This is a genomic window from Clostridium thermobutyricum DSM 4928 (genome assembly GCF_002050515.1).
GTDB classification, from domain to species: domain Bacteria; phylum Bacillota; class Clostridia; order Clostridiales; family Clostridiaceae; genus Clostridium; species Clostridium thermobutyricum.
Window position 1 is genome coordinate 1 of the sequence record NZ_LTAY01000027.1, and the last position, 46,016, is coordinate 46,016.

At 27.7% G+C, this 46,016-nt stretch carries 42 protein-coding genes and 2 pseudogenes; 15 read left to right on the plus strand and 29 right to left on the minus strand.

Translation table 11 applies throughout. The annotated features are described in order from the left end of the window. The 3 genes from CLTHE_RS04980 to tyrP all read right to left on the minus strand — a co-directional run. Positions 1 to 282 (minus strand): sigma factor (locus CLTHE_RS04980; RefSeq protein WP_242945619.1); only part of this gene is annotated, 282 nt, incomplete at its 3' end. A 126-nt stretch (positions 283 to 408) separates the two neighbouring features. Further along, positions 409 to 1,788, minus strand: a complete 1,380-nt coding sequence (locus CLTHE_RS04985) for an APC family permease (RefSeq protein ID WP_080022273.1) — start codon at positions 1,786 to 1,788, stop codon at positions 409 to 411. 86 nt (positions 1,789 to 1,874) lie between these two features. Further along, a complete protein-coding gene (gene tyrP / locus CLTHE_RS04990; protein ID WP_080022274.1) occupies positions 1,875 to 3,287 on the minus strand; it encodes a tyrosine-tyramine antiporter in 1,413 nt (470 codons plus the stop codon). 371 nt (positions 3,288 to 3,658) lie between these two features. Here tyrP and CLTHE_RS04995 point away from each other — a divergent pair, with 371 nt between their 5' ends. After that, the gene (locus CLTHE_RS04995; RefSeq protein ID WP_080022275.1) at positions 3,659 to 5,542 is read left to right on the plus strand and encodes a pyridoxal phosphate-dependent decarboxylase family protein; all 1,884 of its coding nucleotides are present in this window, start codon (positions 3,659 to 3,661) and stop codon (positions 5,540 to 5,542) included. Between the two features lie 393 nt (positions 5,543 to 5,935). Here the strand turns inward: CLTHE_RS04995 and CLTHE_RS05000 are convergent, their stop codons facing one another. The 4 genes from CLTHE_RS05000 to sdaAB all read right to left on the minus strand — a co-directional run bounded on the left by CLTHE_RS05000 (position 5,936) and on the right by sdaAB (position 9,434). Next, a complete protein-coding gene (locus tag CLTHE_RS05000; protein WP_080022276.1) occupies positions 5,936 to 6,910 on the minus strand; it encodes a diaminopimelate dehydrogenase in 975 nt (324 codons plus the stop codon). 44 nt (positions 6,911 to 6,954) lie between these two features. Then, positions 6,955 to 7,713, minus strand: a complete 759-nt coding sequence (locus CLTHE_RS05005; protein WP_080022277.1) for a bifunctional hydroxymethylpyrimidine kinase/phosphomethylpyrimidine kinase — start codon at positions 7,711 to 7,713, stop codon at positions 6,955 to 6,957. A 154-nt stretch (positions 7,714 to 7,867) separates the two neighbouring features. Next, on the minus strand, positions 7,868 to 8,752 hold the full coding sequence (gene sdaAA, locus CLTHE_RS05010; protein WP_080022278.1) for an L-serine ammonia-lyase, iron-sulfur-dependent, subunit alpha: 885 nt from the start codon (positions 8,750 to 8,752) through the stop codon (positions 7,868 to 7,870). A gap of 1 nt (position 8,753) precedes the next feature. After that, entirely contained in the window at positions 8,754 to 9,434 is a 681-nt protein-coding gene (gene sdaAB, locus CLTHE_RS05015; protein WP_002598353.1) for an L-serine ammonia-lyase, iron-sulfur-dependent subunit beta, read from the minus strand. A gap of 183 nt (positions 9,435 to 9,617) precedes the next feature. Here sdaAB and CLTHE_RS05020 point away from each other — a divergent pair, with 183 nt between their 5' ends. Then, a complete protein-coding gene (locus tag CLTHE_RS05020) occupies positions 9,618 to 10,103 on the plus strand; it encodes a hypothetical protein (protein ID WP_080022279.1) in 486 nt (161 codons plus the stop codon). Between the two features lie 34 nt (positions 10,104 to 10,137). Here the strand turns inward: CLTHE_RS05020 and CLTHE_RS05025 are convergent, their stop codons facing one another. Beyond that, a complete protein-coding gene (locus tag CLTHE_RS05025) occupies positions 10,138 to 10,467 on the minus strand; it encodes a hypothetical protein (RefSeq protein WP_002598355.1) in 330 nt (109 codons plus the stop codon). 240 nt (positions 10,468 to 10,707) lie between these two features. Here CLTHE_RS05025 and CLTHE_RS05030 point away from each other — a divergent pair, with 240 nt between their 5' ends. Together CLTHE_RS05030 and CLTHE_RS05035 are read left to right on the plus strand one after the other, a co-directional pair. Then, the gene (locus tag CLTHE_RS05030; protein ID WP_080022280.1) at positions 10,708 to 11,205 is read left to right on the plus strand and encodes a hypothetical protein; all 498 of its coding nucleotides are present in this window, start codon (positions 10,708 to 10,710) and stop codon (positions 11,203 to 11,205) included. Between the two features lie 116 nt (positions 11,206 to 11,321). Further along, complete coding sequence (locus CLTHE_RS05035; protein WP_080022281.1) at positions 11,322 to 11,813, plus strand: hypothetical protein; 492 nt, start codon at positions 11,322 to 11,324, stop codon at positions 11,811 to 11,813. Between the two features lie 42 nt (positions 11,814 to 11,855). On the opposite strand, the gene CLTHE_RS05040 is transcribed toward CLTHE_RS05035, so the two are convergent. After that, entirely contained in the window at positions 11,856 to 13,514 is a 1,659-nt protein-coding gene (locus tag CLTHE_RS05040) for a nucleoside kinase (RefSeq protein ID WP_080022282.1), read from the minus strand. 131 nt (positions 13,515 to 13,645) lie between these two features. On the opposite strand from CLTHE_RS05040, the pseudogene CLTHE_RS17005 reads away from it, so the two are divergent. The 3 genes and pseudogenes from CLTHE_RS17005 to CLTHE_RS05050 form a co-directional block, all read left to right on the plus strand. Continuing rightward, positions 13,646 to 14,125: pseudogene (locus tag CLTHE_RS17005) on the plus strand (DUF421 domain-containing protein); the annotation flags it as partial. A gap of 504 nt (positions 14,126 to 14,629) precedes the next feature. After that, positions 14,630 to 14,830: pseudogene (locus CLTHE_RS17210) on the plus strand (YetF domain-containing protein); the annotation flags it as partial. Then, a complete protein-coding gene (locus CLTHE_RS05050) occupies positions 14,820 to 15,200 on the plus strand; it encodes a DUF4363 family protein (RefSeq protein ID WP_080022284.1) in 381 nt (126 codons plus the stop codon). The pseudogene CLTHE_RS17210 and the gene CLTHE_RS05050, both read left to right, overlap by 11 nt. 45 nt (positions 15,201 to 15,245) lie before the next feature. Here the strand turns inward: CLTHE_RS05050 and CLTHE_RS05055 are convergent, their stop codons facing one another. Continuing rightward, positions 15,246 to 15,557, minus strand: coding sequence for a DUF1540 domain-containing protein (locus CLTHE_RS05055; protein WP_080022285.1), 312 nt, complete (start codon positions 15,555 to 15,557; stop codon positions 15,246 to 15,248). Between the two features lie 282 nt (positions 15,558 to 15,839). On the opposite strand from CLTHE_RS05055, the gene CLTHE_RS05060 reads away from it, so the two are divergent. From CLTHE_RS05060 to argF, 7 genes are read left to right on the plus strand one after another with little or no spacing between them, the layout of a single operon-like run. Continuing rightward, positions 15,840 to 17,060: an argininosuccinate synthase gene (locus CLTHE_RS05060; RefSeq protein ID WP_080022286.1), complete on the plus strand. Its 1,221-nt coding sequence runs from the start codon at positions 15,840 to 15,842 to the stop codon at positions 17,058 to 17,060. Positions 17,061 to 17,062: 2 nt separating this feature from the next. Continuing rightward, positions 17,063 to 18,460 (plus strand): argininosuccinate lyase, encoded by a 1,398-nt coding sequence (gene argH / locus CLTHE_RS05065; protein WP_080022287.1) that lies wholly within the window; start codon positions 17,063 to 17,065, stop codon positions 18,458 to 18,460. Next, positions 18,453 to 19,487 carry an N-acetyl-gamma-glutamyl-phosphate reductase gene (gene argC, locus CLTHE_RS05070; protein ID WP_080022288.1) on the plus strand — a complete coding sequence of 345 codons (1,035 nt, stop codon included), beginning with the start codon at positions 18,453 to 18,455 and terminating at the stop codon, positions 19,485 to 19,487. The genes argH and argC overlap by 8 nt, the downstream gene beginning before the upstream one ends. Before the next feature lie 19 nt (positions 19,488 to 19,506). Continuing rightward, positions 19,507 to 20,721 carry a bifunctional glutamate N-acetyltransferase/amino-acid acetyltransferase ArgJ gene (gene argJ, locus CLTHE_RS05075; RefSeq protein ID WP_080022289.1) on the plus strand — a complete coding sequence of 405 codons (1,215 nt, stop codon included), beginning with the start codon at positions 19,507 to 19,509 and terminating at the stop codon, positions 20,719 to 20,721. A 14-nt stretch (positions 20,722 to 20,735) separates the two neighbouring features. Next, a complete protein-coding gene (gene argB, locus CLTHE_RS05080; RefSeq protein WP_080022290.1) occupies positions 20,736 to 21,593 on the plus strand; it encodes an acetylglutamate kinase in 858 nt (285 codons plus the stop codon). Between the two features lie 9 nt (positions 21,594 to 21,602). Beyond that, the gene (locus CLTHE_RS05085; protein ID WP_080022291.1) at positions 21,603 to 22,766 is read left to right on the plus strand and encodes an aspartate aminotransferase family protein; all 1,164 of its coding nucleotides are present in this window, start codon (positions 21,603 to 21,605) and stop codon (positions 22,764 to 22,766) included. A gap of 47 nt (positions 22,767 to 22,813) precedes the next feature. Continuing rightward, the gene (argF, locus tag CLTHE_RS05090; protein ID WP_080022292.1) at positions 22,814 to 23,734 is read left to right on the plus strand and encodes an ornithine carbamoyltransferase; all 921 of its coding nucleotides are present in this window, start codon (positions 22,814 to 22,816) and stop codon (positions 23,732 to 23,734) included. A gap of 89 nt (positions 23,735 to 23,823) precedes the next feature. Here argF and CLTHE_RS05095 read toward each other — a convergent pair whose 3' ends face one another. After that, positions 23,824 to 24,861 carry a nucleoid-associated protein gene (locus CLTHE_RS05095; protein ID WP_080022293.1) on the minus strand — a complete coding sequence of 346 codons (1,038 nt, stop codon included), beginning with the start codon at positions 24,859 to 24,861 and terminating at the stop codon, positions 23,824 to 23,826. 145 nt (positions 24,862 to 25,006) lie between these two features. Here CLTHE_RS05095 and CLTHE_RS05100 point away from each other — a divergent pair, with 145 nt between their 5' ends. Then, positions 25,007 to 25,549: a class IV adenylate cyclase gene (locus CLTHE_RS05100; RefSeq protein ID WP_080022294.1), complete on the plus strand. Its 543-nt coding sequence runs from the start codon at positions 25,007 to 25,009 to the stop codon at positions 25,547 to 25,549. A gap of 66 nt (positions 25,550 to 25,615) precedes the next feature. Here CLTHE_RS05100 and CLTHE_RS05105 read toward each other — a convergent pair whose 3' ends face one another. The 18 genes from CLTHE_RS05105 to CLTHE_RS05190 form a co-directional block, all read right to left on the minus strand. Beyond that, a complete protein-coding gene (locus CLTHE_RS05105) occupies positions 25,616 to 25,921 on the minus strand; it encodes a PTS sugar transporter subunit IIA (RefSeq protein WP_080022295.1) in 306 nt (101 codons plus the stop codon). 76 nt (positions 25,922 to 25,997) lie between these two features. Then, the gene (locus CLTHE_RS05110) at positions 25,998 to 26,300 is read right to left on the minus strand and encodes a PTS sugar transporter subunit IIB (protein WP_002598372.1); all 303 of its coding nucleotides are present in this window, start codon (positions 26,298 to 26,300) and stop codon (positions 25,998 to 26,000) included. A gap of 238 nt (positions 26,301 to 26,538) precedes the next feature. Next, on the minus strand, positions 26,539 to 29,253 hold the full coding sequence (locus CLTHE_RS05115) for a sigma-54-dependent transcriptional regulator (protein ID WP_080022296.1): 2,715 nt from the start codon (positions 29,251 to 29,253) through the stop codon (positions 26,539 to 26,541). Between the two features lie 262 nt (positions 29,254 to 29,515). Beyond that, positions 29,516 to 30,349: a prephenate dehydrogenase gene (locus CLTHE_RS05120; protein ID WP_080022297.1), complete on the minus strand. Its 834-nt coding sequence runs from the start codon at positions 30,347 to 30,349 to the stop codon at positions 29,516 to 29,518. Positions 30,350 to 30,370: 21 nt separating this feature from the next. Further along, the gene (gene aroF, locus CLTHE_RS05125; RefSeq protein WP_080022298.1) at positions 30,371 to 31,387 is read right to left on the minus strand and encodes a 3-deoxy-7-phosphoheptulonate synthase; all 1,017 of its coding nucleotides are present in this window, start codon (positions 31,385 to 31,387) and stop codon (positions 30,371 to 30,373) included. An 88-nt stretch (positions 31,388 to 31,475) separates the two neighbouring features. Continuing rightward, complete coding sequence (gene aroQ, locus CLTHE_RS05130; RefSeq protein ID WP_080022299.1) at positions 31,476 to 31,907, minus strand: type II 3-dehydroquinate dehydratase; 432 nt, start codon at positions 31,905 to 31,907, stop codon at positions 31,476 to 31,478. 4 nt (positions 31,908 to 31,911) lie between these two features. After that, positions 31,912 to 32,427 carry a shikimate kinase gene (locus tag CLTHE_RS05135; protein ID WP_080022300.1) on the minus strand — a complete coding sequence of 172 codons (516 nt, stop codon included), beginning with the start codon at positions 32,425 to 32,427 and terminating at the stop codon, positions 31,912 to 31,914. Positions 32,428 to 32,429: 2 nt separating this feature from the next. Then, positions 32,430 to 33,242: a shikimate dehydrogenase gene (gene aroE, locus CLTHE_RS05140; protein ID WP_080022301.1), complete on the minus strand. Its 813-nt coding sequence runs from the start codon at positions 33,240 to 33,242 to the stop codon at positions 32,430 to 32,432. A gap of 18 nt (positions 33,243 to 33,260) precedes the next feature. After that, positions 33,261 to 34,391, minus strand: coding sequence for a prephenate dehydratase (gene pheA / locus CLTHE_RS05145; RefSeq protein ID WP_080022302.1), 1,131 nt, complete (start codon positions 34,389 to 34,391; stop codon positions 33,261 to 33,263). Positions 34,392 to 34,393: 2 nt separating this feature from the next. Further along, positions 34,394 to 35,473 (minus strand): chorismate synthase, encoded by a 1,080-nt coding sequence (gene aroC / locus CLTHE_RS05150; RefSeq protein WP_080022303.1) that lies wholly within the window; start codon positions 35,471 to 35,473, stop codon positions 34,394 to 34,396. Then, positions 35,454 to 36,749 carry a 3-phosphoshikimate 1-carboxyvinyltransferase gene (gene aroA / locus CLTHE_RS05155; protein WP_080022304.1) on the minus strand — a complete coding sequence of 432 codons (1,296 nt, stop codon included), beginning with the start codon at positions 36,747 to 36,749 and terminating at the stop codon, positions 35,454 to 35,456. The genes aroC and aroA overlap by 20 nt, the downstream gene beginning before the upstream one ends. A 16-nt stretch (positions 36,750 to 36,765) precedes the next feature. Next, positions 36,766 to 37,818, minus strand: a complete 1,053-nt coding sequence (gene aroB / locus CLTHE_RS05160) for a 3-dehydroquinate synthase (protein WP_080022305.1) — start codon at positions 37,816 to 37,818, stop codon at positions 36,766 to 36,768. A 91-nt stretch (positions 37,819 to 37,909) separates the two neighbouring features. Next, positions 37,910 to 38,923: a 3-deoxy-7-phosphoheptulonate synthase gene (gene aroF / locus CLTHE_RS05165; protein WP_080022306.1), complete on the minus strand. Its 1,014-nt coding sequence runs from the start codon at positions 38,921 to 38,923 to the stop codon at positions 37,910 to 37,912. A 387-nt stretch (positions 38,924 to 39,310) separates the two neighbouring features. Further along, positions 39,311 to 40,747 carry a cardiolipin synthase gene (gene cls / locus CLTHE_RS05170; protein ID WP_080022307.1) on the minus strand — a complete coding sequence of 479 codons (1,437 nt, stop codon included), beginning with the start codon at positions 40,745 to 40,747 and terminating at the stop codon, positions 39,311 to 39,313. 129 nt (positions 40,748 to 40,876) lie between these two features. Continuing rightward, positions 40,877 to 43,069: a DNRLRE domain-containing protein gene (locus CLTHE_RS17105; protein ID WP_080022308.1), complete on the minus strand. Its 2,193-nt coding sequence runs from the start codon at positions 43,067 to 43,069 to the stop codon at positions 40,877 to 40,879. 237 nt (positions 43,070 to 43,306) lie between these two features. Further along, complete coding sequence (locus CLTHE_RS05180) at positions 43,307 to 43,459, minus strand: zinc-ribbon domain-containing protein (RefSeq protein WP_002598388.1); 153 nt, start codon at positions 43,457 to 43,459, stop codon at positions 43,307 to 43,309. 398 nt (positions 43,460 to 43,857) lie between these two features. Next, positions 43,858 to 45,531, minus strand: a complete 1,674-nt coding sequence (locus CLTHE_RS05185; protein WP_080022309.1) for a MutS-related protein — start codon at positions 45,529 to 45,531, stop codon at positions 43,858 to 43,860. Between the two features lie 279 nt (positions 45,532 to 45,810). After that, positions 45,811 to 46,016, minus strand: a 206-nt coding sequence (locus tag CLTHE_RS05190; protein WP_479723343.1) for a ferritin family protein, incomplete at its 5' end; no start/stop codon positions are given.

Here is a 46,016-nt window from a genome sequence, read left to right on the forward strand (position 1 = left end):
ATATTTATCAGTAACATTATTTATTAGTATTCTTATAATCCAAGTTTTAAAATTCTTAGTTTTTTTTAATTTTGAAATATTTATAAAAGCTTTATAAACTGTTTCTTGGTATATATCACAGGCATCATGTTCATTTTTTACATATAAATAAGCTGTTTTATAAATATAACTACTATGAATTTCTATTAACTTTTTAAAAGCTTCTTTATCTCCTTTTATTGCAATTTTAACTAAATTCTCCTCATTAGACATAGCTTTATCTATTTTAATTACCCCTTCCATAAACATCCCCTCTCATTTTTAAATCCGGATTTTTAATTACACATATTAGACGTATAAAAAATTTAAAAAGTTTCAAAAATAAATTAAGATAATACTTTTGTAGTATTATCTTAATTTATTTCCTTATTATATTGTGTTTTCCTCTTTCACTTTAGAATGTTTTTTCCCATAAATAAAATAACTTATTATCAAAATTACAATAATTACAGTTGCAATTAAAATAGTAGACTCTTGTAAATTTGTAATTAGAAACAAACAACAAGCAACTCCTAATGTAGGTAATAACGGAACTAGCGGTGTTTTAAATTCTCTTTTTATATTAGGATATTTTTTTCTAAATATAATAATGGAAAATGAAATTAATCCATAAACAATAAGCATAGCTAAACTTGCAAAATTAGCAAGTTGATTTAAATTTACAAACTCAGCTAAAAGAGCTCCCACTATACCTACTATCCATAGAGCAACATAAGGTACATCTCTTTTATCTTTTTTTCCAAATATCTTAGGTAATAATCCATCTATGCTCATAGTACTCAGTATTTGAGATGTTGAAAAATTTCCCGCAAATATTACTGCAAGTATTCCTATTACACTTCCTAAGGAAACTATCATTTCTATAAACGGCCTATTTGAAAGCTTCAATGCATATGCCAAAGCATCTGATACATTTAAATGTATATATGAAGTTATTCCAGTTAAAACTCCTGAAACTGCTACATATATAAATGTACATACTGCTAATGATACTAGAAGCCCTATGGGCAAAGATTTTTTAGGATTTTTTACATAAGGTGCTGCCGATGCTGTTGCATCAAATCCACAATATGCGAAAAAAACTGTTGCTGCTCCTGATAAGACTCCTGTTATTTTATATGGTAAAAACGGTATCCAATTTTTTGTATTCATATAGAATATTCCCACTATTACAAATAATAAAATAACTCCTATCTTTGTAAAAACCATTATATTATTAACTTTTTTACTATTTTTTGTTCCACATGAAATTATAAACGTTATAAATAATATTGATAATACAGCTGGAAGATTTACAATTCCACCTTGAGAAGGGATTGTGGTAAATTCTTTTGAAAAATGTATTCCAAAAGAACCTAGAAAATTTAATAAATAGGATCCCCAACCTGATGCTACCGTTGCTGTAGCTAAAATATATCCTATTATAATGGCTAATCCAGCCACATATGCGACTATTTCCCCCATTGTTACATATAGAAATGTATATGACCCACCTGAACTTGGTATTGTTGCACAAAGTTCAGCATAGCAAAGTACTATAATAGCTGCCGCTATTCCTCCTATTAGAAATGAAAACATAACACCTGGTCCTGCTTCCTTAGCAGCAACTATTCCTGTTAAAACCATTACTCCTGTCCCTATTACAGATCCAATACTTAAAAGTGTTAAGTCTAAAGTACCTAAATTCTTCTCACTAGACTTTACGTGCTTTGAAACACTTTTTATATCTTGGGTTTTAAATATACTCATTTAACTTCACCTACTTCCATTTGTGGAAAAACCAATCCTATATTTAAAATAAGATTGGTTTTTATCAGTTTAAATCTATTAACCTTCTAAATATCCTTTTTTCTCCAACTTGGTTTTCTACATTTGTATATGATAAGTGGAATTACTATACTTACTATTGTTGCAATTACTTGGAATCCAATATAGAAAGTATATTGACTTGGTTTAAATATTGATGGAGGTATTAAACTAACTAAAATAGTTAGTGATACTCCAAATAATGCTAGTATTGCCACAATCCACATTATACCATTATTTTTAGCACCTAATCTAAAAGGTCTTTCTATTTCTGGTCTACTATATCTTAATTTAATAGCTGATATACAAATTAATATATAAACAACACAATAAAGAATAGTTGTTGTAATCGTAATCATAAAGAATGCACTATTTACATTTGGTATTGCAACGTATGCTAATATAAGAATAGAAACAACTATAGCTTGTATCATTAAGAAAGTTATTGGAATATCTCTTTTAGTTCTTTTTTGAAATATTCTTGGTAAATTACCTTCTTCAGCAACTTTTATCATTGCTTTAGATGGTCCAAGAACCCAAGCACTCATTTGAGCAAGTACACCTATTAGTATCATTAATGAAATAATATTATTGAAAATTATAGGTATTCCAAGTCCCTTACAGTAAATAACAAATGGTTGTGTTATATTAGCTAATTGAATTTGCCCATTTGGTATAGCATTTGAAACTGTTAATCCAGCAATTAAGTTTAATGCAACTAATATTAATACAGATGCTATAACTGCAATCGGATAGTTTTTCTTAGGGTTATCAATATTATTAGCATGTACTGATGATATTTCAACCCCTGCAAATATAAATATAATTCCTGAGAAATAAGTTAATGTTCCAAGTTTATGGAAATTTGGAACTAATTTATGTGCTTGAAATGCTCCTAAGTATCCATGAGGATTTAATCCGAATTTATACGCATAAGCAATACCTAATATAACTAACGCAGCAAATGGTATATAAACTCCGATTAAAGCTCCAAAGTTACCTACAACTTTTACCATATCAAATTTTAAGTTAAGTAAAGTAACTCCCCAGAACGAAACTAAAACACATATAAGAACGAAAATATTATTTTGTGATAAGGAATAATCATTAACTACATATCCTAATAATACCCCTATAGTAGTACCAACCATAACCATACCAGTCATCATTTGTACCCATAATAACCAAGAAGTAACAAATCCCCATTTAGGTCCTAATGCTTCTTTAACCCAAACCTGCGGTCCTCCTTCTTTTGGCCAACCTGTTGCAAGCTCAGCTGCAATTAATGCAATAGGAATTGCAAATATTACTACAGCAGCTATAAAATAAGTTATTTCTGTCCACCCATTTATAGCTAAAGTAGGAACACTTCTTACAGTACCAAAGAATGCCATTGTAATACCAATAAGTTGAACTAAACTAAGCTTTTTCACTTTATTCATGTGACATCGCCCTCTCTTTTATTTAATTTGTGTAAATATTTTAAACCTATAATTAATAAATCGTAATAAATTTTAATTGATTTGTCTTAATTAATTTGTTAATTACTATCTACACTTTTTGTTATAATACTAATTTAAAACCTTGTCAATTTTCAATTTGTTAAAAAATAATATTATTTTTCATTTATTTTTAGTGAATCTTACTTTTTACTTAAATAATGTTTATTAAATTTATCCAATTGTAAATTATTAATTAAATTTGGTAATTTTTTTAATGAATGTTATGTTTTTACCTTTTTGCTTTTATATTTTTACTATCTTAGAATCAAATCATAATGAATGTTAAATCTACAAACAAAGGAGTGATTTTTATGGAAAATAAAAAAAATATAAATGTAGATGCTTTATTTCTTGGACCCAAAGCAGAAAATGAAGAATTCTTTTTAAAGAATTTAACTAAAATGTTTACTGAACATTCTCAATGGAGAAAGAACTTTCATCCTGAAGATGGAGATGTAATAACTTCAACTAGAGCTAGAAAAGAAAGTTTTATTGATACTCAATGTAAAACAGAAGAAATGCTTGAAGAGTTATCTTGTAAATTAAGATCTAATATGATGCCATGGCATTCTATGAGATATATCGGTCATATGAATACTGATACATTAATGGCCTCTTTATTAGGATATTTTGCAGCTATGCTATATAACGGAAATAACTGTGCTTACGAGGGTGCACCAGCTACTACAATTTTAGAAGGTGAAGTTGGTGAAGACTTCTGTAGACTCTGTGGAATTGATTCTGATACAGGATGGGGACATATATCATTAGATGGTACTACTGCAAATTTAGAATCATTATGGTATATGAGAAATATCAAATCTATTCCTTTTGCTATAAAAAAAGTAGCTCCAGAAATAGTTGAAGAAATGACAGAATGGGAATTATTAAACCTTTCAGTTAAAGATACTTTAGATTTATTAGAAAAAGTTCCAGATAAATTCGATAAAATAAAAAATAACTCTGCTAGATGTGATGCAAATTTAATAACTAAGTTAGGTAAATTATTAGTGCCAAAAACTAAGCATTATTCATGGCTTAAGGCCGCAGATATCTTAGGCATTGGTGGTGATAGTTTAATTGAAGTACCAGTAGATGAACATTTCAGAATGGATATTACGGCCTTAAAATCAATAATTGAAGAAACAACTAGTAAAAATATTCCTATATTAGGAATCGTTGCTGTTGTTGGTTCAACAGAAGAAGGTGCTGTTGACCATGTTGATAAAATAATAGAATTAAAAGAATATTTCCGTAAAAAAGGAATTAATTTCTATTTCCATATTGACGCTGCTTTCGGTTCATATTGTAGATCAATGTTCTTAGATGAAGATTATAACTTTATACCTGAAAATCAGTTAAAAACTAAATATAAAGAATATGAAGTATTCCAAAACTGTGAAGCTATAAACTGGCCATCACATGATGTTTATAAAGCTTTTGAAGCTATAAAAGAAGCTGATAGTATAACTATTGACCCTCATAAAATGGGTTATGTACCATATGCAGCTGGTGGTATTTGTATAAAAGATAAAAGAATTAAGGATTGTATTTCTTATTTTGCTAATTATACTTTTGAAAAAGGAATGGATATCCCAGTTTTACTTGGAGCATTTACTTTAGAAGGTTCTAAACCAGGTGCTTCTGCTGCATCAGTTTGGGCAGCTCATAAGGTTTTACCACTTAACATTTCAGGTTACGGTAAATTAATAGGTGCTAGTATTGAAGGTGCTAACATGTTTTATGACAGAATAAATAACCAAAAAACTTTTAAAGTTCTTGATAAAAATATAACTGTCAAAACATTAGTTGATCCTGATTTTAACATGATTAATTTTGCGTTTAACATTGAAGGGAATACTGATCTTAAATTAATGAATGAACTTACTCACGGATTCTATGAAGAAGCCTCATTCTGTACTAAATTATTTACAAATGAATTCATTACATCCCATACTATTTTATCTCGTGATGAATATGGAGATAGTCCTTTGAAATTTGTTAATACATGTGGTATTCCTGAGGAAGAATGGAAAAGAATTGGTTCTGTAAGTATTTTAAGAGCTACTTGTATAAACCCTTTCTTCTCTGATGAAAAAACTTTCAATGAATATAACGAAAAAATAAGTAAAGCTATAGTTAACGATTTAGAAATTGTTTTAAAAAAATTGAATCAAAATAATTTATTAAATTAAAATTATATAATTTAGTCCATTATATAATTTTAAGCTAATAAAAATAGCCCATTTATTAGCTTTACTATAACTTTATAAATAAAAGAGTGCTAATTTTAGCACTCTTTTATTTATATTCCAAAATGCACAACACAATAGTTACTATCTTTTTCCGACATTTTAAAAAAGCTTTCTAACTTTTCTAAAACATATTCTCTTTTTATAATTACTTTATTATATTGTCCACTTTGATAATATCTCTTAGCTATTTCATCATACTCAAGTTTATTTTCAAAAGTATATTCTCAAGTTAACTCTCTAACTCCATCTCCGATTGAAAATAAATTTTTCAAAGATTCTATTTCACCTTTTACTTTTTTTAAGAAAATAAAATGATTATACATAGTTTACCTTCTATAAAAGTTCTTTTCTTAATTGCTCAGGGCTTTTATTAGAAAGATATCCAAGTGGCATATCAAATACTGTTATAGCTCCAGTTTTACCTTCTTTAGCCATCTTATATACACCTCTTGCGTAAGCTACAAGTACACTTGAAGTAAATTCTGGATTACTATCTAAGTTTAATGAAAATTCTATTTTTTCTCTATTTCCAACTCCAGTAAGTCCAGTTCTTATAACAAATCCACCATGTGGCATACCAACATGATTTTCTTTTAATTCTTCTTCACTTATGAAATTAACTTCTGTATCATAATCTGAAAAATAATTTGGCATTTCTTTTATTTCTTTTTCTATTTTTTCTTTAGAAGCTCCTTCTTCTAAAACAACATAACATAATCTGCTATGCTTTTCTCTAACTGTTAATTCTGGGTTTCCACCATTTCTAACTTTTTCTAATGCTTCTTCTTTAGGAACAGTATATTGAATAGCATTTTTAACTCCTTCTATTCTTCTAATTGCATCAGAATGTCCTTGACTTACTCCTTTACCCCAGAATGTATAGTCTTTTCCTTCAGGAAGTATAGTTTCTCCCATTAATCTCATAATTGAAAATAATCCTGGATCCCATCCAACAGATATTAAACCTAATTTTCCACTAGTTTTTCCTACATTGTCCATTTCTGAAAAATAATCTGGAATATTAGCATGAGTATCAAAAGAGTCTACTGTATTAAACATTTCTAATATCATAGGTCCTTGTTCTGGTAAATCTGTTGCAGATCCACCACAAAGAATCATTACATCTATTATGTCTTTATAATCTGCTATTTTAGCTATGTTTACTGTTTTAATTCCTTCAATTTCTAATCCTTCTCTTCTAGTAAAAACTGCTTCTAAAGCTATATCTTCATTTTGTTTTATGGCACTTACAACTCCACGCCCTAAATTTCCATATCCTACAATTCCTACTTTTATCTTATTATTCATAACTACCTCCTTGGATAACATTGTTTTTATAATTTTATCACTTTTTAACTTTCAATTCCAATAAATCTTTTTGTATTTTTTTCTTCTTTTTCTATATATTCTTTTCCTGATTTTATTGATGTCTTTAAACTAAAACCTTTTGCTATACTTGCAGCAATAGCTGCTGACATTTTTTCTCCTACTATATATGTATCTTGAATATTTAAATTTTCACTTTTAAAATACGTTAACTCTTCTCCATCATAAAGAATATCTATTTCATCATCTTCTGACTTTAGGTTTCTTATAAGTACATTTACAGGACCTAAAGCTTTTAACTTTTCTACTATATCTTCTATTTCATTTATATCATATATTTTAATATCAAGAAGCTCTTCAATATCTTTTTTACTTAATATTAAAAGATATGCTAATGGAAAAATTTCTTTTATAAGAGCTTTTTTTTCACTTGAAGATAAGATACTTTCTCCATTTATATTTATTAATTGGGGATTTACAACTATATTAGGAATACCTCTAGTTCTTCTTAAAGTTTTTCCTACCATTTTTATAGCTTCTGTATTTACAATAGTCCCTATTTTTATAACACTAAAATCTACTTCCTCAAAAACAGCTTTTATTTGTGATTTTATAATTTCTGGGCTTACTCCTTCTATTTTAAATTTACTCATTTTATTTTGCGCTATTATAGAAGTAGTTACACTTGAACATAAAATATTGCTCTTTATAAAGGTTTCCATATCTTTTTGTATTCCAACCATACCTATACAATCAGCACTTGATATAGTTAAAGCTCTTCTCATATTAATCACTCCTTTTCTCTAATATTTTTATAATTCTTTATATTTTATTTAATTATATCTAAAAAGACTACTTAGTTAATTAAAAATATATGTCAAAATGAAAAAGGATATAAGAATTTAATTATAAATTCTTATATCCTCATAGATTTATATGTTATTCTTCCCCAAAAGCTTTCTTTTTTAATTCTAATCCAGCTTTAGTTACAGCTACTCCACCTAATGCTGTTTCTCTTAATGAAGCTGGCAATTCTCTTCCTACTTTGTACATTGCACTTACTGCATCATCAAATGGAATTTTAGAATCTACTCCAGCCATTACTAAATCTGCTGTACAAAGAGCACTTATAGCTCCTGCAGCATTTCTTTTTGCACAAGGAATTTCAACAAGTCCTGCAACTGGATCACATACTAATCCAAGTATGTTTTTTATTACAATTGCACCAGCATCCATACTCATTTTTGGTGTTCCTCCCATAAGAAATACTACTGCACCTGCTCCCATAGCTGCTGCTGAACCACATTCTGCTTGACATCCACCTTCTGCTCCTGAAAGAGTTGCATTCATTCCTATTATTGTTCCAATAGCTGCTGCTGCAAAAAGTCCTTCTATCATTTCATCTTCAGTTTTTCCAAGCTTACCACCAGCTGAAAGAATAACCGCTGGAAGAATTCCACAAGAACCTGCTGTTGGGCAAGCAACTATTTTTCCCATTGAAGCATTTACTTCTGAAGATGCAAGAGCCATTGACATTGCCATAACAGTAGTTGTACCTGTTAAAGTTTCACCTTTTTTTAAATATTCATTTACTCTAAAGCCATCTCCACCAATTAATCCTGTAACAGAATATACTTCTTTTGACATTCCTTCTGTTACTCCATCAATCATTACTTTAAGATTAGCTCTCATTTTTTCTATTATTTCTTCTCTAGATAATCCTGATTTATCTACTTCCATTCTTATAGCGTATTCACTTAATGATATATTTTCTTCTTTACATATATTTATAAGTTCTTCACCACTTCTAGCTATTTTTTGCATATTAAACTTCCTCCTGTACAGGATTTATCATTATAACTTTAGATACATTTTCTAAAGTTTTTATATTTTCTATTATTTCTTTCTCTATTGGATTATCCAATTCAAAAATCATAGTTGCTATCTGTCCTTTTTGCTTTCTAAATACACTCATAAATGCAATATTTATTTCTTTTTCATAAAGGAAGGCTGTTACATTTGATACTACTCCAGGAACATCTTTTTGAGATATTATTAAAGTTGGATATTCTCCTGTAAATTGAACTCTATTTCCATTTACTTCTGTTATTTTAATGCTACCTCCACCAATTGATGATCCCATAACTTCACAATGACTTCCACTCTTAGTCTTCATTATAAATTTAACTGTATTTGGATGTTCATCACCTAAATCTGCTTCTTTAAAAATATATTTTAATCCCACTTCTTTAGCTATATCCATTGAAGTTCTAAGTCTTTTATCACTTGGTTCCATTCCTAATATTCCAGCTACTAAAGCTCTATCAGTTCCATGTCCTTTATATGTTTTTCCAAATGAACCATGCAATAAAAATGTAACTTCACTTATTTCCTCTCCTGCAACAGATCTTGCAACTTTACCAAGTCTTGCTGCACCTGCGGTATGAGAACTTGATGGTCCTATCATAATAGGTCCTAATATATCAAATACTCCAACACTTTTCATTTTTTTCACCTTATCCTTTTATGTAATATTTTTATTATCTTATATACACTCAGTTTAATATATTTTTAGTCTATTAATCAAGAGTTAAAAATTAATCTCACTTATAAACTTTATTAATATTTTTATAATATTTTTGTGATACTATTAGAAGACTTTTTTATAACTTAAAGGAGGACTTTTATTATGAATGCTTTATTTATTATTGAAGTTATTTTTATACTTATTAACTTATTCTTTTTATTAAGAACATTCTTTAAAAGAATGAATATAAAAAAAGAAGGTAAATATACAATAATCAGAAATTTTAATTCTATGTTTTTTACAACTGCTATAGTTGCCATAGTATTTTTAGTTTACATATTTATGTATACGAAAGAATTTACACCTTTAACAAAATGGTTAGCTATATTTATAGTAATAGTATTGCTTTTAACTAGCTATTCTAATACAACTATTTTATTAGGATATTATAATTTTAGCTATATGTTCTATAATAGAAGCTATAAAGATTTAAAAACAGTTGGAATTGCAAATAGAAATAACGGAAAAGTTTTTGCTTTCATGTTTAAGGATAGTTCTAAATTTTCTTTTACTATTTCTAAAAACAATGGTTCTATATTATCAGAAGTATTAAAAAGAAAATCTGTAACTGTTAATCATATTAAATAAAAAAAGCCTAAGATTAATTCTTAGGCTTTTTTTATTATTTAAAAAGACTTTTATAAAAGTTATCAAATCCATCATCACTTATTTTTACTTCTGAATCATCATTTACATAAAACTTATTCATAGTTGAAACTATTAAATCAAATTTTTGAATATTATTTTCTTCTAATAATACTGTATAAAGATATGCTAAATGATCTTGCATATACTCTTGTATTTTTTTCATATCTTCATCTGTTATTTTTCCTTCTTCATACATCTTTTTAATAGGTCCATTTCTAAAAGAAAAATAAGCTGATGCTTTAGCTATATTTTGTATGTATTCTTTTGCTTCTCTCTTTTCTTCTTTACCTTCAAATTTAATCAAATCTTTCACCTCTTAATTTATTTATATATTACTTTTATTTAACAATAAATAAATAGATTTATCAATATTCCTTAGTATTTCATTTAATTTTAATATTTAGTTCATTTTTATTTAATATAATATTCTTTTTATATTGCTATTATTTATTCATATTTATATTTATGGATTATTTTATCTCTTTTTGGATAATATAATATATATTTTTCATATTAATTTAAAAAATGGAAGGGAGATATATTTATGCAAATTTTAATTTACATAGTTATAATCGGATTAATATTTGTTTTATCAAAAAATATTATAAAACCTTTTGGTGCTCAATTAAGATTAAAAAGGTCTGCTGACTCAATAACTATTTCTAATCTTGCCCCAATAACTTTTACATATGTTATAGTAGTACTTCTAATTCTTGCATATACTCTATATGATGTTAAAAGCTTAAACCCAATTATACTTGCAATTTCAGCTGTATTTATAATTTTAGCTGTAACTTCTGGAATAGTTAACTCTAGAATTGTTATGGGAAATAAAGAATTTTCTTATATGTATAGTATGATGAAATTTTCCGAAATGACAAAAATAGTTATTACTCCTAATATAAAAAGATCTGGAAGATATGATATAACAATTAGAAAAACTAATGGCGGAGAATTAAAATTCTCATTAGATGAATCTAAAAAAGAAATGTTTAAAGATTATATGAATAAGCATGGTAAACGTGCTATTGAAAGAAATTAAGAGAAAGTTATACCAATAAGTATTTTATTAAAAGTATTGTTGGTATAACTTTTTTAATAAATTTAAGTATTTTACTCTATATTCTTCATAATTTTAATACGAAAGAAGGTCTTATTTTGAATACCGCTATATCAAATATTATATTCGCAGCTTTAATAATTTACTTTGCTTTTAGTTTAAAAAGAACTTTTGATAGAAAAAAAGATATCTACTCTCAAGGTGAGTGTAATGAATTTTCTTATTATCCTATTAGCTTCTTTGTTTATATAGCTATTGATATAATTTTATTTATACTATTAATATTTAAATATAAAAATTTAGACATGATAGAAATAATTCTAGGTTTTATATTTATACTGATTATGGCTATTTCTACTTTTTTAAATACAAAAGTTATTCTTTCTCCAAAAGGATTATTTTTCAATTATTATTTTGTTCAATATAAAACCGTATCAAAATTAGATATAATTTCTATTAAAAATAAATATAGAATAAACTTTTTAAAAGCTGATAAAATAATATTCTCTCTAAAAATAAATAAAACACAAAAAGATATGATTAAAAAATTTATCTCAGCCCATTCTAATCTAGAAATATCCGAAAAATAAAAAAGACTTTTTCAAATTTGAAAAAGTCTTTTTTTAATTAATTTAATAGTCATAAAAACAACTTCCACCAATAAACTCTCTAAATATAGAGTTTTCTGGAACATATTCCATTGGTATTTCTTTAAAGAAACTTAAAAATGATTTTAATCTATAAGCTTCTGCATAAACTGGACTATCTTTTTTTATTTTATTTAATTCTTTTAATGCAAAAGGTTTTAAAACTGACAATTCATAAACAAGAGTTGAGTTAAACATATCCTCGCAATCTTCTTGATATACAAATATATTTTTCTTTTCTCCTCTTTTTATAGAAGGCCACATTTTTAATGTATCTTCTCCTCCATAACCTCTTGATAGATAATCTCTTACTATTCTTCTTATTTTTCTTACATCAGTAGTATGAATTCTATTATGATTATCAAGATTTAATTGAGTTAAAGCTGAAATATAAACTTTATATTTATTTTCTTCTTTAACTTTTTCTGTTAACTTAGGATTTAATGCATGAATTCCTTCAACAATAAGTATTCCGTTTTTAGGTAATCTAAGCTTATTTCCATGCCATTCTCTTTTTCCTGTTTTGAAATTATAAGAAGGAACCTCAACCTCTTCTCCATTTAAAAGCTTTATAAAATGCTCATTTAAAGTTTTTAAATCTAGTGATAAAATAGATTCAAAATCATATTCTCCATTTTCATCTTTTGGGTTATCTTCTCTATTTACAAAATAATCATCAAGAGAAATAGGAACAGGAACAAATCCATTTACTCTTAATTGAATACTTAACCTTTTTGAAAATGTAGTCTTTCCTGAAGAAGATGGACCTGCTATAAGAACCATCTTAATTCCATGTTTATTTGTAATATTATCTGCTATATAAGCTATTTTCTTTTCATGTAATGCTTCTGACACCATTACAAGCTCTCTTATTTTTCCGTCTTCTATTTTTTTATTTAAACTTCCTACATCTCCAACTTCTAATATTTCTAACCATTTTTCAGTTTCATAAAAAATATTAAAAAGTTTTTTTTGTTCTTTGAATTCTGGTAAATTATAAATATCATCTCTCTCTGGATATCTTAATATGAACCCTGGTTCATAATATTTTAAATCAAAGGTTTTAATTATTCCTGTAGATATTGCCATTAACCCGTAAAAGTAGTCATATCTATCCTCTATTTTATATAAATCTATCGAATCTACTTCCATTGATTTTAAAAGAGACACCTTATCATCCATTCCTTCTTTATCAAATAATTCTATTGCCTCTTTCTTAGTAAAACTATTTTTTTCTATAGGAAGGTCACTGTTTATTATTTCTATCATTCTCTCTTTTATTTTTTCTACTTCTTCTCTATTTAAAATAGTTTTTTTATGAATCTCTCCAAAAATGCATTTGCTTATAGAATGTTCTATAGTTATCTTTGATTGAGGAAATAAATCAAATGCTGCTTTTACAAATATAAATTGTAATGTTCTTTTATATACATTCATTCCTTCTTGTGAATTTAACTGTACTAAAGTTAAGTTTCCTGACTCTTTTATTTCAGAATTTAACTCGTAGTATTCATAATTTAACCTACATAAAATTACACTATCTTTTATTTGGCTATAATGACTATTTATTATATCTATAAATTTTGTATTTTTCCCAACTTCAATTATATTTCCATCTTCAAGCGTTATATTATATTTTTCCATAATAAATGCCTCCTCTCTTCTATTATCATTATATTACTTTGAATATTTCTATGAAACAAATTTTATATATTATTTTATGAATATTTGTTTTATTTTTGAGAATATTATTTTTATAAGGAGGAGCTTAAATTATGCTTATACTTTTAGCAAGAACAGTAATATTATACTTTTTAGTTATATTAGTAATGAGACTAATGGGGAAAAGACAAATTGGAGAACTTCAACCTTATGAATTTGTAATAACTATTATGATTTCTGACCTTGCGTTACTTCCAATGCAAGATGTGAAGTTACCTTTACTTCTCGGAATAGTTCCAATACTAACATTATTATTATTGAAACTTGGTTTATCTCAATTACAACTTAAAAGTCAGTTTGCTAGAAAAATAATAGATGGTGAACCTACTATTTTAATATATAATAGTAAAATACAATATAAAAATTTAAAAAACCAACAAATAAATTTAGATGAATTAATGGAAGAATTAAGACTAGCTGGCTATTTTGATTTAGAAGAAATTCAATATGCTATTTTAGAAAACAATGGAGATATATCAATCCTTCCTAATCAAGCACAAAGTTCTCAAGGCTCAGGCAGCTCTCAAAATTCCGGTTCACAAAGCTCTGGTAATCAAGCATCAAGTTCTCAGAATTCTAGTAATCAAGCTTCTGGTTCTCAAAATTCTAGTACCCAAGCTTCCGAGACTCAAAACTCCAGTAATCAAGCCTCTGGTTCTCAGAATTCTAGTAATCAAGCCTCTGATTCTCAAAATTCTAGTACCCAAGCTTCCGGGACTCAAAACTCCAGTAATCAAACCTCTGGTTCTCAAGATTCTGGTACTCAAGCTTCAGATTCTCAGAATTCTAGCAATCAAGCCTCTGGTTCTCAGAATTCTAGTAATCAAACTTCTAGTTCTCAAAATTCTGGTACTAAAGGTTCTAGATATAAGAAACCTAAAACAAAAAAATCTAAATCAAAGAAAACAGGTACTAAAAATACTAAACCCCAAAATTCTGGATCTCAAAGTTCTAGTTCCCAGAGCTCTAGTTCTCAAAATACAGGATCTCAAACTATGTCAGAAAATTCTAATTCAAATAAATTATTATTACCTAAAATTCTAGTTTGTGATGGCAAAATAAATAAAAATTCTTTAACTAAAGTAAATCATGACACTGAATGGGTAACCAATAAGCTTAAGGAATATGGTATAGATGATATGAAAAAAGTTTTAATAGCTTTCTTTGATACACAAGGAAATTTCAAATATCAACTTTTTGATAACTACACTAAGGAGAATACACAAAATGAAAAATAATATTATTTCATTAGTACTTTTTGTACTTTTAATTGGATTAGTATTTTTTGCACGCGGAAGGCTTATACATTTGTGTGAGCATATAGAAACATCTTGTGATTCAATTGAAATGGCATTAGACAATAAAGACTATGATAAAGCCTATGATGAATCTGTAAAATTACTAAATATTTTAGAAACTGATACTGCATTTCATGCAATGTATATATCTAATACAGATATTGAAAATCTTATAAATAATTGTACATCTATAGCTATATATTCTAAATTAAAAAATGATAGTGATGCTTCAGCAGCATTACATATCCTTAGATTGTCATCTAGGTCTATAAGAAATTTACAAGAACCAACTTTAGAAAACATATTATAAATTTATAAAAAGCTTAAATTGATTAACAATCTAAGCTTTTTTATATTATCTTTCCACAAAGGTATTACATTGTGTATCTGACTCATAACTTTTCAGATTGTTTCCAACTTCAATCTCTTTTGCCGTACACATTTGAGCTTTATTATAGATGCATTTATCTACGCAACAATTTATGTATAAATTAGGATTTATATCTCTTATGTCACTTCTTAAAGCTTCATACTTATAATCGAAGTTTTTGCATCTCGTATCGCTTGGAATCTCAGCCTCTTGTCCTCCTACTGTTATTTCAATATTACAACAACAGTTTTGTTTATTATGATTACAATCAGTAACTCCACATCTTAATGTAGTCATTTAACATCACTCCTTTGTTTCTTGATATATTTTTATTATCTGTAGTTTAAATTTTAAAATACCCTTGTCTACCTAGTATTCTACTCTCATTTGTGTTATTTTTTTACTTCATCACAACTTGATTTTATGCAAATGCAATCAAATTTTATGCATTATTTGTGCATAAAAAATAATTTTTTATTTATTTCATTAAATATATTGCATAAATATTCCAAAAACTATATAATACCAATAAATAGAAATTTTGTATTTAAATTCTTATTTTAAAAAGGGGGCTATTTTATGAAAAAATATAATAAGGTTGTTTTAGCATATTCAGGAGGACTTGATACATCAATTATAATTCCATGGCTTAAAGAAAATTATGGCTGTGAAGTAATTGCTGTAGTTGGAAACGTGGGACAAAAAGATGAATTAGAAGGATTAAAAGAAAAAGCAATAAATACAGGGGCATCAAAAATATATATTGAAGATTTAACTAAAGAGTTCGTTTATGATTATATATTCCCTACTATAAAAGCAAATGCCGTATATGAAGGAAAATATCTTCTTGGAACTTCTTTTGCTAGACCGATAATAGGAAAAAGAATTGTAGAAATAGCATTAAAAGAAGGGGCTGATGCTATTTGTCATGGATGTACTGGAAAAGGAAATGATCAAGTTAGATTTGAACTTGCAATAAAGGCTTATGCACCAGATATGCCAATAATCGCACCATGGAGAATTTGGGATATAAAATCTCGCGAAGAAGAAATTCAATATGCAATAGATAAAAATATTCCTATAAAGCTTACTCCTGAAACTAACTACAGTAAAGATAAAAATCTTTGGCATTTAAGTCATGAAGGTCTTGATTTAGAAAATCCTAATAATGAACCAAATTACGAAAAAATATTAGAGCTTTCTAAAACTGTTGAAAAAGCTCCCGACAAGCCAACTTATATAACAATTTCTTTTGAAAAAGGAATTCCTGTTGCATTAAATGGAGAAAAAATGAATGGAGTTGATATTATTTTAGCTCTTAATAAAATTGGTGGCGAAAATGCTATTGGAATTTGTGATATGGTTGAAAATAGATTAGTTGGAATGAAATCAAGAGGAGTTTATGAAACTCCTGGTGGAAGTATTCTTTACTATGCTCATAAAGATTTAGAATCTATTTGCTTAGATAAAGAAACTATGCACTATAAAGAAATGGTGAGATTAAAGTTTGCTGATATTGTTTATAATGGCCAATGGTACACTCCATTACGTGAAGCACTTTCAGCTTTCATAGATAAAACTCAAGAAACAGTTACTGGAGATGTAAAATTAAAACTTTATAAAGGAAATATAATAAGTGCTGGAATATCTTCTCCATACTCTCTATACAGTGAAGAATACGCAACTTTTGATGAAGATGAAGTTTATAACCAAAATGATTCTGCTGGATTTATTAACCTTTTTGGACTTCCTATAACAGTAAAAGCCAAAATGGAACAAGCTCTTAAGGAGAAAAAATAATTATGAAATTATGGGGCGGAAGATTTAAAGATGGAACAGATCCACTTGTTAATGATTTTAATTCATCAATAAGAATTGACAAAAGAATGTATAGAGAAGATATTTTAGGAAGCTTAGCCCACGCAAAAATGTTAGGTGCTAATGGAATTATTCCATTAGCTTCTAGCCAAAAAATTGAAGAAGGTTTATTAGAACTTCTTAAAAGATTAGACAATGGAGTTATAGAAATTGATATGTCTTCTGAAGATATTCATTCTTTTACTGAAGGCTTACTAACTTATTATATTGGTCCTTGTGGGAAAATGCTTCATACAGGAAGAAGTAGAAATGATCAAGTAACTCTTGATTTAAGGCTTTATCTTAAAGGATATATTCCTATTATTATTAAAGATTTAAATCTTCTTTTAAAAGTACTTTATAAAAAATCAAAAGAAAACATAGATACAATAATGCCAGGATATACTCATCTTCAAAAGGCTCAACCAATAACTTTTGCACACCATATTTTAGCTTATTGCGAAATGTTTAAAAGAGATATCAAAAGACTTAAAGATGCACTTATTAGAATAGATGAAATGCCTTTAGGTAGTGGTGCTCTTGCTACTTCTACTTATCCTATTGATAGAGAAATGGTAGCTAAAGAACTTAATTTTTCTAAAATTACTTTAAACAGCCTTGATTCTGTTTCAGATAGAGATTATGTTATAGAAACTCTTTCTTGCCTTTCTATTATAATGATGCACCTTTCAAGATTTTCTGAAGAAATTATTCTTTGGTGTACAAATGAATTTAATTTTATAGAACTTTCAGATAAATATAGTACAGGTAGCAGTATTATGCCTCAAAAGAAAAATCCTGATGTTGCAGAACTTGTTCGTGGAAAAACCGGGCGTGTATATGGAGATTTAATTACTCTTTTAACTGTCATGAAAGGTATTCCTCTTGCATATAACAAAGATATGCAAGAAGATAAAGAAGCTTTATTTGATGCATTAGATACTGTTACTTTATCTATTAAAACTTTTAATGGAATGATAGATACTATGAAAATAAAAAAAGATGTTATGAAATCTGGCGCTTCTAAAGGATTTACAAATGCAACAGACCTTGCTGATTATCTTGTAAAAAAAGGAATGGCTTTTAGAAATGCTCATGAAATAGTAGGAGAAGTCGTTCTTTATTGTATAAAAGAAAATAAAGGAATTGAAGATTTAACCTTACTTAAATTAAAAGAATTTTCTTCTATATTCGAAAATGATGTTTATAATGCAATTGATTTAAATACTTGTGTTCAAGAAAGAAAAGTTCTTGGAGGACCTTCTAAAGAATCTGTTCTTATTCAATTAGATGAATTAAAAAAATTTATTAATGATATAGAAGGAGAATTTATTAATGATTAAGGTTGGAATAATTGGCGCTACTGGTTATGTTGGCGCCGAACTTTTAAGATTGCTTTTAAATCATCCTAAAGTACAAGTTTTTAAAATAAGTTCTGTTTCCTTTATAGGTGAAGAAATAAGCTCTATCTATAAAAATTTTATAAATAAAACAGCCTTAATATGTGAAAATGCTGAAGAAGTTCTTTCTAATTGTGATGTACTATTTACTGCTCTTCCTCATGGTTTAAGTGAGGAAATTGCAGAAAAAGCTTTATCAGAAAATAAACTTTTAATTGACCTTGGAGCTGACTTTAGACTTTCTTCAGAATCAGAATATTTAAGATGGTATAATAAAAAATTTGATAAGCCAAACATTCATAAATATAGTGTATATGGCTTACCAGAATTAAATAAAGAAAAAATTAAAAAAAGTAAGCTAATTGCTAATCCTGGTTGCTATCCAACTTCTATAGAATTAGCTCTTCTTCCTCTTTTAAAAAATTCTTTAATCCATACTTCAAGAATTATTTGTGATTCTAAATCAGGAACTACAGGAGCAGGACGTTCATTAAGTCTAACTTCTCATTATACAGAAGTAAATGAAAATTTTAGTCCTTATAAAATTGGATGTCATAGGCATCTTCCTGAAATAGAAGAAACTTTAAACTCAATTTCAAAAGAAAAAGTAAAAATAACTTTTACTCCTCACCTTCTTCCAATTAATAGAGGAATAGTATCTACAATTTATTTATCTCCTAAAAATAGAATTAATTTAATTGAATTGAGAAAAATCTACTTAGATTTCTATAAAAATGAGCCTTTTATAAATATTTTGCCTTTAGGAGATATAGCTCAAATAAAGCAAGTTAGACTTTCTAACTACTGTAATATATCTCTTCACCTAAATCACAGAGAAGATGAACTTATAATAGTTAGTACAATTGATAATATGATTAAAGGAGCTGCTGGACAAGCAATCCAAAATATGAATTTATGTTTAGGATTTGAAGAAACAGAAGGTTTAAACCTTATAAGTCCTAGCTTCTAAATTTTATGGGGGGATTATTATGAAAATTATAGAAAATGGGTCTATAACTACTCCTAAAGGTTTTAAGGCCTCTGGAGTTCATTGCGGATTAAAAAAAAGTAAAAAAGATCTTGCATTAATTTATTCAGAAGTTAAATGTAATGCAGCTGGAGTATATACAAATAATGTAGTTAAAGGGGCTCCGATTTATGTTACTAAAGAACATTTAAAAGATGGTACAGCACAAGCAATAATAATAAATAGTGGGAATGCAAATACATGTAATGGAGAAAGAGGAATTCAAGATGCCAAAGCAATGACTTACTTCGCTTCTTTTGATCTTCATTTAAAACCTGAAGATATTCTTGTAGCTTCAACTGGAATAATAGGTGTTCCCCTAAATTTAAAACTTATAGTAAATTCCTTTTCTAAACTTACACTAGGTCTTTCATCTGATAGTTCTGATGCTGCTTCAGCTATTCTGACAACAGATACTAGAAAAAAAGAATGTGCAGTAAGCTTTACTCTTTCAACTGGAGAAGAAGTTAAAATAGGTTCTATTTGTAAGGGTTCTGGAATGATAGAACCTAATATGGGAACTATGCTTTCTTTCATAAGTACTGATATTAATATTTCAAAAAATTTATTAAATGAAGCATTAAAAGAAAGTGTAGAAAAAACTTATAATAGAATTTCTGTAGATGGTGATACAAGTACTAATGACATGGTATTAATACTTGCAAATAAATTAAGTGGAAATAATGAAATAACTGAAAAAAATGAAGATTATTTTTTATTTTTAGATGCGTTAACTAAATTAAATCTTATTCAATCTAAAAGAATAGCTAGTGATGGTGAAGGTGCTACTAAATTAATAGAATGTACTGTATGCTCTGCTCCTTCTGTTGCAGATGCTATCACTTTATCTAAAAGCGTTATAAATTCAAGCTTAGTTAAAACTGCAATTTTTGGATCAGATGCAAATTGGGGAAGAATTCTTTGTGCACTTGGATATTCTAAAATAAACTTTAATCCAAATAAAATCTCTGTTTCATTTAAAAGTACTAATGGTGAAATAGAAGTTTATAAAGAAGGAATAGGCTTAAAGTTTGATGAGACTAAAGCAAAAGAAATATTAATTCAAGATACAATAGAAATAATAATTAATATGAATAGTGGAAATTCAAGTGCAACATGCTTTGGATGTGATTTAACTTATGACTATGTAAAAATAAATGGTGATTATAGAAGTTAATTAGGAGGACTTTTATGGTAAATGCAGATTATAAAGCAGAAATTTTAGTTCAAGCATTACCTTATATACAAGAATATAGTGGAAAAACTATAGTTGTAAAATATGGTGGAAATGCAATGATAAGTGATGAACTTCGCAAATCAGTTATAAATGACATCATATTAATGAAATGTGTAGGCTTTAACCCTGTTGTAGTTCATGGCGGAGGTCCATATATTTCATCTTTTTTAGAAAAATTAAATATTAAATCTAAATTTATAAATGGTCTTAGATATACTGGTGAAGATACTATAGATATAGTCCAAATGGTGCTATCAGGTAGTGTAAATAAAGATTTAGTTTCTTTAATTGGAAAATATGGTGGAAAAGCTATTGGTCTTTGTGGAATTGATGGAAGTTTAATAAAAGCTAAAAAATTAAATAATGATGTTGACTTAGGCTATGTAGGTGAAATAACTTCAATTGATATACAGCCATTAAAAATGGCATTAGATAGTGGATATATTCCAGTTGTAGGAAGTATAGCTATTGGAGAAAATGATGACAATGTATATAACATCAATGCTGATATTTGCGCTTCTAAAATAGCTTCTGCTCTAAAAGCAGAAAAACTTATTTTATTAACTGATGTACCTGGAGTTTTAACTAATCCTAAAAATTCAAATACAATTATATCTAAGCTTAGATTGCACGAAATTCCTAAACTTTATAGTGATAACATAATTAAAGGTGGAATGATCCCTAAAATTGAATGTTGTGTTGAAGCTGTTCGTATGGGAGTAACTAAAGCACATATTTTAGATGGTAGAATACCCCATTCTCTTTTGCTTGAACTTTTTTCAAATGAAGGTATTGGAACAATGATTTATTAGGAGGTTGTGATGGAGAATTATTTAATGAATACGTACTCTCCTTTAAATAAAATATTTATTAAAGGAAATGGAGTTTTTCTTTATGATAAGGAAAATAGAGAATATATAGATTTTTCAAGTGGTATAGGTGTAAATTCAATTGGATATGGAGATAAAGATTTTATTTATGCAATTTCTAATCAAGTCTCTACTCTTCAACATATTTCTAATATATTTTTAAATGAACGAGCTTTAGAATTATCTAAATTATTAGTTGAAAAATCTAATATGAGTAAAGTATTTTTTGCAAATTCAGGAGCAGAAGCAAATGAATGTGCAATAAAACTTGCTCGTAAATATAGTTCTGAAAAATATCATACAAAAACTAGAGGAACTATAATCACTTTAACTTCATCTTTTCACGGAAGAACATTAGCTACGCTTAAAGCTACAGGACAAGAAAAATTTCATAAGCATTTTTTCCCTTTTCCTAATGGATTTAAATATGTAGAAGCAAATAACATTTCTAGTTTAAAAAACTCTTTAACTTCTGATGTTTGTGCTTTAATGGTTGAAAGTATACAAGGAGAAGGTGGTGTTCATCCTTTAGATGAAAACTTTATAAAAGAAGCTTTTAAAATATGTAAAGAAAATGATATATTAACTATTTTTGATGAAGTTCAATGTGGTATTTATAGAACAGGTAAATTATTTGGTTTTAATCACTATAACTTAAAACCAAATATAGTTACAATTGCTAAAGGTCTTGGTGGAGGACTTCCTATTGGAGCTGTATTATGTGATGAAAAGCTTAAAGATACCTTTAAACCTTCTGACCATGGTTCAACTTTTGGTGGAAATCCTGTTTGCTCAGCTGGAGCTATTTGTGTTTTAAATAAATTATCTAAAGAAGAGGTAATTACAAATATAAATTCTAATTCAAATAAGCTTTTCTCTTTTTTAGAAAAAAATAAAGGAAAAAACATTATAGATATTCGCGGAAAAGGACTTATGGTTGGGATCGAGATTAAAGGCTTTAGTTCAGAAGTTCAAAAAGAAGCTTTAAAACGTGGGTTAGTTGTTCTAACTGCTGGGGAACACGTGATAAGACTTCTTCCACCATTAATAATAAATGAAAATGAATTAATGAAAGGTTTAGAAATCCTTATTAATGTAATAAATAAAAAAATCTAATTTTATATTGTAATAGATAAGATTTAAAATAAAAGGGGGCTATTTTAATGAAAAAAGACTTATTAAAAATGAATGATTTATCTAAAGAAGAAATACTTGATATATTAAACCTTGCTGACCAATTAAAATATGAGAAAAAGCATAATATAACTCATCACCACTTAAAAGGAAAATCTCTAGGTATGATTTTTGAAAAATCATCAACAAGAACAAGAGTATCTTTCGAAACAGGAATGTTTCAACTTGGAGGAAATGCATTATTTTTAAGCAGCTCTGATTTACAAATTGGTCGTGGAGAACCTATCTGTGATACTGCTAAAGTCCTTTCAAGATATTTAGATGGAATAATGATTAGAACTTTTAAACAAGAAGAAATTCAAACTTTAGCTGAAAATTCTTCTATTCCTATAATAAATGGATTAACTGATGATGAGCATCCTTGCCAAGTTTTAGCTGATCTTATGACAATTAGAGAATATAAAAATTCTTTTGATGGACTTAAAGTTTGTTATATAGGTGATGGAAATAATATGGCAAACTCTCTTATAGTTGGATGTCTAAAAGTAGGAATGAATTTCTCTATTGCATCTCCTAAAGATTATACAATAACAGACGAATATATAACTCTTGCAAATGAAATTGCTGATAAATCTAAAGTAAATTTTACTCTTACTACTTCTCCAAAAGAAGCTATTAAAGATGCTGACATTGTTATTACTGATGTTTGGGCTAGTATGGGACAAGAATCTGAAGCTCAAAAAAGAATTAAAGACTTTAATGGATATTGTATAACACCTCAACTTATGAAAAGTGCAAAAGAAGACGCAATAGTTCTACACTGTCTTCCTGCACATAGAGAAGAAGAAATTTCTACTGAAGTATTTGAAAAGCACCAATCTTCTATTTTTGATGAAGCAGAAAATAGACTTCATGCACAAAAAGCTGTATTAGTTAAATTACTTAAATAATATATAATCAATCAACTCTAAATCAATTGACTATGTTATAAAATAATTTATAAAAAATAAGACACCTCTTTAAAGAGATGTCTTATTTTTTATTTTTCTATATAATTAGTTACAAATTTTATTGTCATATTAACTGTTCCATCACCATTTCTAGTAACTTCAAATTTAGAAGAATCTAAATAATCTTGTTCATCTATGTATAAATCAATACTATTATCTATTTTTAATCTAATCTTTTTAAGCTTTTTTTCTGCCCAAGTCTTATCTATTTCAACTTCTTCTACACCTTGGTCTTTTATATAGCTACTAAAGTTTTTAACATTTTCTTTATCTTCTCCAAAAACTTCTTGTGAAAACTCATCTATATTTATAGATTCTTCATCACGTAATTTCTGTTTAACTGCATCACGTATTTTCATTGCTTTAGCTGGCTCTTCGCTGAAGTTCTCTCTTGTCCATGCTTCAGCTGCATTAACAAAGTTTTTAGTCATGTCTCTTTCATTTGATATAACTGTACAACCTAAAAAATTATTTATAAAATAATTTGCTCCATATTCTTCATCTTTTTTACTTTTTCTTTGCTTATCTAAAACCATAAGATTAAAATGTTCACCCTCTCTTATTGGCTTTATAAAAGCTGCTTTCTGAATTTTTTGCCCACTTCCTGGTAATCCAGCTGATTGAGGAACTATTTCTATTCCTATCTTTTCATCAATAAAATCTATATGATGAGTAAAATTCTTAACATAATCCATTTTAAGTATAGCTATCATAGGTCCTTTATCTGTAACTATAGAAGCTACAATAAGATCACATGATGGTATATTAGTGTTCCCATTCATTATTGCAAACATTTGTCTTGCAAGCTCTTTAGAAAGCTCTATAAGATTATTATCTATACCATTTAAATAGTCTTGGCATACTTCTTTAACTATACTTCTTTCTGGATTAAAAATTGCATATTTTAATTCTTCGTCTTTAAGACATTTATCTATATGCTTAAAAATAAATTTATATATATCATCTGTTAAATCTAAAGAATATTCATTTAGTATTGGATCTCCGCCATTACTATCTAAAATATGAATAACAGCTTCATTTACATTTATATCATTTACATATTCCATGTTATACTTCCTCCAAAAAACAATCTAAATATTATTCTATCATAAATTTAAATGAAAATTTCTAAAAATATTCTTTTTATAATTAAAATTAGAAGCCAAATATAGTATAGTAAAAATTAAGAAAACTATTTAGGAGGATTTTTTTATGGCAAAAGAATTAGAAACTAGAATTATAGACATAGATTTAGAAGCTCTTAGAAAAAGACTAAAAGAATTAAATGCACAAAAAGTTAAAGTTGAAGATCAAATAAATGATATATATGATTTTTCTGATGGTAGACTTTTAAATGCTAAAGGATATGCTAGAATAAGAACTGTTTATGACAGATTAAATGAAAAAGAAATTATTTTTATGACTACTAAAAAACTTTTATCTCAAGGTAAATTTAAGGAAATGGAAGAAAACGAAGTAATAGTAAGTGATAAAACTATGGCTGAAGGAATATTTAAATCTCTTGGTTTAAAATTACACCAATCTATAAAAAAATATCGTGAAAGCTATAAATTAGAAAATGGATTAGTTGAAATTGATATTAATGATAAAGCTTTCTGCCCTTTCCCTTATATAGAAATAGAAACTGATTCAGAAGAAAATTTAGAAACTATAGTTTCTCTTTTGGGTTATTCTATGAAAGATACTACTTCAAAAACTATTTATCAAATTATAAAAGAATTTAATGAAAAGTAAAAAGAGAGGTGGCTTCCTCTCTTTTTTGATTTATATACTTATCTATATTTTATCTTTATTGTATTATTATTTATTTAATAATTGCTCTCTGATATCAATGATTTCAGCAGCAATATCTTTTAATGTCATAGTTGTCATTAAGTGGTCTTGTGCGTGTACTAATAGTAAAGAAACTTCAGTTTTATTTCCTGCAGCTTCACCTTGAATTAATTTTGTTTGTGAGTGATGAGCTTCTGTTAATTGAGCAGTAGCTTTTCCTAGTAATTCTCTTGCTTCGTCTATTTTTCCATCTTTAGCTGCTTGCATAGCTTCCATAGCATAACTTCTTGCCTCTCCGCTATACATTATTAAATTCATAATTATTTCTTCCATATCCTCTACCTCTTTCAAAATCTAATATTTATATCACATTTTAAAAGTGGAGTTTTAGCTCCACTTATTAAAAAAATTAACCTATTAATTCTAAAGCTCTATCTAAAACTTTTGCCCCATTCATTGTTCCATAAGCAACTGTATCAATAACTTCTATTGGTAAGTTTGCTGGAGCTTCTTTCTTGAATTTTGATAATAAGAATCTAACTTGTGGTCCTAATAATAGAACATCAACTTCATTTAATTTTTTGTGAGCATCTGCTTCTGCTAAAGCTTCAATATGACATTCTACACCTTTTGCTTTTGCAGCTGCTTCCATTTTAGTAACTAAAAGACTTGTTGACATCCCTGCTGAACATACTAATAATATATTTTTCATAATATTTTCCTCCTTATAGGAACTAAGAATTTAATTCTTAATACTCCTTTGTATTTTAATTTTAATTTAATTTCTTTTGTATACTTATATCTATAGCAAATACTATGCCAAAAATGAAATACTTTTTATTTTTGAAAGATAATCTCTCAAACCCTTATATATAGCCGTTTCTTTTAACTTGTCCATAAAATATTAGAGTGCAATTTATTTTACACACTTATTTTTTAATTAAGCACACTTATTGTTTATTGTTTAAAACCATCCTAACAATATGTCCTATTTCATTATCCCCTATACTAATATTATACTCCATTTCAATTCTTTTGAAAGCACCCTTAATTATTGTAAATTCTTTAATTTTTTCATTTTTATATTCAATTAAGCCTATAAACGGAGTTTCTAACCCACCACTTTTAAGCTTATCTATTAAAAAGCAAATATGCATCACTATTCCTAATTTTACATCAGCTGATATATTAACATTTAAGCCTGCTTCTATATTAGATAAAATAGTTTTTATTTCCTCAACTAACATATATGAATCTATGTCTTTAATTTGGCTCTTTAATGAATCACTAACATTTATATATTGTATTTCTTCACTTACAAGAGAATTTAATCTATTTATTCCTTCTTCTGTAAATACTTCTACAGCTGATATAAATGGAACTCCTTCAAAATACATATTTACTGTTCCAACTATTGCAACTATTGTATAGTCTTTTTTTAATTCTTCCATATTATTTAAGAATCTTTCTTTATCCATTATATCTATAGGAATAACTCTTACTTTATCTTTAATATATATTTTATCTTCTATTACACTTCTTAATCTTTCTGCAGAACCTTCTCCAGTAAAACAAGTAGTTACAATTGCTAATTCTTTCTTCACTCTCTTTGTTTTATTTTCTCTATCAGAATAAATATTTATATTTCTACATGATCTATATATAGAATCTATATCTCTACCACATAAAGCTTTTCTTCCAACTTCTATAGCTGTAATAGTACTTACCATATCAATAGTTCTTATATCAATTCCTGTTTCTTCTTTGATAATATCTCCAAAATTAACAAGAGAACCCATATCAGCTAATATTATTACCCCTTTACCTTGATTTATTTCTATTACTTTTTTCTTTACTCTCTCAAGCATAACTTCTGCTTTCATAGTAAGTGGCATATCTAAAGCTTCAACATATTCTTCTCCTATAAGAGTATTTGCTACTTCAACCATACTAGTTGCAGTTGCCTTTCCATGCATTATGACTAATACTCCTACATTTTTTTCAATATCCTTGCTTGGATCACTTCCATTTGATTTTAGGAACATTGTTATATATCCTATCTCATCAAGAGTTACATCTACTCCAAATTTATCTTCTATAATTTTTGCTATGTCCATAGCTATCATAAATTCATCTTTAAACTTAGATTTTATATAGTTAAGTTTTGGATGATAAATTCTATTTCCATTTCTTATTCTCTCTATACTTCCTTGCATATGAAGAGCTAATCCATAATAAATTTTTTCATCATATTCTCTATTTAATTTTTCTGAAGCATAATCTAAACCTTTTTCAACTATATCTAATACTTTTTCATCTACAATTTTTAAGATTTCTGCTTTTCTAAAATTACTTTTAAATGTGCTCATGTACTTCTTAAAATATTCATCTATATCCACATTTAAAATATTTTTTATATGACCTTCATCAAGCCCTTCCTTTTTTAAAGCATCAACCTTCTCTTCTATTACATTGTAGAAAAATTCTATATCATTTTTCTTAACTGCCTCATTTAATTCAAAAACCTTATTGTTTTTCTTCTTATAAGAAAAAGAAATAATATCACTTAAATTATTAAACAATTCTTCTATTTCACTTCTATTGTCTTTAAGTCTCATTATTCCTCTTTTAACATTAGATTGTAGATCCTGTTGTTCAACCATTATTATACTCTTACTTCTTGATTTATAATTTAAAAAGGCTTTTGCACAAGCTAATTGAATATCACTTTTAAGTTGTCCTATATTATTTGTGCATTCATATAATAAAAATGATATTAAAGCATTTTTATCGAAATATATATCTTGTGATAAACGTAAAGATTCATTTTTTATAAATTCTTCTAAAAGCTCATAACGCTCCTTTAAAGTTCTTTCTTTCAATGGCGGTAGTGTAATAGTCATTGGAATTCTTCTAGTAAATGTTTTTAAAAGATAAGATTTTGGTTCTTCTGTTGTAGCTGCTATTATTTGAACTTTTACACTTATTTCTTTTTCACTTTCACCAAGTGGTCTAAATTTTCCTTTATCTATAAAAGTAAATAACATTTCTTGTCCTTGTGGAGATAATCTATGAATTTCATCTAAAAATATTATTCCACCATCAGCCTGCTTTAAAAGTCCATCTCTATCTTTGTCCGCACCTGTAAAAGCTCCTTTTTTAACACCGAATATTTGTGATATAAGTAACTGTGGATTTTCTGAATAATCTGCACAGTTAAATCTTACAAAAGGTGAGTTTTCACTTAAAGTTTTGGACTCTTTTGCAAATCCATACATTGCTTCTGCAAACATAGATTTTCCGACTCCTGTTTCTCCTAAAATTAAAGTATGCAAACCATTTGGAGGATAAAATATAGCAGCTTTAGCTTGTTGGATTGGTATTTGAAGAGAGGCATCTGCGCCTACTAAGGAATCCAAACAATTTTTTTCTAAATCAATACTTATTTCCTCTTCTGTATTTGAATTATCTTCTATAGCTTTATATAGTACAGGTCTTCCTTCTATTTTAGTTAATCTATTTTCCTTAAATAAATCATTTAAATATCTGCTTATAGTTGCTCTATCTAATTTCATTGTTTGGCTTAATTCAATTGCAGATATTCCTCTTTTTTCTGCTCCACTTAACTCAATTAAGCCTTTTAGAACCTCTTCTATTCTCTTCATTTCATTCCTCCGTATTTACGTCTTCTTAACTAATTATCATAAATTAATTATACACTATATATACAAAATTACTTAAAATTTATACCTTATTTATTATTTATTAAACTTTCATAACGTTAATTTAATTTTTCTTTAGATAAAATTATAGCTAAAAGATAAAATTTATAAAAGTATTTTTTGGTAAATATTCTAAATATTTCTTCAGAAATATCCAAACTATTTTTATATACTTTTCTAACTATCTTTTAGCTATTTAAATAATTTATAATTTTTCTCTTCTCTCAGAAGATTTTTCAAATAAATTTATTAATGTTTCTCTTTCTTCATTCATGATAGCATATTTTATTAAATCTAATTCTTTTTCAAAATTTATTATTGTTTGAATCAAATTTTCTTTATTTCCCAGGAAAAGTTCACTCCATAATTCTTCATTTATATTAGCAATTCTAGTTAAATCTCTATAACTATCTCCAATAAATGAACCTGTATCTCTTCCTTCTTCATCACTATTTATAAGTGCAACTGCAAGTGCATGAGGAAGTTGACTTGTAAAAGCAATCATCTTATCATGATAACTTGGAGTTATTCGCCTTATTTTCTTAAAGCCTAATTCTTTTGCTAATTTTTCTATTAGCTTTATATTTTCTTCTTTATTTATTTTAGTTGGAGTTATTATATAATTTGATCCTTTAAATACTTCATTTGAAGAAAAATCTATCCCTTTTTTCTCACGTCCAGCCATTGGATGCCCAAATACAAAATCAATATTATTAGGAAGTATTTTTAAAATATCATCCATAAGCATTTCTTTTATCCCAGTAACATCCGTTATTACAGTTCCAGTTTTAAAATTATTTATATTTTCTCTTATAAATTTTAAAACTAATTTAGGATATATAGCAAGGATTACTAAATCACTTTCTTTTAGAATATCCTCACTATTTATAAATCCTTCTTTTATTATCCCCATTTTTTTAGCTTTATCTAAAGTATCTTTACATATATCTAAACCATAAACCTCATTGTAGTTTGCTTCTTTTAAACCTTTCGCAAAAGAAGCACCTATTACTCCTAATCCTACAATTAAAATCTTCATTAATATACCCCTTAAAAATTTCTATTTTATAATTTTACCTTCTATTTCTGCACAAACTTTTATTTTATCCATTAATGCTCTAAAGTTCTCTGGTTTTATTGATTGTTGTCCATCACTTAAAGCATTCTTAGGATCATTATGAACTTCTATCATTAATCCATCTGCTCCAGCCATAATAGCAGCTTTTGCAAGTGGCTCAACAAGATACCAATATCCTCCTGCATGGCTTGGATCAACTATTACAGGTAAATGACTTAATCTTTTTACCATAGGTATTGCACTTAAATCTAATGTATTTCTTGTATATGTTTCAAAAGTTCTTATTCCTCTTTCACAAAGAATTACATTTTCATTTCCACCTGCTAATATATATTCTGCTGACATTATCCATTCTTCTATAGTAGCTGAAAGACCTCTTTTTAAAAGTATTGGCTTATTTGTTTTACCTAATTGCTTTAAAAGATCAAAGTTTTGCATATTTCTAGCCCCAACTTGAATTACATCAACATTATCTACAAATTGATCTATATAATCTGTAGACATTATTTCTGTAACTATTGGAAGCCCAGTTTCTTTTTTAGCTTTTTTTAATAATTCTAATCCTTCAAGCTCTAATCCTTGGAAACTATATGGTGATGTTCTAGGTTTAAAAGCTCCACCTCTTAAGAAGTTTCCTCCTGCTGCCTTTATATCTTTAGCTATTTTTATTATTTGTTCTTCACTTTCAACTGAACAAGGTCCTGCGATTATTCCAAGATTTCCTCCTCCAATTTTTCTTCCCTCTATATCTACAATTGTATCATCTGGTTTAAACAATCTATTTGCTTTTTTAAATGGTTCTTCTACTTTTAATACTTTTTGCACTCCATCAAATCTTAAAAGTTTATTTGAATCTAGTTTCCCTGAATCTCCTATTACTCCAATTATTAAGTAACTTTCTCCTCGTGAAGAATATACACCTAATCCATTACTTTCTATGCATTCTTGTACTTTATTTATATTTTGTATTTCTGTCTTTGGATCCATTATTATTATCATCTTTGTTTGTTCCTCCTATAACACTTCTATTCTCCAAATAAAAGCATTTAACTATGTCCATTTAAAAAACCTATATTCATCCTAGTTTTTAATTTTGTTTTTCTAATGCATAAATTCCAAGTAAATATCCTATTTTCCCAAATCCTGATATTTGTCCTATACAAGCACTAGCAGTTACTGACTTACTTCTAAACTCCTCTCTGCTATGTATATTCGATAGATGTACCTCTACAGTTTTTATATTTACAGCTTTTATTGCATCATGTATTGCATAGCTGTAATGTGTATAAGCTCCTGGATTTATTATTATCCCGTCAAATTTTTCAAAATAAGCTCTATGAATGTTGTCTATTATTGCACCTTCACTATTACTTTGAAAAAATTCAACTGTGTGCATTCTCTTTTTACACTCTTCTTCTACCATTTTTTCTATACTTTCTAAGTTGTCTAAGCCATATATATCTTTTTCTCTAACACCTAACATATTTAAGTTAGGCCCATTTATAACCATTATTTTCATAGCTTCACTCCTTAATTTTTCCTTTTACCTCTCTTTTTATGGAATCTATTGTATCTCTTATAAAGCCTTCATTGATTATTTCTATATCTGCGGCCTTTTTATATTTATAAATCCTTTCATTATAAAGATTATATAATCTTTCTTTTCCACCTTGTAAAAGAGGTCTTGAGTTTATATCCACATCTTCTATTATTTTTTCAACTGGTCTATTTATAAATACTACTAATGAATTTTCTTTAATAATATCTATATTTTCATCTCTTTTAATAACTCCTCCACCAGTTGAAATAACACTTCTTCTTTTTTTATTTAGATGTTTACAAGCTTCAGTTTCTAAATCTCTAAAGTGTTCTTCTGATTTACTAAAAATTTCTTTTATAGTTTTCCCTGACATTTCTTCTATATAGTCATCCATATCATAGAAATTATATTTTAATTCTTTTGCTAAAACTTTTCCCATAGTTGTTTTACCACATCCTGGCATACCTATTAAAAAAATTTTTTCATACCTTTTTGACATGACTACTCCTTATCAAACTCCTTACTTAATATAGTGTATAGTTCTTCTATTATATCTTTATTTATCTCTATATTTTCCCATATTTCATCAGCTTTTATTCCTTGAAGTACTAACATCATTAGTCCTCCACAAGTTATTTTCCCTAGCTTTTTACCAATCTTTATAAACTCTGTTTCTATAGGATTATATATTAAATCAACTACACAATCATATTTTTGTATTATTTCCTCTGATACTGGTGAATTTGAAGAATTAGGATACATTCCAACAGGTGTTGTATTAATTATTAAATATCCTTCAATTTCTTTTAGCATATTATAATCAATTAGTTTTACACCTTTTTTACTCTTTTTCCCTTGAATATCTCTACTTACTAAAAATATCTCTTTTGCATTTGCATCTAATAAATATTGTACAACAGCTTTACTTGCTCCTCCTGTACCTAATACAACTACTTTTTTATTCTCTACAAGTATATTTTTATCTAGTAGCATATTCTTAAAACCATAATAATCAGTATTATAACCTATAAGTTTATTTTCTTTATTTAAAATTGTATTAACAGCACCAATTTCTTTTGCTTCCTCTGAAATTATATCTAACTGTTCCATAACTTTTTCTTTATAAGGAATAGTTACATTTACTCCCTTTATAGATAAAACTTTCATAGCTTCTCCAAGTTTATCTATATTATTTTTATCTATTTCAAAAAGCTTATAGCCTCCTTCTATAGATAAATTTTTAAAAACTGTATTGTGTATTTTAGGTGATAGAGAATGAGATAATTTTTCTCCTACTAATCCATAATAATTCATTATTTTAATCTCCTAACTCTAAAGTCCGTTTTTATACCAACCTAATATATTGAAATATTCACTACTATCTTTTATTGTCTTTAATGCCTTTGAAACTTCTATATTTTCTAAGCTTCCTTCAAAATCTACATAAAGATAATACTTCCAATTTCTATTTTTAGTTGGTCTTGATTCTATTCTAATCATATTCAAATTATTTTCTGAGAAAATTTTAAGAAGTCTAGATAAGCTTCCTGGTTTATCTTCAAGTGAAAATACAACACTTATCTTATTTGCTCCATCTTCTTTTAAAAGTTCTTTTGAAATAATTATAAATCTTGTATGATTATCTTTTTCATCATTTATATTACTTTTAAGTATTTTAAGCCCATATATTTCTGCCGCTCTTCTACTTCCGATTGCAGCTTTTCTATCATCTTTTAAATCTGATACTAATTTTGCACTTGTTGCAGTATTATGAAATGGAATAAGCTTTAAATGATCATATTCTTTTAAAAATTTTGCACATTGTGCAAAACCTTGATTATGAGAATATACTTCATCAATTGACTCTAAAGTTGCTCCTTCTAATCCCATTAAATGTTGTTCTATTTTTATACTTATTTCTCCTGCTATATGAAAGCCATACTTGGCTAAAAGATCATGTACTTCGGATATTCCCCCAGTAGATGAATTCTCTACTGGTAAAATTCCATAATCAACATCTCCTCTATCTATAGCCTTAAATACATCTTCAAACTCTTCATAAGCAATTGATTCATTTTCTTCTGAAAAATATTTTAAAAGTGCCTCTTCCGTAAAGGAACCTCTAACTCCTTGAAAGCCTATTTTGCTTTCTTTTGTTATCTTTCTTTCTTTTATTGAATCTATTTCACTTTTTCTATTTAACTTTCTTCCCTGAAGCTCTCTACTAACTCCCATCATTTCATTAAAGAATTTTTCTAACTCTTTAGAATAATCTTTATTTTTTAATCTATCTACATTCTTTTTTATAACTAATTCTTCTCTTCCTTTATGAAAGATAGGTAAATTATTTTCTTTTTTATAATTTGCTACTTTTAAAACTACATCCATTCTTTTTTCAAATAGCTCTGTTATCTTTTCATCAATACTATCAATTTCTTTTCTATAGCTATCTAAACTATTCATATTTAAACCTCTTTCATTAAATCTAAAATTCCAATTGCTGCAATACACTCTATTACTGGAATTGCTCTTTGAACTATACAAGGGTCATGTCTTCCCTCAATAACTAGTTCTTCATTTTCCTTTGCTTTTATATTTATTGTTTCTTGTTTTTTTATAATTGAAGCTGTTGGTTTTATTCCTGCCCTAAATATTATAGGCATTCCATTTGATATTCCACCTATAACACCACCATTATTATTTGTTCTAGTTTTAACTTGATCTCCATCATAATACATAGAATCATTTGCTTCAGAACCTCTAAGCTTAGTTATATTAAAGCCTTCTCCAAATTCAACACCTTTAACAGCAGGTACTGAAAAAAGAAGATGTGCTATTACACTTTCAATTGAATAGAAGAATGGACTTCCAACTCCAGCCTTAATTCCTGTTATTGCACATTCTATTACTCCTCCTACAGAATCACCTTCACTTTTTGCATTAAGAATCTCTTCACGCATTTTTTCTTCAACACTTTTATCCAAAACTGGTAATTCCATATTTAAAAGATTATTCATAATTTCTTCTTCTATCTCTAATGGATTAAAATTAATATCTTCTACTTTTCCTATACTTTTTACATGAGAGGTAATTTTAATTCCTTCCTTTTCTAATATTTGCTTACAAATAGCTCCAGCAAATACTATAGGCGCAGTTATTCTTCCTGAAAAATGTCCACCACCTCTATAATCATTAAATCCATTGTATCTTATATTTCCTGTATAATCTGCATGACCTGGTCTCATTAAATCTCTAAGCTTTCCATAATCTCTTGAACGATTATCTTTATTTCTTATAATTCCACAAAGAGGAGTACCTGTAGTTTTCCCTTCAAAAAATCCACTAAGAATATCTACATTATCTCCTTCTTTTCTTGCAGTAGATAATGGACTTTTTCCTGGTGCTCTTCTTCCCATTTCAAAGTTCACTTTATCTAAATCAATTTCAAATCCAGAAGGTAGCCCATCAATAGTTATCCCTATTCCAGTTCCATGAGATTCTCCAAATATAGAAACCTTTAAGTTTCTACCCCATATTCCACTCATCAATAATTCCTCCTAAGCTCTTAAAATCTTCAAAGAAATGAGGATATGATTTTGAAACACATTCATAATCTTTTAAAACTATTGTATTTTTACATCTCGTAGAAGCTATTGCGAGCATCATTGCTATTCTATGGTCTTTATGACTCCAAACTTCTACTCCACCTTTAAACTCCTCTATTCCTTCTATTATTAATCCATTTTCTCTCTCTTCTATTATTCCTCCAAGCTTTGAAAGCTCTTCTTTTATTGCTTTCAATCTATCGCATTCCTTTATTCTTAATCTTTCAGCATTTATAATTTCTGTTTTTCCTTTTGAAAGGCATGCAACTACAGATAAAATTGGAATAACATCTGGACATCCTTTTGCATCTATCACTGTTCCAGTAAGCTCTTTTGCTTTCCCTCCAATAGCAGAATGAACTCTTTTAAATTTAGTCCCCATTCTTTTTAATATATCAATAGTTTCCATATCTCCTTGAAGAGAATTCTCTTTTAAATCTAAACTTATAACTTCATTTCCAATTGCATCTGCACAAAGGAAAAATGCGCCTTGAGAATAATCTCCTTCTACTTTATATTCTCTTTCTATATAATTTTGATTTCCTTTTATAATAAATTCCTTATAATTATTATTTATTATTTCTACACCAAAATCCTTCATAACATCTATAGTTAAATCAATATATCCTTTAGATTGAAGCTCTGTTGTTATATTTATTTTTGAATCACCATCTAATAAAGGAAGTATAAACATAAGTCCTGTAATAAATTGCGAACTTACATCTCCTCTTATATTAAAAATATCTGGCTTAAGCTTACCTTTTACTCTTAAATCTAATTCTTTTTCTTTATAAGTGTACTCTATATTTTGCTTATCAAATATTTCATAAAATATATCTAAAGGTCTTTTCCCTAAATTTCCTCTTCCTATAAAGTGATTTTCACCTTCAAATAAATTTCCAATAGGAACTAGAAATCTTAAAGTAGAACCTGACTCATTACAATCTATCTCTCTATTTTCTTTCATTTTAACTAAATTATTTTCTGAAAAAATACCTTCTATTTCAACACACTTATGCTTCTTATTTATTTTAGCTCCAAAAGCTTGCATTCCTTCTATTGTTGCTACTATATCATCTGAAAAATCTATATTATTTATAATACTTCTTCCATTTGAAAGAGAAGCACATATAACTGCTCTATGAGCCATACTTTTTGAAGGTGGTATTTTTACCTCTCCCTTTAACTTACTTGGCTTAATCTTATAATTACCCAAAAATAATCACTACTCCTTATTTGAAAAATTCTAAATTAGTATCATATATTTCTGCATTACCTATTTCTCTTACTAGTATAACTTTTAAAACTTTCCCCATATTTTTTTTATCTAAAGAAATAGTGTTTATTATTTCATCTTTTTCTTCTATATTAACTTCATATGGCAAATCATACTTAATAAGTACATTCTTTATTTTTTCAGAGTAAATATTTTCTGTTAATTTTTTCTCTTCAGTTAACTTAGCAATATTATACATACCTATTGCAACAGCTTCTCCATGTGTATATGATTTAAAATCATAATATTTTTCAATAGCATGACCTAAAGTATGCCCAAAGTTTAGGATCATCCTTTCTCCTAAATCTTTCTCATCTCTCTCTACAACAATTCTCTTTATATTACAGCAAGTATATATAATGTCCTCTATATTTTCTAAAACTTCTCTCTTATCTTTATAACTTTCTAGCTTTTCAAATAAATCTTTATCTCTAATTAATCCATATTTTATTACTTCTCCTAAGCCATCTTTAAAAAATCTATCTTCTAATGTATTTAAGACATTTGGATCTATTATAACTCTTTTAGGTTGATAAAAACTTCCTACAAGGTTTTTTCCTCTTTCTAAATCTACTCCTACTTTTCCTCCAACACTGCTATCAACTTGAGCTAGAAGTGATGTTGGAACTTGTATAAAAGGCACACCTCTTAAAAATGTAGAAGCTACAAAACCTCCTAAATCTCCAATTACTCCTCCACCTAAAGTTATTATTAAATCTTTTCTTGTTAATTTAAAATCTAAAAGCTTGTTATATATAAGAGGAAGAGTATTAAAAGATTTTGTCTCTTCTCCTGGTTCTAAAACTAGTTTTTCAACATTAAAACCTGAGTTTATTAAAGATCGAGAAACAACTTCACCATAATATTTATCTACATTTTTATCTGTTATTATAAATATTTTATTTCCATTATATACTTCTAATACACTTTCTGAAATTCTTTCTATTAATCCTTTTTCAATTACTATCTCATACGATTTTTCCTTTAAGTTAACCAATAGCTTTTCCATACTCTTCCACCTTTCTCTTTTATAAAATTAATTTATATTTTCTATATTACCTATCAATTTTACAACCTTTTTTAATTATAAACAAACTTTCTTACAATTCTCTTCCAACTGCTTTTGCTATCGGTCTTAATTCTTCTAATAATTTGCCATAAACATCAGGTTTAATAGACTGTTGTCCATCACAAAGGGCATTAGCTGGGTCATTATGAACTTCTATTATAAGTCCATCTGCTCCAACTGCTATAGCTGCTTTTGATAATGGCTCTACCATCCACCATTTTCCTGCCGCATGGCTTGGATCAATAATTATTGGAAGATGACTTAATTTTTTAATAGCTGGAACTATGCTTAAATCTAAAGTATTTCTTGTAAAAGTTTCAAAAGTTCTTATTCCTCTTTCACAAAGAATTACATTTTCATTTCCACCAGCCATAATGTATTCTGCACTCATCAATAATTCTTCAATAGTTGAAGATAGACCTCTCTTTAAAAGTATTGGTCTATTTGTCTTTCCTAATTCTTTTAAAAGATCAAAGTTTTGCATATTTCTAGCACCAACTTGAATTATATCAACTTCTTCATTAAATTTTTCCACATCATATGGTGACATTATTTCTGTTACTATTGGTAATCCAGTTTTTTTTCTAGCTATTTTTAATAATTCTAATCCTTCGTAAGCTAAACCTTGGAAGCTATATGGAGAAGTTCTAGGTTTAAATGCTCCCCCTCTTAAAAATCCTGCTCCTAATCCTTTTACTGATTCTGCAATTCCTATTATTTGTTTTTCATTTTCAACAGAGCAAGGTCCAGCTATTAATGCAATCTTATTTCCACCAATTTTCTGTCCATTTACATCTATTATTGAAGGTTCAGGATGAAACATTTTATTTGCTTTTTTAAATGGCTCTTGAACATGCATAACCCTTTCTACATTTCTATTCGCCTCAATTTGTGAAGGATCAATTTTACTAGTATCCCCAACTAATCCTAATATAATAAGATCCTTTCCTTTTACTTTACTAACCTCTACTCCTTTTGCTTCTAGTGAATTTGTCAAATTATTAATTTCATTTTCACTAGTATTTTGTTTTAAAATTACTATCATATTTCTACCCCCTTAATATTAAAAAAGCTCATCTTTTGATGAGCTTGTAAATTTATATTTCTCTAGTGTTATAAAAGTCTCTTGGATTTTTAAATTAAATTTATATACTCATTAATGTAGAATTTATTATTTTTTTACACGAAAAATATCTAGCGCTAAAATAAAAGCCCCAGAAAGTAAAGTAAAAAAATCTATAAAAATTTTTTGTCAATTCTACTATTAATTTTTTCATTTCAATTCTCCTTTTCCAAATTATTACTTTTATTTTTTATAATTCTAACACACATTTATTACTACGTCATTAATTTCTTTATTTTTTAGATAGATTCGTATGAAAACATTTTATTTTTATTAATTTATCATTATTTTTCAATTTATTTTAAACATTTATAATATTGGAGAAAGTAATCTAATTATTGACTCTAGTATCTTAATTCCTCTTCCTCTATTTTCATGTTTTTCTCTCGTAATCTCATCTGAAACTTCAAGATCCTTCATAAATTGTTTTTCAACATTTTTAGCTATCTTCTTATTATAAATAAACGAGTTAACTTCAAAATTCAACCTAAAACTTCTTATATCCATATTAGCAGTTCCAATACTTGCAACTTCACTATCCACAACTAAAACCTTAGCATGAACAAACCCATCATTATAATAGAAAATTTTTGCACCTGCATCTAAAAGTTCTCCTATATATGAACTAGCTGCCCATTGCATAAATTTATGATCTGGCTGACCTGGTATAATAATTTGAACATCTACACCAGATAAAGCAGCTATTCTTAAACTTTCCATCATTGTATCATCTGGTACAAAATAAGGTGTAGTTAAAAATATATTTTTCTTAGCATTAGTAATCATTTTTACATATCCATTTTTTATATATTCTTCATTATGATCTGGTCCACTAGTAACAATTTGAATTCCAACATCACCTTTTTCTAAATCTCCATCATAATTATACTTATCAAAATCAATTATTTGTTCATTTGCAGCATAGCACCAATCTAGAAGAAACCTTTCTCCCAAATCTGTTACAGCTTTTCCTCTTATTCTAATATGAGTATCACGCCAATTTCCTATTTTTTTATCTTTTCCTAAATATTCATCTCCTACATTAAATCCTCCTACATATCCATACTCTCCATCAATTATAACTATTTTTCTATGGTTTCTATAATTTACTCGTGTATTTATATGTGGAAGTATTCCTGGGAAAAATATTGAGAATTTTCCTCCAAGCTCTAAATATCTTTTCAAGCTTTTTTTAGTCATTTTATGTGAGCCCATAGCATCGACTAAAAATTTAACTTCAACTCCTTCTTTTAATTTTTTCTCTAAAGCTTCAATAATTTCTGTTCCAATTTCATCTTTCCTAAAAATATAATATTGAATGTGTATATAATTTTTAGCATTTTTTATATCTTTAAGAAGTGCATTAAATTTATCTTTTCCATTATGGTAAATTTCAATTTCATTATTTTCCGTATATCTTGCTCCAGAATTATTAAAATTCATTTTTCTCAAATCAAAATATCTACTTCCATCATCTTTTCCTTCTGAAATATTTAAGTAATTATCTTTTAAAGATTTTCTTTTATATGCATCTATTATAGCTTTTTCTTTAAACAACTTTTGTCTACTAAAGTTTTGACCTATTATTATATAAATTATAAATCCAATACCAGGAAGTAATAAAAAAATCAATAGCCATGCCCATGTAGTAGTTGGATTTTTTCTTTCAATAAATATTAATGAAAGTGAAAATATAATATTTAATAATATTACTACTACTGTTAACCAAAAAAAATGCACTTTCATCCCCTCCCTCTTCTGTAAATTTTTCTTTTTTTAATTATATCTCTCTATTATAATTTTTGCACTATTTATATAAAAAAACATGCATAATTGTTTAATTATGCATGTCTCTTTTATAAACTAATAATCTTTCTATGATATTTTAATTATAGTAATTCTTGTTAAGCAATATTTTAATGGACATTTAGAAGAATTTACTAATTGTAATTCAACTTTGCTACCACAATTGAAATCAACTATAGCTGAGCTAGCTAAATTAACTGAAATTCCTGTCTTACAAATTTCAGCTGCAGCAATTCCTATAGAGTTTTTATTTGCTACAAGTTTTATTTCAGCTAAATTTCCACATTCTCCTATTGCTGAAGTTGAGAAATTAATTAAATAAGCTCCTCTTTCTCTTAATTCTATAACACTGCTTCCTTCTCTATGGCAGATTGAATCTCCATTTATAACTATATTATTTCCTAAAGCTAACGCATGTTGTCCATTAACTAATTGACATCTATCTGCACAAATATATGCATTATCAATAGTAGGAGTTTCTCCTGGTTCACCTTGTGGCCCTCTACATCCTTTTGGTCCTTGTGGTCCCATTGGTCCTGGATCTCCTTTTGGTCCTTTACATCCTTTTGGTCCTGGTTCACCTTGTGGTCCTTGTGGTCCCATTTCTCCCTGTGGACCTCTACATCCCATTTCACCTTTTGGCCCTTCTGGTCCTTCTGGTCCTATTGGTCCTTCTGGTCCTCTTGGTCCTTCTGGTCCCATTGGTCCCATTGGTCCTTGTTCTCCTTGAGGTCCTTGTTCTCCTTGTGGCCCTTGTGGTCCTTCTGGTCCTTCTGGTCCTTCTTCACCTTGTGGTCCTACTGGTCCTTCTGGTCCTGAATCTCCTTTTGGTCCAACTTTTCCTTCTGGTCCTGTTGGTCCTTCTGGTCCTACTGGCCCTTGTACACCTTGTGGTCCTGCTGGTCCTACTGGCCCTTCTGGCCCTACTGGTCCCATCTCACCTTGTGGTCCTCTATCACCTTTTGGTCCCCTTGGTCCCATTTCTCCTTGTGGTCCTTCTGGCCCTTCTGGTCCTTCTGGTCCTTCTTCTCCATCTTCACCTTGTGGTCCTTGTGGTCCTATTGGTCCTTGTGGTCCTTGTGGTCCTTCTAATCCCTGTGGTCCCATAGGTCCTACTGGTCCTTGTATTCCTTGTGGGCCCATTGGTCCTGGATCTCCTTGTGGTCCTACTTCTCCTCTTGGTCCTTGTACACCTTCTGGTCCTTGTGGTCCTTGTGAACCTTCTGGCCCTTCTGGCCCTTCTGGTCCTACTGGTCCTTCTGGTCCTCTTTCGCCTTCTGGTCCTTGAATACCTTGAATACCTTGTTTTCCTTGTGGTCCTGTTAATCCTCTTGGTCCTTCTGGTCCTCTTGGTCCTTGTGGTCCTTCTGGTCCCATTGGTCCTTCTGGCCCTGCTGGTCCCATTTCACCTGTTAATCCTTGTGGTCCTGTTGGACCTACTGGTCCTTCTGGTCCAACTTCACCTTTTTCACCTTTAGCTCCTTGAACTCCTCTTGGTCCTTGTGGTCCTTGTGCTCCTTTTTCACCTTTTGGCCCTATTGGTCCTCTTGGTCCTTGTGGTCCTTGTTGTCCTTCTTCACCTTGTGGTCCTTCTGGCCCAATTAAGCCTTCTGGTCCTTCTGGTCCTTGTAAACCTACTGGTCCTTGATCTCCTTTAGGTCCTTCTGGTCCTTCTGGCCCTCTTGGTCCTTCCGGTCCTCTTGGTCCTGGACAACAACAATTTTCTTTATCTTCACATACTACTTTTAAAACTGGTCCATTCATTTCTCTAGAAGATTCAAATACAACTTCTCCTATTGAATTATCAGAAATAGCTATAGTAATTCCATTATTTTTTATAGTACCTTTAACCCATTTAGAAACTAAATCAGTTATTTTAATTGAAATATATTTTCCTACACAATCCTCTGAAATCATTATGTTCTTTTTGAATGATTTAGTAGATGGTGCAGTATTATAAGTTACCACTTCTGGATTAAAACTTTCTTCATTATATAAAATATCTATATTAACATTTTTACAACTACAGTTCGTATTTAGTTTCTTAACATATAATTTTAATTCAGCTTCAAGTATTTTATATCCACATCCGCAATCGTGAATATTTAAATTAAACTTCATTAAAGAATTTGCAATTTTATCTTTACATCCCCATTCTTCCTTTTTTTCTACTAGTAAAAAATTTTCACTTGAAAAATTATCATTTGGATAAGCAGATGAAACAAACGTATCACTATTAGTGTAAATATTTTTTCTAATCAAAATGCCACCGCCTTTTTTATAATTAATGTTTATACTACTAATATATTTTTTATAACTAATATGGCTACAATTTATTTTTAAATGTTCTAATATCTGACAAAAAAATATTTTTCTGCTTTTTTAGTATTAATTAATTTAGGATGTATGACTTTTGTTTTTAATTATGTAATAGCTAAAATTATTTATAACTTCACAATAAAAAAAGAGACCTAAAAAGGTCTCTTGTAAATTTCAAAACTATCTGTTGTTTCTTTGTTGTTTTCTAGCTTTTCTGCACTCTGGGCATCTTACTGGATCATTTTCAAATCCTTTTTCTTTGTAGAACGCTTGTTCTCCTTCAGTGAATAAGAATTCTTTTCCACAATCTTTACATACTATTGTTTTATCCATTTTAAATTCCTCCTTGTTTAAAGACTTGATTGAAACTTATAAATTCTCTAAATAAGGAGAAAATTATAATTTACCACATCTTTAATTCAAATATTTACTGTATTTCTACTATTTCACTTTAACAGATTAGGAACTTTTTATCAATAGATTTTCATAAAATATTTTGAAAATTTAAAATTTTCACTTTTAATTCTATTTTTAATGTTAATTTTAACATTAACTCTACCTTATAAATTATTCCTATCATATAAAAAGCAGTTAACTTTAATATATCCATTTTTAATATATTTTATACTTTTAATATTTTATTATAGCTAATATTTTTATATAAATTTTATAGATATATTATTCACTATATATTTATATTCAAATTTTAAACTTTTGATACTAATTTATAATTAATTCAACTTTTTCCATTTATTATTTTTTATAAAAAATTTAATATTTTCTTCTGCTGTTTCTGTAATTTGTTTATCATATCCTATTAATTCTAACATTTTTATTGCATTTCTAGTTTTAGATGGTCCTTTTTTTAATTTATAATCGAATCTTATTCTATTATCTTCTATACATTCTTCAAAATTATAGTTTTTAAATTTATTTTCTAATATATATGTTAGTTCAATATCATGTGTAGCTCCAAAACAAATACATTGTTCATTTTCTGAAAGCATATTTAATATTTCAGTTGAAGCTGCTATTCTTTCTAATGTATTTGTTCCCCTAAGTACTTCATCAATAAAACAAATACTATATTCCTTACTTTTACTTCCATCTAAAATTCTCTTTATAGATTTTATTTCTGCAATATAATAACTTTCATTCTTAAAAATATTATCACTCAAAGCCATAGAACTATATATCTTAAAAAAACTAGTTTTAAACTCTTTGGCACATACAGTGTTAATAGTTTGAGCTAAAATGCAATTTAATCCTATACTTCTTAAAAAAGTACTTTTTCCAGAAGCATTAGATCCTGTTATTAATATATCCTCCTTAGTTTCTAAGCTATTCTTTATTGGATTCTTAATTAATGGATTATATATCTCTTTAAAACTTATAATTTTTTCTTTCTCAAACTTTGGATTTGAATATTCTATTGTTTTTCTAAATGATGCTATACTTATAAAAGAATCTATACTTCCTATAAATTCATAAATTTCTCTTATACTATCTCCTTCATTTTTAATTATATTTTCAACCTCTATAAAATTAACAACTTTGCTTAAAGTTATAATTTTAAAATACTCTCCTATTACCTCTAATTCATTATTTATATTAATTTCTTTTTTACCAACTCTTTTATTCCTCAAATCCTTTACTTTTTTAAAAGATTTATCTAATTTATCAAATTTATCATTTATCTCTTTTATATTTTTCTTATATATTTTTAAAGCATTATTTATCATAATATTCATATACATATAATCTTTCATTCTATATTGAACTAATTTTTCAATTCTAAAATGAATGAAAATATTAACTATTATATTTAAAACTAATAATACCACTAATTTTAAGTTTATAAATGATAAAAATATAAATATAATTAAGCTCCATCTTAAAATATCAAATATATATCCCTTAGTAATAAAAACATCTATTTTTTTAAAATAATCTGAAAGTCTTGCAGAATTTTCAAATCCTATACTACTAAGTATTACTTGTATATTAAATCTTTCTTTTTCATTATCGCTTAAAAATTTTATTAAATTTTCTCTCTTTTCAATTTCAGATTTGCTAAAACTAGGAGTTCTTAACATCTTATATAACACTTCTCTTCCAATAGAAGTTCTAGTATTACCTATTATTTCAAATATAGATTCCATCTCTAAATCATTCCATGTTATATCATCAATATAAAAATTTTCTCCTTTTGTATTTTCAAAAAAGCTTTTATTGTTTTTATCTTTATAGACATACTCTTTTTCTAAATGATATCTTGTCCCATAAGATTTTATAATATCTTTTTTTACGATTTTTTTCCATCTGTATTTTATATATTTTTCAGTTAATAACATTGAAAAAATAATTATTAAAGCAAAAATAATGTATTTATATATCTCACTCATCTAAATACCCCCTTATATAATTGTATCATAATTACTTTTAAGGTAAATAAAGTATTTCAAATGTTGTTTTTTAATAAAAAAAAGAACCTGAAGGGGTCAGGTTCTTTCTAATTTGGATGAATGTTTATAGTAATTTTTTAAATGGACAATTTAATCATCTCCAGATTGCTCTAGATTAATTAAATTTAGTATAAACAGCTTAAATTTAGCTTATGTACGGGCAAATTAAACATATAAATATCGTCTTAATTTGCCCATTATTATTCCTTAATTTTTAAATTATGCAAAATATCTGTCTAATAAACCTTTGAAAGCTCTTCCATGTCTAGCTTCATCTTTACACATTTCGTGAACTGTGTCATGGATTGCATCTAAGTTTAATTGTTTAGCTAATGTAGCTAATTCTTTCTTACCTTGGCAAGCTCCGAATTCTGCATCTACTCTTGCTTGTAAGTTTGCTTTTGTATCAGCAACTACTACTTCAC

What these genes read in the sequence shown, in the direction of transcription:
- aroB (WP_080022305.1), bottom strand. Translation starts at nt 37,818, where the DNA reads ATGGAAAAGCTATTGGTTAACTTAAAGGAAAAATCGTATGAGATAGTA.
- CLTHE_RS05095 (WP_080022293.1), bottom strand. Translation starts at nt 24,861, where the DNA reads ATGGAATATGTAAATGATATAAATGTAAATGAAGCTGTTATTCATATT.
- CLTHE_RS05135 (WP_080022300.1), bottom strand. Translation starts at nt 32,427, where the DNA reads ATGTCAAAAAGGTATGAAAAAATTTTTTTAATAGGTATGCCAGGATGT.
- CLTHE_RS05180 (WP_002598388.1), bottom strand. Translation starts at nt 43,459, where the DNA reads ATGGATAAAACAATAGTATGTAAAGATTGTGGAAAAGAATTCTTATTC.
- pheA (WP_080022302.1), bottom strand. Translation starts at nt 34,391, where the DNA reads ATGAATAGTTTAGATAGCTATAGAAAAGAAATTGATAGTATTGATGAA.
- argH (WP_080022287.1), top strand. Translation starts at nt 17,063, where the DNA reads ATGAAATTATGGGGCGGAAGATTTAAAGATGGAACAGATCCACTTGTT.
- CLTHE_RS05000 (WP_080022276.1), bottom strand. Translation starts at nt 6,910, where the DNA reads ATGAATAATAAGATAAAAGTAGGAATTGTAGGATATGGAAATTTAGGG.
- argB (WP_080022290.1), top strand. Translation starts at nt 20,736, where the DNA reads ATGGTAAATGCAGATTATAAAGCAGAAATTTTAGTTCAAGCATTACCT.
- CLTHE_RS04995 (WP_080022275.1), top strand. Translation starts at nt 3,659, where the DNA reads ATGGAAAATAAAAAAAATATAAATGTAGATGCTTTATTTCTTGGACCC.
- CLTHE_RS05115 (WP_080022296.1), bottom strand. Translation starts at nt 29,253, where the DNA reads ATGAAGAGAATAGAAGAGGTTCTAAAAGGCTTAATTGAGTTAAGTGGA.
- CLTHE_RS05105 (WP_080022295.1), bottom strand. Translation starts at nt 25,921, where the DNA reads ATGGAAGAAATAATTATGAATTTAATAATGTATAGCGGAGAGGCAAGA.
- sdaAB (WP_002598353.1), bottom strand. Translation starts at nt 9,434, where the DNA reads ATGAAAAGTGTTGGAGTATTTGATATATTAGGACCTATTATGATAGGA.
- aroF (WP_080022306.1), bottom strand. Translation starts at nt 38,923, where the DNA reads ATGATAGTAATTTTAAAACAAAATACTAGTGAAAATGAAATTAATAAT.
- CLTHE_RS05020 (WP_080022279.1), top strand. Translation starts at nt 9,618, where the DNA reads ATGAATGCTTTATTTATTATTGAAGTTATTTTTATACTTATTAACTTA.
- aroQ (WP_080022299.1), bottom strand. Translation starts at nt 31,907, where the DNA reads ATGAAAATAATGGTTATAAATGGGCCTAACTTAAATATGTTAGGTGTT.
- argC (WP_080022288.1), top strand. Translation starts at nt 18,453, where the DNA reads ATGATTAAGGTTGGAATAATTGGCGCTACTGGTTATGTTGGCGCCGAA.
- CLTHE_RS05110 (WP_002598372.1), bottom strand. Translation starts at nt 26,300, where the DNA reads ATGAAAAATATATTATTAGTATGTTCAGCAGGGATGTCAACAAGTCTT.
- CLTHE_RS05185 (WP_080022309.1), bottom strand. Translation starts at nt 45,531, where the DNA reads ATGAGTGAGATATATAAATACATTATTTTTGCTTTAATAATTATTTTT.
- CLTHE_RS05005 (WP_080022277.1), bottom strand. Translation starts at nt 7,713, where the DNA reads ATGAGAAGAGCTTTAACTATATCAAGTGCTGATTGTATAGGTATGGTT.
- CLTHE_RS05060 (WP_080022286.1), top strand. Translation starts at nt 15,840, where the DNA reads ATGAAAAAATATAATAAGGTTGTTTTAGCATATTCAGGAGGACTTGAT.
- CLTHE_RS05120 (WP_080022297.1), bottom strand. Translation starts at nt 30,349, where the DNA reads ATGAAGATTTTAATTGTAGGATTAGGAGTAATAGGTGCTTCTTTTGCG.
- CLTHE_RS05100 (WP_080022294.1), top strand. Translation starts at nt 25,007, where the DNA reads ATGGCAAAAGAATTAGAAACTAGAATTATAGACATAGATTTAGAAGCT.
- CLTHE_RS05085 (WP_080022291.1), top strand. Translation starts at nt 21,603, where the DNA reads ATGGAGAATTATTTAATGAATACGTACTCTCCTTTAAATAAAATATTT.
- aroE (WP_080022301.1), bottom strand. Translation starts at nt 33,242, where the DNA reads ATGAATTATTATGGATTAGTAGGAGAAAAATTATCTCATTCTCTATCA.
- sdaAA (WP_080022278.1), bottom strand. Translation starts at nt 8,752, where the DNA reads ATGCAAAAAATAGCTAGAAGTGGTGAAGAACTTATAAATATATGTAAA.
- aroF (WP_080022298.1), bottom strand. Translation starts at nt 31,387, where the DNA reads ATGATAATAATAATGGATCCAAAGACAGAAATACAAAATATAAATAAA.
- CLTHE_RS04985 (WP_080022273.1), bottom strand. Translation starts at nt 1,788, where the DNA reads ATGAGTATATTTAAAACCCAAGATATAAAAAGTGTTTCAAAGCACGTA.
- aroC (WP_080022303.1), bottom strand. Translation starts at nt 35,473, where the DNA reads ATGAGTGGAATATGGGGTAGAAACTTAAAGGTTTCTATATTTGGAGAA.
- cls (WP_080022307.1), bottom strand. Translation starts at nt 40,747, where the DNA reads ATGAAAGTGCATTTTTTTTGGTTAACAGTAGTAGTAATATTATTAAAT.
- tyrP (WP_080022274.1), bottom strand. Translation starts at nt 3,287, where the DNA reads ATGAATAAAGTGAAAAAGCTTAGTTTAGTTCAACTTATTGGTATTACA.
- CLTHE_RS05030 (WP_080022280.1), top strand. Translation starts at nt 10,708, where the DNA reads ATGCAAATTTTAATTTACATAGTTATAATCGGATTAATATTTGTTTTA.
- CLTHE_RS05055 (WP_080022285.1), bottom strand. Translation starts at nt 15,557, where the DNA reads ATGACTACATTAAGATGTGGAGTTACTGATTGTAATCATAATAAACAA.
- argF (WP_080022292.1), top strand. Translation starts at nt 22,814, where the DNA reads ATGAAAAAAGACTTATTAAAAATGAATGATTTATCTAAAGAAGAAATA.
- argJ (WP_080022289.1), top strand. Translation starts at nt 19,507, where the DNA reads ATGAAAATTATAGAAAATGGGTCTATAACTACTCCTAAAGGTTTTAAG.
- CLTHE_RS05050 (WP_080022284.1), top strand. Translation starts at nt 14,820, where the DNA reads ATGAAAAATAATATTATTTCATTAGTACTTTTTGTACTTTTAATTGGA.
- CLTHE_RS05040 (WP_080022282.1), bottom strand. Translation starts at nt 13,514, where the DNA reads ATGGAAAAATATAATATAACGCTTGAAGATGGAAATATAATTGAAGTT.